The sequence below is a fragment of the Bacteroidota bacterium genome (assembly GCA_016714535.1).
Taxonomy (GTDB): domain Bacteria; phylum Bacteroidota; class Bacteroidia; order AKYH767-A; family OLB10; genus JADKFV01.
Genome location: JADKDR010000013.1, coordinates 57,672 through 115,342, shown reverse-complemented (window position 1 = coordinate 115,342; position 57,671 = coordinate 57,672). Strand labels below are relative to the sequence as shown.

Genomic DNA, 57,671 nt, shown 5'->3' with positions numbered 1-57,671 from the left:
ATCCGTATTGGAAGCCATTGCCATCATGCCTTTTATTTGCACATAACTTAATGGTGAAACAATAATGCTTAGCAATATTTCATCCAACTCTTCTGCACTCACGCCAAATTTTGTTTCTTCGGTTGCAATAAAAACCTGTAATAAAACCGAGATAGGTTGATTAATTTTTTGAGCCTCGTTGTCAATAGCTCGCAGCAGTTTTATACTATCTACTCCATGTATAAGTTTTACAAAAGGTGCTAAGTACTTTATTTTGTTTCGTTGCAAGTGGCCTATAAAGTGCCAATGGATATCGTTATTTAATTGTAACCTTTTATCTAAAAGTTCCTGCACGTAATTTTCTCCAAATATGCGCTGCCCACCCTGGTAGGCTGCGGTTATGCTATCGTTTGATTGTAGTTTTGACACTGCAACTAAAGTGGCCTTGTATGGCTCCAACTCAAGGTTCACTACGTTTATAGCCTCTACTATCGAATTGTTCGGTTTCATATTAATTTTATTCTCCTTTTATCTATTGAGAAAATTTAAAGTCTTTTTAGCTGCATTTATAATTTATATCAATGAACTTCTCCGCAAACAAATGCCATCGTATCTACCCCATCAGCATAATCATCAATGGCAGGCAATTGAGCCTGGCCGGGCATTACACACCCAGCTATAAGATTATTACTAACAACACACTGTATTTGATCACGCAGGTTGTTAAGGTGAGTGCTGAGCTCATTTAAGTTTGAGTAATATTCAAAATGTAGAACAGAAACTGGCGATGCAGTGTGAACTGACTCTCTTATTATTAAAAAATTATTGGTTAGAAACAGTTCGCTGTTAAGAAGAAATACAGCGTGATGATAATCATAGTTATTCATGTATTTGTTACTGGTTAGTACTTCATCGTAAGTTGCCATTACTTCGAAAAATGGGCTGAAATCATAGCCAGCAGGCACAAATAATTTTGAAACATTTCGACAACCAAGACCATAATACATAAAAATATCTTTACCTAACTGATGCAATAGCTCTGGCCCCTCCTTACCATCTAATATGGCAACTGCATTTCTATTCTTGCGAATTATATGAGGTTTATTACCAAAATAGTGTTCAAAGTAACGAGCTGTATTATTGGAGCCCGTAGCTATAACCATATCATATTCGGTTAGTCGGTCAACTATGGTGATTCTGTCTGCAAATCCATTTTGCCCCAAATGATTGATTAATGCGGCCATTAATTCGGTGTCATCCTTAGAGAGCTTTACAATCGCATAGTGACCTGCAAGTAACACACATAGCAAATCATGAAAGCCTACAAAGGGTATATTGCCTGCCATAATTATTGCCACACGTTGCGCTATAGGTTGTGAATACCGTTGCAGCCAAGGCTCAACTGAGTGGTCACTTAGCATGTGCTTATATCCCACAGTTGCATGTTGTATCTGGTCTTTTGTAAACCAGGCATTAACATTGCCAGCCTTTACAACGCCTGTTAGAAGTTGACTATCTGCGTTTTCAATATTTCTAGCCTTTAAGGCATCAATGGTTTCATTAATCTTTTCGAAGAACAAAATGCACGCAGCAATCAATTTCTTATTAAACACATTATCTAAACTTTTCTTACTCATAATCGTTAATCAAATACCAAAGTACAAATGTTGTATATTTTAGAATAATAATTACGTTTGCGTCCAGCAATATTTAAAAAATAGATTATGGCTATTAAAATAACAGATGAGTGTATAAATTGTGGTGCCTGCGAGCCGGAGTGCCCCAATAATGCTATTTATGAAGGTGGTGCAGAATGGAGATTTAGTGATGGCACCAATGTAAGGGGTATGTTTGCCGCCTTAGATGGCAGCGAAATTGATGGCACAGCAGCGCAACCTCCCAAGTTTATGGATCATTATTACATTGTTACTGATAAATGTACGGAATGTGTTGGGTTTCATGATGAGCCACAATGTGCCTCGGTTTGTCCGGTAGATTGTTGTGTAGATGACGAAGACTATCGCGAAAGTCAGGAAACCTTGCTAGGCAAAAAACAACGTATGCACGGGTAATGCAGTAAACAAATCGTAACACGCTTACTTAGCTAAAAAATGAAGTCTAGATTTTTTTCAGACTTTTTATAAAATACCGTTATAACCGTTCTTAAAAAACATTAAGGAAAGTGAAAATATCCAAAACCGTTTTAATAGTAGTTGTGCTATTCGTGCAAGCTGTAAGTGTAAAAGCTCAAAGTCCAAACTCTCAGCACTATAGATATAGTAATGCATTCAAAAACTCAGTATTTTATATTAAGTGCCTTTCGGATAGCATAGTAAAAAGCAAAAATGACAGTATTAAACTATGGAGCAATAGCATACTTCGCGATACGCTGCCAGGTTTGTTACGAATTGAAAACACTTTTGAAGATCCCTTCGATTCACTTTTAAACATATCTATTATCCTAAGCCCGGATAAAAAGCTGCGCATATACTCATGGTTTGTTGCAACCGAAGGAAATACCAAATACCAATACGAGTGTGCCATGCAATACAAGGACGATGGTGATAAAATTTTTAAAGTTAGTTCATTACGAGATTCAACTTACGAAGACGAATTGATGCTTAAAAAAACCTGTAAGAAGCACAATTGGTATGGAGCACTTTATTACCGCATTATTAAAACACGAAAAAACGGAAACAATCTTTATACCCTGATTGGTTGGAAAGGATATGATGCAAAAACAACAAAAAAGGTACTTGAAATAGTGAAATTTACCAAAGGTGAACCAACCTTTGGTACACCAGTGTTTCAAAATATAAAGAAGATTCAAAACCGTATGATCTTTACCTATTCATCATCGGTGAGTATGAAATTAAATTATAACGAAAAAAAGAAATTGATAATTTTCGATCATCTTTCGGCACCTGATGGCAGGTTGGATGCCCCAGGCGAAATGATAGGACCTGACATGACCTACGATGCACTGCATTGGGAAGACGAAAAGTGGATGTATGAAAAAGATGTTGACGCAAGAAATCTTCCCGCACCTACGGATAATACTTCGTCAGGTGGAGAAAAAAGAACCAAGAAGTTGTATGTTCCTGTTGATGATACCGAGCAAACTCCAGCTAGCGAAGAAAAAAAATAAAAACTTAGATATTGTTTAATTGAACAGATAAGGATGCTGCTACCAAGAAGTAGAACTAACCCACATCAGTATGGTATATAATTTTAATGCAGGCCCAAGTATACTGCCACCATCCGTGCTGCAACAAGCCGCGCAGGCAGTGCTTAATCTTGATAACAGCGGATTATCTATTTTAGAAATCTCACATCGCAGCGAATCCTTCATTGCTATTATTGAAGAAGCAAAACAATTAGTGCGTCAATTAATGCAGGTACCTGACAACTACCATATACTCTTTTTACATGGTGGAGCAAGCTTGCAATTTACCATGGTACCACAAAACCTGTTGCGCCACAAGGCGCTTTTTGCTGAAACTGGTGTTTGGGCAAAGAAGGCAATAGCAGAGGCTGCCATGATTGGCGAAGCAAAAATAATTGCTTCTTCTGCCGATAAGAATTTTAATTATATACCACCAATTAATATTACTGAAAATGCCGATTACCTGCACATAACCAGCAATAACACCATCTATGGTACTGAATTTAATAAATTTCCGGAAGTATCAATTCCATTGGTGTGTGATATGAGCAGCGATATACTCTCTCGCAGCGTTGATGTAAGCAAGTTTGCTTTAATCTATGCAGGAGCACAAAAAAATATAGGCACTGCCGGAGTAACACTTGTAATTATCAGAGATGATATGCTTGATTACTATAAGCCCAATACACCTACCATGCTGCGCTACAAAACGCACACTGACAATGCATCCCTTTTTAATACTCCTTCGGTTTTTGCAATTTACGTTTGTTTACTTACCCTGCGTTGGCTGCAACAAAATGGTGGTGTAGCTGAAATAGAAAAAAGCAACATCCTAAAAGCTTCTCTTCTCTATAATTATTTAGATAGTTGTAAGATATTTACCCCTATTGCCAACATTGCTGACCGCTCATTGATGAATGTAACCTTTACTATAAACGATGCTGTATTGGAAAATAAATTTATTTCCTTTTCCATAGAAAAAAACATTACCGGTATAAAAGGTCATAAAGCGGCAGGTGGCTTCAGGGCTTCTTTGTATAATGCGCTTCCAGTAGGTCATGTTGAGTATTTGATAGAGATGATGCACGAATTTGAAAAAGCACATTGCTAATACAAACATACTGTAATTGCCTGATCAGGACTTTCTTCTAACTGCTTACTGTTTAGTTGATCACAAATTTTGCTAAGTTAAAGTGCAAAAAATGCTATCCCTTTTTGAAGTAAAAAAAGAAAAGCCCCGGCTATAACCCCGGGGCGTACAAAAATTTTTTAAATGAAAAGAATTTATAAAATTGGTGAAAAGTGATTTCGCTTTGAAGAATAGACCTTGCATCCGTAATGATAATTACTGGAAAATGTATCTAATAAAAAGAATAACCCGTATAGGAATATACGGGCTTGTTTTTGAAAATATTACTCAGATAATATGAGTAGTAAGAAAATGAAAATTCTGAATTGAGAGTGCCGGTAGAAAAGAAAAGGGACGCGCCATCAAGGTTACCTTTACAAATAGAAATGCCTGAAAATTTTGACTCCCCAATCAAAACCTGCAAATACCGCTTAACTATTTTGGTATAGTACGGTAAGTGAGCCAGGCACCTGGTAACACGATCAATAGGTACAAATAGTCCATCCTTCGTTGCATTACAACCTGGCGTGTTGCTTATGCACAAGTGATGGCGGTCCTTATAGACTTTATATTTTTTGCTTATTCTTGCATAAGTCTTAAAAAACATCCGATAATTAGTATCAAAGAACTTCTTGTATTCACCCAACTGTTCATTAAAAATCAAAGTACAATTAGCCATATGTATTTACTAAGTGAATTAAAAACTTAAATTTGATGCCTGATTGCTTTTCCAGCCTATAATACGACAAGTCTGGTAGAGCATTCTTTCTAGAACTTTCGAATTGAGAGAGAATATAGAGGTAGATTCAATTCGACTTGTTAAAAACAACGATGCAAATATATGTTCATTGATTTTGATTTGCCAACTATATATTTACGTTCGCCCAATTTATTGAATCATTTATTGGTGATATGAACAAGTTATTAACATTTATCAGGGTGGCAAAATGGGTTGAAACTAAGGTAAACAGGAGCATTAAGACCGTAAATAATATATCGATTTAATAGGACAAAGCTAAATCGTTTATCCAATAAAATAATCGTTTTACCCAACTTAAAAGCTCATTTAAATTCAAAATATCCCATGGCAGAACCTAATCCTACTCAATATACTGCTGATACGATTAAATTTTTCGAGGCTGTATATCAAGTGGTTAAATTAATTCCGAAAGGAAGGGTAACATCCTATGGGGCAATAGCTAAAGCGCTGGGAACCAAGGGTTCATCGCGAATTGTTGGCTGGGCAATGAATGCCTGTCATTCGCACAAAGACAAATTACCTGCGCACCGGGTTGTTAACCGCGTTGGCCTACTTACAGGCAAACATCACTTTGGAGATCCTGCTGCAATGCAACGAAGGCTTGAAAAAGAAGGTATAAAAGTAAAAAATGATCAGGTTATCGACTTCAAAAAAATATTTTGGGATCCAATGATTGAACTTACCTTGTAACTAATCGTCACCAAATGGCGATTTCATAAGCTTCCACACCGGACTACCAATAAGCGTATCAAAGGACATAACAAAATTGTTAAGTGGGTCAGGTATTTCAAATCTGCATAAAATACTTTTTACCGCACCACGCCTATGCGCAGCAATGGTGGTAAATGGTAAATCCATAATCAAGGTGTCGTTGTACTCATCTTTTAAATCAAAAAATCGAATCTCTTCAATTTTCTTACTTAGTTGCTCAATCTCTTGCGGGCTAAATCTGCGGTTAAAGTTTCCCACTTGTGGAACATTTTTAGATGCCCGCATGGTGGCATATCCATTATTATAAATAATCATCTTATACGTTGGACAAGCGCCAAAGCAAGGGCTTTTATCTATAATCAAAAATATGGAATCGCTATAATCAACTGAAGTTGCAGCTGCAACTTCCTTCTTTGGCTTGCAGCAGACAAACACTATTAGCAGAAGGCAACTAATAAAAGTAATATACCGTTTCATTTGTTATTTTTTCTTTGGTGGTTGATACCCTCTTTCGCGAGCCATTTTCTCCAACCTTTCCTGAAAACCTGATTTCTTTTGAGATTGCGGTTTCTTTTTATTCGCTTCGATTTTAGCAATAATGGCATCATGATTCACCATACCCTTAAACAAAAACTGGGTGGCAATGGAAATAATATTTCCAAGGAAATAATAATAGTTAAGCCCTGCAGGAAAGTCATTCAAAAAACCGAGGAAAATTAATGGCATCAGGTACATCATGTATTTCATGGCCGGGTTGGCACTGGTATTAAGCTGTTGCGAATTGTAATAGGTAAATAATAAAGTGGATAGTGTCATAAGTATTGTCCACAAACTTACATGATCGCCATAACCCGGTATATTAAATCCTAAATCAAAAATGCTATCATAGGTAGATAAATCTCGTGCCCACAAGAAAGCTTCCTGTCTTAACTCGAACGAAGCAGGAAAAAACCGTAGCATGGCGAAGAGAATGGGCATTTGCAAGAGCATGGGCCAGCAACCACCTAATGGACTTACACCGGCTTTGCGATACAACCCCATCATTTCCTGTTGCATTTTCAATGGCTCTTCTTTAAACTTACTTTGCAACTCGGTTACTTCCGGCTGTAATACTCGCATCTTGGCACTCGACAAGTATGCTCTGTAGTTAAGAGGAAGCAATATTAATTTGATAATGATGGTTAATACCAAAATGACGATGCCAAAACTTAAGCCAAAATTTTTCAGCCAATTAAAAACAGGGATTACAATAAATCGGTTTATCCAACCTAAAATTCCCCAACCGAGTTGTATTGACTTTTCATAATCGCGGTCAAATGATTTTAAGGTGCTGTAATGATTGGGCCCAAAGTAATAGGCCATCGCAAACGACTCGTCTGGCTTGCGGTTATAAGGAATACGCATGTTGGCTTTCATCGTGCGCACTTTGTCTTCGCTTTCAAAGTCAGTATAGGTTGCAACTTGCGCATTTTCAAAAGATTTCTCAGCATATAAAATGCTTGAAAAAAAATGCTGCTTAAACGAAATCCACTTTATTTTTTCATTCAAGCTTTCTTTTTCGTCTTCTGTTTCAGAAAGGTAATCGTTTTCGCCATTTGAGTAAACATAGTTGATGGTCGAATACTGCCTCTCTCCTTTGGCTTTGCGCTCAAGGCGCGGCAGCGTTGCATTCCAATCCATTTCGAGATAGGAGGTGTTGGCAGCTATCAGGCTTTGCATGTTATTCATCCTGATACTGTACTTCAATTCATAACTATTTCCTGCAAGAGAATATTCATAATCGATTGATCGATTATTACCAGCATCTATTCGCAAAACCAGGGTCTTGCTTGCATTTCCTTCAACAGCAAACCCGGGACCTTGGGGTGCAAAAAACAAATCGGTGGTATTAATACTTCTGTTCTCGCTAAAAAAATTAATTCCTGTAGCTGTAGAATCCTTTTCATACAGGTAGAGTGGCTTACCATCATAGGTCTTGGTATTCTTTAGCTCTACTTGCTTTACATATCCACCTTTGGTAGTTAAGGTAACAATTATTTTTTCATTTTCGATTACGATGTCTTTGGCTTGACCTGTTGACGAGGTTGCAAACGCGCCAAATTGAGAAAGGTTTTGATCAGCCACAACGCTATCAGATGATGATATAACGTTGGAATCAACCTTATTGACTACCACTTGATTGGCCAAACTATCATTTGCCTTTCTCTTTGCAAAACTTGCTATTGAGTCCTGCTGCCCGCGATAGGCTTCCTGTTCTTCTTCTGTAGGTTGATTATAATAGGTGTATCCAATAAGTACAACAATTATCAAAACAAAACCAATGATGGTATTCCTGTCCATTCTTATTTAGTAAAATTTGGGGCTGCAAATATATCAGAAGATGTACAGTAATTTTAAAAAAGAATAGGTTATGACAGGATATACTTAAAATGCCAAAGCGCCACCTGGCAGTGGCGCATTTGGACTAAATTCAATCTTAACCCCTTAAAATCTGACACAAATATACATTGACCGATTCCATCAATTGTCATATAATTGTCAATTGAAAAAAGCGAACATAATTTTAACTTATTCATGCTCTTTGACGAAACTTACAATACTATAGAAAGCAGCACAGAAGGCTTGTTTCGAGACCGTGGAAGTAAGTTTATGAGTTATTTGTTCCCTATTAAAACAGAACTTGATTTTAAACAATCACTTAGCGAAATTAAAGAAATACACGCCAAAGCAAATCATCATTGCTATGCATGGAGGTTGACACCTTCAAGAGCCCTGTATAAAATAAATGACGATGGCGAACCAACAGGAACTGCCGGAAAGCCCATACTAAACCAATTACTTAGTAAAGACCTTACAGATTGTGCAATCATTGTGGTTCGATATTTTGGAGGCACTTTGCTGGGCGTGCAGGGCCTCATTCATGCTTACAAAGAAGCTGCAACCGATGCGATTACAAGTGCTACCATTATTAATAAAGAGATTACAGCAAACTACACCATTCAATTTAGCTATGAGCTAATGAATGAAGTAATGCGTAGACTGAAAAATTATAATGCAACTATTACTTCAAATAAAATGGAAGAAGATTGCTGCCTTACTTTTACCGTTGGCCGTAAAAATGAAAACGCCCTGATTGATGACTTTCAGCAGAACTATTTATTTAACGGCAAGCTAAACTTCTTATACACCTAGCAAGTATGCACTTAGTAATAGATGCCGGCAACACGCATGTAAAATTGGCCTTGTTCAATAAAAGTGGAAAGCGATACGGAAGTATTAAGCTGATTGATTTTGATTATAAGTTACTAACAAACTATATTCAAAGCATATCAAAAATTGAATCAACTATTTATTGCAGCGTCAGATCAGACGATGGCAGGTTTATCAAGTTTCTTCAATCCAACTACCCTACCCATGTATTGGATATTAAGAGTAGACTCCCTTTTGTAAATAAATATAAAACCCCAAACACGCTAGGTAAAGACCGCATAGCAAACATTGCTGCCGCTTCGCAACTTGCAGGCAATGTATTGGTAGTAGATGCTGGCACATGCATCAAATTTGATTTGCTCGAAAAAAACAAGAGCTATTGTGGTGGCTCCATTCATCCCGGAATACGCATGCGGTACAAAGCTTTAAATCATTTTACAGGAAAGTTACCTTTAATTGAATTTATTCCGAAAAAAATAAACACGAACAAATTAATTGGAACCAGCACCGAAGCATGCTTAAATACAGGAGTTGAACTTGCCATTATATTGGAAGTAGAAGCAATAATTGCCAGGTATAAACAGAAATTCCCAAATCTGATAACTATAATAACAGGAGGCGATCTGCGTTTTTTTTCACAGCAAATCAATTTTACATTTGCTGCCCGCGATTTTACATTGCAGGGCTTATATCAAATCTTAAAATTAAACAGTTGATGCAAAAAATAATAGTTGGTGCTTTATTACTTTTAATTGTAACAAAAGCAGAGGGGCAGGTAGGCACCGTATCTCCATATTCACGATTTGGTATAGGCGAATTGCAATTTAACGGCTATGCTGCACAATTGGGCTATGGGGGCGCAGGCAGTGCTATGTGTGATTCGTTGCAAATGAATTTTCTAAACCCTGCCAGTCTTTCGGCCATGAAAATTACATTGGTTGACGCTGCACTAAATACAAGCCTTACAGGCTTAAGCACTTACAATAAAAAAACCTTAAAGAGCGATGCCGCATTCAATTACTTTGCTATTGGATTTCCGGTAAGCCGCAAACATAACATTGGAGCAAGCTTTGGACTTATACCCTACAGCGCCAGAGGTTACAACCTGAAATATTATAGCATTGACCCCCAAGGCAATAAAGCCATACAAACCTATGAAGGCACGGGAAGTTTAAGTCGCTTCTTTATTGGATCCGGATTTCGACCGCTACGTAATTTGCATATTGGTGCCAATGCATCTTATTTATTTGGCTCCTTACAAAAACTTCATAGCACTAGTTATGAAACACGATCACTTGTTTTTAGCAGAGATATAAGCAACTCTTCTATTGGCGATTTTTTATTTGATGCGGGAATAATTTACAACAACGATACCCTACTAAGTTACACTAAGCGAAAACGAGAAAAACCTTCGGGGCCAAAAGATACGATACCTCGATACCAGGTTATAAAAAAGCACTTTTCCTTTTCATTATCAGCAGCGTCAAGCCTTGGGGCAAAGGTAAAAAGTACCAATGACCGTGTAGTGCAAACCTATACGGAATTAGATGGCAGCATTACTATTTTTGACACTGTAAGCTATTCGCCTCCGGTTACTGGCAATACCACCTTGCCTCCTTCTTATCGTTTCGGATTTAGTTTGCGCGACCCTTTGCTTTGGAATTTTATGGTCGACTATAGCATTCAAGATTGGAGCAAACTAGATGCATTTGGCATTAGTGATAAGTTATCTAATTCGACCCGGGTTTCGGCAGGTTTCGAATTTGTGCCCAAGTACAATTCAACGCGTTACCATCAAAGGATTGCATATCGCATTGGCGGTCGTTACACACAAAGCATGTTCAGGTTCAATAATCAACCAATTGATGATTATACCTTAACCATTGGCATTGGGCTTCCTATAAAGAAAGATGCAGTAACTGCAGCATATGCTACTAGTTTTTCGCGCATCAACCTGGCTTTTGAGTTTGGACAAAGGGGAACCACCCAAAACAATCTGGTACAGGAAAAATATTTTCGTTTCCATATAGGAGTTAACTTATGTGAGCGTTGGTTTAATCCGCGTAAGTACGACTAATAACTTGCTATGAGCCTGCAAAAATTAAATATCTACTTGTTTTGGTTGAGCCTCACTTTACTTCATAGCTGCAAGGACGATGTAGCTAAAGTAGAAATAAGCACCCCAATTGATAGCCTGCCAACTGAGACCGCGGTTGATATTATCATTGACTACAACGACTCTTCGCTGCTTAAAGCACGTATAGCATCACCGTTAATGAATAACTACCTGAATCGCGAAATTCCATACCTTGAAATGCCTAATGGTGTAAAAATGGAATTTTTTGACGACAGCCTCAATGTGATGAGTACACTTACGGCCAATTATGCAATACGCTATGAACGTGAGAAGAAAATGGAAGCCCGAAACAAAGTGGTGGTAATAAATAAGAAAGGTGATATGTTGGAAACCGAAAGGTTGGTTTGGGATGAGAATACATCGAGCTTTTACAGCGATAAGCATGTAAAAATAACCACCGGAGAGGAAATTATTGAAGGAGATGGTTTGGAAGCAAATGAAGATTTTACACGTTATAAAATTAAAAAGGTTACCGGTATATTTGCCGTTCAAAAATAAATGAAACCATTTAGGGAATATTCCTGGCTTGGATTGGCACTTTTTGCCGGACTGCTTTGTGTTTATAAAACACTCTTAAGTTCATGGCAGGAAGGCGCCTGGTTTATACCTTTTGTTTTTATCGGAATAATTTTATTTTTCAGACGCAGGCAACAACGGCAGGATGTAGAAATGCGCAAGTATTATAAAACTGATAAGCAACAGGATTAAACGTGCAGTTATTCCCTCCAACCAATTTACTTATTGATGAGCTACAGCAGATAAAATTGCAATGTGCTACCCATGCTTTAATGCAACGCACTATGCAAAGCATAGCAGATGTGCAGCCCATCAGCGACTTCGATCTTATTTGTCACCATCTTTTGCTAGTTAATGAATTTAAAAAGCTCCTTGTTAATGGCGATCAGTTTCCATCTGACAACTACTTAGATATTCACCGCGAACTCAAGTTGCTTGAACTTGAGAACTCCACATTAGCAGCTTCCCGGTTTTAAATATTGCAGCTATAACCGCTACCTGCCGCGATATATTTCACTTTTTTTCTTCAAGGACCACCGCCTACCATACGTTAGCTACCATCATTCAGAATTCAGCCTATGAAAAAGAAATTATTGAAATTATTTTCAGAGTTTTTGATACCAATGGAATTATTAAAAGTAATGCATCGCCAGAACTTGCATCAATAAGAAGAAGTTTGTCTAAAAAGCGGAGCGAAGGAGAACATCAATTCATTACGTTATTAGGCAAATACCGGAAAGCCGGATACACCAGCGAAACTGAGGAAAGTATGCGCAATGGCCGCAGAGTAATCGCCATCTATGTCGAATATAAACGAATAATTCCCGGCATTATTCACGATACATCCACCACTGGTAAAACAGTTTATTTAGAGGCTGAGCAACTTATTCCCATTAACAATGCCATTACCGGACTTGAAGAAGAAGAGCGCCACGAAATTCAACGTATACTGAAATCGTTAACAAAAGAACTACAGGGATACCGTTACCGGATTAATGAATATTACAACATTTTGCTTCAGTTTGATTTTATACAAGCCAAAGCACGCTATGCAACGGATATTAATGCCTCATTACCAGTTATAGTTAATGACCCGCAGATAGATGTAAAACAAGCGGTGCATCCCCTGCTCTACTGGCAAAATAAAAAAATAAAAAAACAAACCATTCCATTTTCATTATATCTGAAAAACAAAAACCGGATACTGGTGATAAGCGGTCCAAATGCAGGTGGCAAAACGGTTTGCATGAAAACTGTTGCCTTGTTGCAATTGATGCTGCAAAGTGGTTTCTTAGTAAGTTGTGAACCCGAAAGCACCTTTGGCATTTTTTCGAAGTTAATGATAGACATTGGCGATTCGCAAAGTATTGAGTACGAATTGAGCACCTACTCATCCCGACTACAAAAGATGCGCGACTTTTTGCAGTATGCCGATGCTGGAAGTTTATTCATTATTGATGAATTGGGGACTGGCACCGACCCGCAACTTGGTGGTGCACTTGCCGAAGCCATTTTGGAAAAACTAAATGAATACAAATGCATTGGTATAGTTACCACCCATTTTTTAAACCTTAAAATACTGGCAGATAAAACCGAAGGATTAATTAATGGTAACATGTTGTTTGACCCAGAAAAACTTGAGCCACGATACAAACTTACAGTAGGAAAACCCGGCAGCAGTTATACCTTTTTGGTAGCTGAACGAAGCGGGCTCGACAAAATTATTATCGAAAATGCTCGAAAAAAAATTCCAAAGCAAAATGTCTTGCTCGAAAATATGCTTCGAGAAGTAGAAGAGCAAAAAAACTATGTTGACCGTAAGGCCAAAGAAATATCTGATGCAGAAAAGGCATTGGACGAGTTGTTGGAGAAATACAACAAACTGCTTGAGCAGGGCGAAACCGGACGCAAACAATTTGAACAACGAATTAAGGAAGCTGAATTAACGTTGGTAAAAAAATTTGATGCCCTAATCGTAAAGTTTGTTAACGAATGGAAAAGCACTAAAGATAAAAAGGCTGTATTACAAAAGTATCAGCGACTATTTGGGCAGCAAAAAACTGAAATCAAAAAAACCGAAACCAAAGCCGAAGCAGTTTTAAATAAAAAATATTTGGACATGCTGAAGCCCGGGCTAAGGGTTTTGCTTAAAGGAGGAAGAGTGGCAGGGACAATTGAATCGATGGAAGGTAATAAAGTAGTGGTAATATTTAATGGATTTAAAACTTCGTGTCTGGCCCAAAACCTTGTTCCCGAAACAGAGGTTAACGTAAGTGGCAAGGGTAAGAACTAAAAAGGCCATCATTTCTGATGGCCTTTTCATAAACTTTGCAGTTGATTAGTCAATTGAACATTCAACCAATCCGCTTTGATCACCTTTGTCACAAGTTTCTTCAGCATTCTTCTTTGTATCCTTAATAGTAGTTGAAGCAGAACTTGTTATTCCTAACAATGTAGTTTTGCAAGTACAAGTGTACTCCTTCTTACATGAAGCAAGAAATGCGATTGCTGCGAAAGCGATAATTAATTTTTTCATCTTTTTTGATTTTAATTTAAATTAAATTTAATTTTTAACGGGTGCAAATGTATATTTTATTTTGACTGTGCAATACAAATCATCTATTTTTTTTAACCAACCTTAATATGTTGATAACCATCGCATTCCAGCTAAATCTATGCTTCAATTGTTCAATATTTTCCACAAAAAAACCTTCTTCCCTGTTTTCATAAAACCGGGCAATGGCTTTTGCAATTTCGGCAACCTCCACTTGGGTTACGTAACCAGCTTTATTATTCGGTACAATTTCGGCCAAACCACCTACATTGGTAACTAACATGGGCTTATTAAAATGATAGCAAATTTGCGTAACTCCGCTTTGCGTTGCATGTTTATAGGGTTGCACCACCAAATCTGCTGCGCAGAAAAAATATTTGACCTGCTCATCGCTGATAAAATCAGTACGTAAAATTATTCTATCAGTAAGGTTAAGTCTTTCTATTAGTTCCAGATATGGCTTACTGTCCGAATAAAATTCTCCGGCAACTATAAGTTTGCAATTTGTTTGAATAACCCTCTTATCTGCCATGGCATTAAGTAACAGGTCGAGCCCTTTATAATCTCTGATGAAACCAAAAAACAGAAGATAGCTTTGATTAGCATCTAATCCTAAAAATTGTTTTGCCTCATTCTTACTAACTGCATCACCAAAATTATCAAACAATGGATGTGGATTGAGAATACAGATTTTTCACTTTCAAATTTCCCTAAATCTTTTTGAACTGACTCGCTCATGGCCACAAAGGCATCGCTGCACTTCAAAAAATATTTAGTAAACATAACATCACCCGGTCGTGGTTCATGAGGAATTACATTATCCAGTATGGTTACAATGGTTGTTTTTTTGTTGCATTTCACAATGCGACCAATGGTACCAAAACAAGGACCCATAAAAGGAAGCCAGAATTTGAATATCAATAAATCAGGGTTCAGTTTTTTTAGCTCCAGGCCAACTCGTATCCAATTAAAAGGATTAATGCTGTTTACCTTTTGCTTAATTGATAAATGAGAAGGTGGAGGCGAATCGCTAAACTGTGTTTTTCCCGGAAACAAAAAACCCGGGTATTGCAAACTGAAGGTGTAAATCTGAACCGTATGCCCTAAATTTTGAAATTCAGTGGCTAGTCTTTCATTATACGAAGCAAGTCCACCGCGAAATGGATGAGCGCTACCCAATATAACTACATGCATGGAGGTGCTTATTTAATTCGTTTTTCAATTTGATAATTGTTGCGGTTGGCACCAACACGTGAAATTAATTCGCCCAGAAAGCCGGCAAGAAAAAGCATAGAACCCAAAACCATACAGGTAAGTGAGAGATAAAACGAAGGCCTTTCGGTTAGCATACGTGCATTCTCATTGGTAAAATAAACCGTATATAATTTGTTTAAACCCAACATAAGTGTAAACATAAATCCAATGGCAAACATCAGTGTACCTAAGGTGCCAAACATATGCATAGGGCGCTTGCCAAACTTGCCAACAAAAAATATGGTTAGCAAATCAAGAAAACCATTAATAAACCTTTCTAACCCGAATTTAGTAACACCATACTTACGTGCCTGATGTTGCACTTCCTTTTCTGCAATTTTGCTAAAGCCTTGCCACTTGGCTATTACAGGTATATATCGATGCATTTCTCCATATACCTCAATATTTTTTACCACTTCTTGCCTGTACGCTTTAAGGCCGCAATTAAAATCATGCAGGTTATATATGCCGCTCATTAGTTGAGTGGTCTTATTAAAAAGTTTACTTGGAATAGTTTTCATTAGCGGGTCGTAGCGCTTGCGTTTCCAACCCGATACTAGGTCATACTTATCTTGTGCAATCATGCGATACAATTCTGGAATCTCATCCGGACTATCCTGCAAATCGGCATCCATGGTTATGACCACCTCACCTTGGGCCGCTTCAAAGCCCTTTTGTAAAGCTGCACTTTTGCCGTAATTGCGCCTGAATTTAATACCTCGTATTTGATTGTTGGCTGTTGCTAATTCTTCTATTACTTGCCACGACTTATCGGTGCTTCCGTCATCTATGTAAATAATTTCATAACTGAAATCATGTTTCTCCATCACTCGGTTTATCCAATCGGTTAATTCGGTTAAAGATTCATCTTCGTTGAATAAGGGTATAACAATTGAAATGTTCATTATATAAGATCATTTGAAGGGTTAATAGGTTCTTGTTTTTTAAACACTGCCGAAGATATAAGCACAATGATTAAACCGCCCAATAATTTGTTTAAACATTCGCCCTGCACAACTGCACCAGGTGTAAGCTTTTCAGCTTCAGATATAGACTTCTCAGCCAGTTGGCTCATAATACCCATATCGCTTAGTTTTTGAAATTGATCGAGGGTAAACTGCTTGTAATTGTTAAAAATATCAGGCCGCAAAAATCCAACATATAAATACAAGAGTAAACAAAACATAAGAGAAGAAAATACCACCGTATATAAACCAACTTGAACTGCCTGCCCATAGGTTATCGAACCTTTGAGTTGTTGATCACGATAATTTTTTTGCGAATAACAAATAAAAGCAATAAACACCGGAGTACCAAGTAGTGAAATATTACCCATTGGGTTATCTGTTATAAAACTGAGGATAACAAACAGCCCAAAACCGGCCAAAGCATATAATGTTGCATACTTAATACAGTGCTTTAATAATTCTGAATTGTTCAAGAGCTTGTTAAATTAAATTGAGCAAACCTAAAAAAATACTTTGGCAATTATAGATGCGATCTAAAATTTATGCTTAAACAATGCTTAAATAGTAAAAACACCATTGCCGGAGGGTAATGCTTGCTGCTTATTTCCTTAGATCATAAAATAATAAAATGACCCGGTTGGACTACTTTCGAAAAATAAGTAAGTCAAATAATTTTGATTCGATAAATTGATTCTTACTTTTGCCCCGGGTAAGTCTTATACGACCAGCTCCTGCTAACCTCCCCAGGCCGGGAACGGAGCAAGGACATGCGGTTGTAGCGGTGCGATGTAAGTAGCTTACCCATTTTTTATTGGTTGTCGTTGTTCCTGATACTTATAATGTTGGCTTCATTCCTATCAATCGCTGTTAATTAAGCTCAGTGTATTTCTGATTCACCCCTTTAAACCTACCTCATATATAATGAAGTAGCTAGTATAAAAATCAATACTTTAAACCAAGAATAATTGTAATATGTTATTTTTTATTGACACAGCAAACCTTGCACAAATAAAAGAAGCCAATGACCTTGGCGTACTTGATGGTGTAACCACCAACCCATCGCTCATGGCTAAAGAAGGAATTAAGGGCGAAGAAAAAATCAGGCAACACTATATAGATATATGCAACATTGTTGATGGCGATGTAAGTGCAGAAGTTATCAGCACCGATTTTGCCGGTATTATAAAAGAAGGCGAAGCATTGGCTGCCTTACACAAAAATATTGTTGTAAAAGTACCGATGATTAAAGAGGGAGTAAAAGCATTAAAATATTTCTCAAAAAAGGGAATTCGAACCAACTGCACCCTTGTTTTTTCTGCAGGGCAGGCATTGCTGGCAGCAAAGGCTGGTGCAACGTACGTTTCACCATTTCTAGGAAGGTTAGATGATGTAAGTACCGATGGCATGGTATTAATAGAGGATATACGCACCATTTATGACAACTATGGATTTAATACAAAAATATTGGCAGCATCTATTCGCCATCCTATGCACATTATTCAGTGCGCTAAAATCGGTGCCGATGTGGCCACCTGCCCATTAAATGCTATAACTGATTTATTAAAACATCCATTAACGGATATAGGGCTGGCCAAATTCCTGGCAGACGCAGCCAAGTAAATTAAATACCTTCTTCCTTTATATAAAAGGATTCGAATCGTATGCAAAAAACAGTTCAAACACGCCTTGGCAATTTTCTTTATGAAAATTGCTTTCCGGTTTACAATATTATTTACCCTTACTTTAAGTTCAAACAAGATGCTCACGAAATTGAACTTCTGAATGAAAATATCAAAAAGGGCGACATCGTTTGTGATATAGGAGCAAATATTGGGTTCTATACGAAAATAATTTCAAGGCTTGTAGGAATCAAAGGGTATGTGCATGCCTTTGAGCCTGACAAAAAAAACTTTGAGTACCTGCAACGCAATTGCTTTTCCTTAGCAAATGTTTCGCTTAACCCCAATGCTGTTAGCGAGCAAAATGGAACGGTAACTGTATACGTTTCTGACTTCTTGAATGTGGACCATCGAACCTATGAGCCCGAATCGTATAAAACAAAGTACGAAATGCCTTGCGTGAGCATAGATAGTTATTTGCAAAGAAATAAGAAAGTTGATTTTATAAAAATGGATATTCAGGGATTTGAAATGTTTGCCCTGAAAGGGATGAAACAATGCCTTGAGTATAATCATCAAATAAAATTACTTTCAGAATTATGGCCTTATGGTTTACAAAAATCAGGCAGCAGTGTAAAGGAATTCGCTGACTTTTTATTCCAACTAGGCTTTCAAATTTTTTTGTTTACAGATGGCGAGCAAAAACTTATGAGTATGCAAGACTTGCTGGCTTTACCTGTACACGAAGAAAAATATTTCAACATCTACGTTAGGCGAATGGAAAGTGCCTAATTGTTGAAATATGTTATCATTGCCCCCGTTTTCATAAAACGCTATACTTTTCTAACAGTGAATAAGAAAGAATATTTTGATCAGATTGCCGGCAACCGGGTTAAAAATCGCAAAAGTCACCGCTATTATTGGGATGACATTACTAAGTATTGCAATTATTTTTCTCACGAAAATTATTCGGTTCTTGAAATTGGATGTGGCACAGGAGAATTGATTCACGAAATTAACGGAAAAAATAAAACCGGAATAGACTTTAGCGCTAACATGATTGAGATTGCCAAATCGCAATTCAAGGATGTGGACTTTCTTGTAATGAGTGCCGAAGACATTCAACTTGATCAAAAATTTGATTTGATAATTCTATCAAATCTAATAGGCTATGTGGATGATGTGCAGCAGGTATTTGAGCAACTTCACCGAGTGTGTCATCAATACACAAAAATAATAATCACCTATTACAGTTATCTATGGGAACCCGTTATAAAATGGGGAGAGCGATTGGGAATTAAAACCAAAACACCGAATCAAAACTGGCTGTCGCAACAAGACATTCGTAATTTGCTCGAACTGTCCGGCTTTGATGTTTATCGCAGAGTAAATTCAATGTTGTTACCTTTTCGCATACCGCTTCTTGCCCCATTGTGCAATAAGATATTGGTACGTTTACCAATATTCAAATTCTTTGCATTAAATATGTATTCGTTTGCAAAGCCCAAGCATGAAACCGAAAAAAATTTGGATGAAAAATATTCTGTATCGATTGTAATACCTGCACGAAACGAAGCGGGCAATATTGAAAATGCCATTACACGGATGCCCAAATTCAGCAAACACCAGGAAATAATATTTATAGAAGGCAATAGTACCGACAATACCTGGCAAGTGATACAGGAGATAAAGAAAAAATATGAGGGCCAATATGATATCAAGATAGGACAACAACCTGGTAAAGGAAAAAATGATGCAGTAAAAACCGGATTTGCAATGTCGACCAGCGATATACTAATGATACTAGATGCTGACCTTACCGTTCCACCTGAAGACCTGCCAAAGTTTTACAATGCTATTGCCAGTGGACAAGGCGATTTTATTAATGGCTCGAGGCTTATCTATCAAATGGAAAAAGAAGCCATGCGCTTTTTAAACCTGCTTGGAAACAAATTCTTCTCATCTGCTTTTACATGGTTGCTTGAGCAACCATTTAAAGATACACTGTGTGGTACTAAGGTAATCTTTCGCAAAGACTACGACAACCTGGTTATCAACCGGAAATTTTTTGGTGACTTCGATCCCTTTGGCGATTTCGATTTGATATTTGGTGCATACAAATTAAACATGCGCATTGTTGAAATTCCAATTCGCTATCGCGAAAGGACCTATGGCGACACAAATATTTCGCGTTTTACACATGGCCTTATTCTACTACGCATGTGCATGTTTGCAGCCAAAAAAATAAAGTTTATTTAACTTGCAGTGAGTTAGCCTAAGGCAATTCACTATTCATAGTAGAACCACGGAGCTGTTTGCAGGGTTAGTGCCTCTTACCCCTACTGCTTCACCATTTTTCCACTCAACAGCTTATCTTCTAATTTAACGGTGTATATATACGTTCCCGGAATCAGATAATTTCCATCTACAAAATAGATGTAGGTATTTTCTCCTCTTTTTACCGGCTTTATCTTATTTATAAGCTGTCCGTTGGCATTATAAATCTCAAGCAATGGCTTCCGAGGCAAATCAGCAGTGAGTGTAATGGAGGTAAAGTCTGAAAATGGGTTCGGAGCATTTTGCGCTATAGCTGCCAATTCAATTTCGGGTTGCAGCCCATCACGTTTATGCAATAACTCATGACCATAGGTACACGCATCAGGCAGATTGCGCAAGGTATTGGGATGAACCTCCATGTAATTTATATTTTTGGCATAGGCATATTCAAAAAGAAATTTTAACGAATCGTGTAACGCAGCCGATGGGTTGCCAAAGTATTTAAACGAAACCTGTAAGCCACCTTGCGCACCATTAAACATGGCTGTATCAATTAATGAAGGCACAAAGTTTTTCGAAAAAGCATTCCATTGTATCATCATTCGTTTACTGCCACTGTTAACAGCTTTATTAATTAATCGGGCAGCAATGCTCTGATTATTTTTATGAATAATATTTCCTTCATTACTAATAAGTGGAAAACTATAAGGGTCGGGCACCATAGGCACATCCAGCGGCTTGTCTTTAAAAAGCTTGATGTATTTTTTTAATATTAATCCATAAGCATCCATCACTTTGCTTGGGCGATAGCCTGCCGCGAGCCAGATGTCGTGCGCATTGGTAGTGGTGTCGTTGCCATTGGTTTCGTACACCAATCGTGGCAGTGCAAGCTCTGCTGTATAATTATTTATGCCACATACCTTTATTTGAGCTACTGTATTATAGGTAGCTGTATCGGCATTAAGCACACTTTTTAATTCTTCTAAAAATTGAAAATAATATTTCAGAAACACACCATCCCAGGGTGGTGCCATTACTACGTTAATTAATTTTTCTCCTTCGCCCCGATACGTAATTTCTTTAAACGAAAGTTTTTCTGCGCCTTCAGTAAAAAGCCAGGCAGGAGTTCCATTGCCAGCAGTAACAGCTATACATACTTTTTTGCCATGCTGGTGTGCCGTATGTATATTGCTTAGTAAAGCCTGAAAATTGTACACGTTTGGAGCCGTATGCAACGCTGACCATTTATAGCGACATACATAACCATCTGCCTGCTCGTAGGTCAGCAAATCAGATGAAATAGAACCATTCAACGAATCATTCAATATGTATAATCCGGTAGGATGCTGAATTACCTGGGCGGCTATATTGTTAATAAGCCCAAGCCATAGTATTAGCAGAATATGTGTGTGGCGGTACATGAATAGAAAAAGGGCTGCTAAGTTAATAAAATAATTGCCATATTTTACCTAACATTAATTTATCTATCAACTATAGGCCTATATGTAGGGTGGTAACAATTTAGTTGATCATTGCCCAGCATTTCGCTGCATTGTAAGACACCTTCGAAAACAGGAGCTTTAACCCCTTGCTCCAACTTTTTATTAGATATAAAAACTTGTGCCTCATCCCATAAACCATCCTCCATAAAACTTTGTAATAGTGCTGCACCTCCCTCTACCATAAGCGAGTGAATATGGCGGTTATACAAATCGTCTAAAATATTCTTAATTGAAATTCTATCTCTCTCCCAAATAACCATTTCTGCATTTGGTTGGTTAATAGATGCCATGCTTGTATATACGATGGTATTTCCTGATTCTTGAAAAACATTTGCTTGAGAAGGAATGCGCAGATTTTTGTCAATGATAACCTTGACCGGATTATGGCCATGCCAGTTACGTGTGGTCAATTGAGGATTATCATCTATAATTGTTTGTGTTCCTGCCATTATCGCTTGTATGGAAGCCCGCCATTTATGCACAAGCATTTGCGAAATCTGATTGCTAATCCATTCTATTTTACCTTTTTGCCGCACATCAGGTGCAATAAATCCATCAGCAGATTGCGCCCATTTTAAAATTACATACGGACGCTTCAATTTATTTGCCGTAAAGAAAAATCGGTTAATCTCATAGCATTCTCGCTCGAGCACTGATTTTGTAACATGCACTCCCGCATTGCGCAACTGCGCAATTCCTTTTCCATTTACCTTATCCGAATTATCGGTAATACCTACCACAACATGACCTATTTTATTTTTTATTATGAGGTCGGAACAAGGCGGTGTTTTTGCAAAATGTGAGCAAGGCTCTAACGAAACATATAAAGTAGATGCGGGCAATAGCGATTCATCATGCACGCTTTGTATACAATTAACCTCTGCATGTGCCTTTCCGAATTGTTGATGATACCCCTCACCTATAATGCGGTCTTTGTAAACCAATACTGCACCAACCATTGGATTGGGGGCAACATGGCCTTCGCCCAACTTGGCAAGTTGAAGGCATCGCCTCATATATTTTTCGTGATTTGTCACAGGAATGGTTTATTTGCAAAAATACTTTGCGAAGGAAAATAAAAATTAAGAATTGACACTATCAGAACAATACAAAGAATGCATCAGCAGATTAAGCGCTAGCTATGAAAAACATGAGGCCGAGAGTATATCACGCATCTTATTTTGTCATATACTTAAATGCAATTTTTCTGAATTGACCCTTGCACTTAATGCTGCGTATTCGCCTCTTCTTATAGCTGAAGTAGAACAATGCATGCAACGGTTGCTTAATCATGAACCAGTTCAATATGTAACCGGAGTTGTATACTTTGATAATCTCAAGTTATATGTAAATAAACATGTGCTTATACCTCGGCCAGAAACCGAAGAGCTAGTAATAAAGATAAACGGCTTACTCAAAAACATAACTCAGCCTTATGTAATAGACTTTTGTACCGGCAGCGGCTGTATGGCACTTGGTATCAAACATCAACTAAAATATGCCAATGTTGTGGGCATTGATATTTCGCCAGAAGCCATACATGTTGCCTTAGAAAATGCACAATTAAATAAATGCCAGATAGATTTTTTTGTTGATGATATTTTTAATTACGGCAATAAGCTTAAGGTTGCTATGCAAAACGCAAATGTGTTTGTTAGCAATCCCCCTTATGTAACAATTGACGATAAAGAGTTGATGCATAAAAATGTTCTTGATTACGAACCCCACCTTGCCTTATTTGATTATAGCAACGATTCCTTATCCTTTTACAGGCAATTGGCAACACTAATGAAACAGGCCCCCAAGCTGCGTTTGGCGGCATTTGAGATAAACGAAAAAAAAGGAAAAGAAATGCTGGAGTTGTTTTCAAATCAAGGATTTGAAAATTGTAAAATCGAAAAGGATATTGTTGGCAAAGAGCGCTTTATTATTATTCAATGTAATAATGAATTAACAACTAATTTTTAAACATATCCAAAGAAGTACTGAATTAAAAAAAAGCTCGCTATGAAAAAAGAAGAAGCACAAAAACGGATTGAATATCTAAGTAAAATAATTGAAGAGTATAATTATCATTATTATGTTTTGTCAGAGTCATTAATAAGCGATTATGAATTCGATCGCTTGCTCGAGGAGTTACTGCAACTAGAAAAAGATTACCCTGAACTTGCTTTGCCCGAGTCGCCTGCGCAGCGCGTAGGCGGCACTGTAAGCAAATCGTTTGCTACTGTAAAGCATAAATATCCAATGCTCTCGTTGGGTAACACTTATTCGGAAGATGAATTGCGTGAGTTTGACAACCGTATTCGCAAATCAATAGGCGACCAATTTGAATATGTGTGCGAATTGAAATATGATGGTGTAGCCATAGGAATTACTTATGTAAATGGGGTGCTTACCCAGGCTGTTACACGAGGCGATGGCGTGGAGGGCGATGATGTTACCAATAACGTCAGGACTATACGCAGCATACCATTAAAGTTGCACAAAGGCGATTATCCCGAAACTTTTGAAATACGTGGAGAGGTATTAATGCATCGTTCTACCTTTGATAAAATAAATGCAGAGAAAATCGAAATAGGTGAAGCACCGGCAGCTAATCCACGCAATTTTGCCAGTGGCACACTTAAGTTACAAGATAGTGCCGAGGTGGCTCGAAGAAAATTAGATTGCTTCCTGTATGGGCTGTATGGTGATAACTTAACTATACACTCGCATTACGATAGTTTGCGCAAAGCAAAAGAATGGGGTTTTAAAGTTTCTGACTCTTATGCAAAATGCAAATCGCTTGACGAAGTTCTTGCGTATATAAACGAATGGGAACAGGCGCGCGAACAATTGAGTTTTGATATTGATGGTGTAGTGATAAAAATAAATGACTACCGATTGCAAGATGAATTGGGCTATACTGCAAAATCGCCACGTTGGGCCATTGCTTATAAGTACAAAGCACAAAGTGCCATCACACAATTACAAAAAGTAACCTATCAGGTTGGCCGGACCGGTGCTATTACTCCGGTTGCAAACTTGCAACCTGTATTACTTGCAGGCACCATGGTAAAACGTGCATCTTTGCATAATGCCGACATCATTGAAAAACTCGACCTGCATGAACATGACTATGTGCATGTAGAAAAAGGAGGCGAAATAATTCCGAAGGTTACCGCAGTAGCCCTTAGCAAACGCAATCCTCAGGCTGCGCCTGTGCATTATATTACGCATTGTCCGGAGTGTGGCACCGAGCTCGAGCGCATTGAAAACGAAGCCAATCACTATTGCCCTAATGATAATGGATGCAAGCCCCAAATAAAAGGACGCATCGAACACTTTGCCTCGCGCAAGGCAATGAATATTGATGGCCTTGGAAGTGAAACCGTTGAACTATTAGTAGAAAAAAATTTAGTCTCCACCATTGCTGATATTTATGATTTAAAAAAAGAAGATTTGCTTGCCCTTGACAGATTTGCTGAGAAGAGTGCACAAAACCTGATTGAAGCCATTGCACAATCGCGCCAAATACCGTTTGAAAAAGTTTTGTTTGCCATTGGTATCCGCTATGTTGGTGACACTGTTGCAAAAAAAATAGCGCTATATTTTAAGAATATGAAAACACTGAGTAGTGCAACCTTTGAAGAATTGATTGCTGCACCGGAGGTAGGTGAAAAAATTGCGCAAAGTATACTGCAACATTTTTTAAACGAAAAAAACAAAACCATCATTCATCGCCTCGAAGAGGCCGGATTAAACTTTGCCATTGACGAGCAAGTGCATGCTAACCGAAGCGAAACCTTAAAAGGAATGACTATAGTAGCTACAGGTACCTTAACAAACTACAAGCGCGATGAAATTAAAGAGGCTATAGAACGCAATGGTGGCAAAGCATCGGGCAGTGTAAGCAGTAAGACCACTTTTGTTCTTGCAGGCTCCGATCCTGGTCAGAATAAAATTGATAAAGCGAATGAGTTGGGAATAAAAATTATTGATGAATCTGAATTTGAAAAAATGCTTGGCAAATAAATCTCCTTTATAGCTTTACGCAAACATTTTTTTCCTCAGTAAAAAACTTAAGCGCTTCGAAACCGCCTTCTCTGCCAACACCGCTATTTTTCATTCCGCCAAATGGTGTGCGCAAGTCACGCAACAGCCAACAATTAATCCAAACAATACCGGAATGTAACCGCGCTGCCGTGCGATGCGCGCGTGTTAAGTTTTGTGTAAAGATGGTGGCTGCCAATCCGTATTGCGTAACATTCGCATACTCGATAACTTGGTCTTCCGTATCAAAGGGCATAATCGTAACTACGGGACCAAAAATTTCTTCCAGATTTGTTCGGCAATTATATGCTAGGCCTTCAATTACGGTTGGTTCAATATAGTATCCATCTTTTAGCGGCTCTTCAAGTATCAATCTCTTTCCTCCGGTAAGAATGTCCCCTCCTTCTTGCCTGGCAAGTTCAATGTAGCTCAAAATTTTTTCCATGTGTTGTTGAGATACAATGGCACCCATGCGCGAATCGTCATTTGCAGGGTTACCAACTTTCAAGGTTTTTACCCTTGCAACAAAAGCTTTTTTTAAACTCATCGTAAATGCTGCGTTCTATAAATATGCGCGAACCACAAAGGCAAATTTCACCTTGATTACTAAAGGCCGCAGTAACTGAGGTTTTTACGGCAAGATCAAAGTCACTGTCAGCATATATGATGTTGGGATTTTTTCCTCCAAGCTCAAGCGACAGTTTTTTAAATTTTGGTGCAGCTATACGTGCAATCCACTCTCCGGTTTTGGTTCCTCCAGTAAAACTAATTACAGGAATTTTTTCATGTTCAACAATTGCCGCACCCACTTTTGTTCCAAGTCCATGCACAATATTTAATACTCCGGGTGGTAAGCCAGCCTCTATACATAATTCCGAAAGTAAGTAGGCTGTCATGGGAGTAATCTCGCTGGGTTTTGCAATTACGCAATTGCCGGATGCAAGCGCAGGCGCTATTTTCCATGTAAATAAATATAGCGGTAAATTCCAGGGCGAAATACAACCTGCAATACCAATGGGATGGCGCAGTGTGTAATTGATGGCTGTGTCTTCCATTGCATGTGCTTCGGTTGCAAGGTGAATAGCACCGGTGGCATAGAAATGAAAGTTTGCCGATGCACGCGGAATATCAACCGATTTGGCGAGCCAAATGGGTTTGCCGTTGTCAATACTTTCGGCAAGTGCGAGTGCTTCGTTTCGCTCATCTATTAAGGCCGCTATGCGCATCAATATTTTCGAACGATCAGTGACCGGCATATTGCTCCAACTTGCAAATGCTGCTGAAGAAGCATCTACAGCCATTTGAACATCACTAGCATCTGAGTCGGGCAACCTCGAATAAACTTTTCCTGTAGATGGATTGTAATTATCTAAATATGACCCCGCATTGGGAGGCACTAATTTTCCGTTTATATAGTTTGCAATGTTTAGCATCTTAATTCTTCAATTTGATGCAACGAATGTACAGCGATTGAAAAGAACAGACAACTTAAATATACTGGCAACGAAATTAATAAAATTGACTAATCATTCTAATTCGATCATGCTAAAGATTTATATTTTGAATTTACTTAAGAGATTTTTGCTAATATATAATTCAATTGATTAATCCTACTTCTGCGCGAGGCGGTTATAAATATTGCCAAGTTTTGCAGGATGCAAAAAAAAAGGCAATCAGAAAATTTGCCAAAAACAATAAGGCAAAACCTATTCAGCCTGCTAATAAAAATACAGAAAGTTTCTAAAGCACACTAACAAAGCAGCATTCCATTTCATCTACTTTCCCATTTGAAGTATTTCGCGAAAAGTATACCCTCTGTTCATTCCAATTACTATTTTAGAAATACGAACTCCTTTGGTAGCATCTGTCTTAGCGCTGTCTACCCATTTGCTATAATAATTTTGATGCGATTGAGGCATGGCATAAAATGTCTTACTAGCCATTTCATCATCGTTGAGGCATTCAACCAAATCTGCATTCAATTCATAAGCTATCTTATCGGTCATTAGCTTTACATGTACGTGTGCACCCTCACGCTTGCCAATACCTTTTCTCATTTCATTATTTACCGGCAATATAAAATCACCTTCTCCCATAGGTAAAAGCGCCACCCCTGAGATTTTAAATTTATCAATTGAACCCTTAACCCTAAACGATTTGCGTGTACCTTCTGAAATTTCGGAAGCAAGGTCGGCAGGGATTTCAATGTAGGTCCAACCGGTTTTCTCGCCCTTCTTGTCAAACTTATAAAGTACCGCTTCAAATTCAATTTGTTTGTTTTTTGTAGCCATGATATTTAATAGAATGAAGCAAAAATAAACAATGTTATTAGAGGCTGTTTAAGATATATTTATTTGTTTTACTTAAGTGATATCTTCGATTGTCTTCTTTCTTGGTTAAATTTCCAGACATTGGCACACAGTTAAGAACTGTAAAATATGGAGAGCTAATCAAAATACTCGCTCCTGTTAAACTCAAAAATAAAATTTTATACAGGCTCTTAATTAAACTTATATTTGTTTCGATAACAGAAAGTACAATTTATGAAACTCAAAACATATATACTTGTAGTAACATGTATAATGATTTATGCATCCTGTCAGCAATCAGGTGTGCAGTTAAGCAATGATACTGATATGTTGAAGTATGGCCAATCGCTATATGGCAGACACTGTATTTCGTGTCATGGTGATTCGGGAGATGCAATGCTTAATAATGCTACCAACCTTACCACCATTAAAAAAGATGTAAATGACATTGGAGATGTTATATTTCATGGTAAAAACAGCATGCCACCCTATAAAGAACTGCTTGGAGAGCCCGAAATAAGGGCAGTATCGCTCTACTGCAAAAGCTTGCAAAAATAATCCCGTTAAGCGGCATCCTTTGTGCATCGGCTGCAATCACTATATTTGCATCCCAATGCAAAAAACCGTAGCATACCATACCCTCGGATGTAAATTAAACTTTACTGACACCGCAGCCATTGCACAACAAATGCAAACTGCCGGTTATCATAAAGTAGCATTTGAACAGTCAGCCGATGTGTATATTATTAACACATGCAGTGTTACTCAAAATGCAGATTCAGAGTGCCGCAGTATTGTAAATAAAATACAACGACAAGCCCCCGAAGCTTTTGTAATAATTACCGGATGCTATGCACAATTAAAGCCACACCTGATAGCCACTATACCCGGAGTAGATATGGTAATTGGGGCGCAAGATAAATTCAGCATTGTTGAACATATTAACCGGCTTTCGAAAGACGAAACAATCGTACAGGCTTGCGAAATAACTGATGTAACTGCATTTACCGCAGCTACTTCGGGCGAAGAACGCACCCGTGTTTTTATGAAGGTGCAGGATGGATGCGATTATAGTTGCTCGTTTTGCACCATACCACTAGCGCGCGGAGCAAGCAGAAGCGATACCATTGACAACGTTATAAGCCGCATACATTCGGCAATTGAAGCCGGGGCGCAAGAGATTATTTTTACTGGCGTAAATCTTGGTGACTTTGGTATTGACCCCATCTCACGAAAAAGGACTGCTGATTTTACGAAATTGGTTTTAGCAATTGAAAAAGAAAAATTCAACTGCCGTTTTCGCATTTCATCAATCGAACCAAATTTACTTACCGATGAAATTATTGATTGCGTTTCGCAATCAACTATATGGATGCCTCATTTTCATATCCCATTACAAAGTGGCAGCAACAAGATTTTGAAACAAATGCGCAGGCGCTATTTGCGCGAATCATATGCAGCGCGTGTGGCATACATAAAACAACAAATGCCGCACTGTTGTATAGGTGTTGACGTGATAACCGGATTTCCAGGCGAAACTGATGATGACTTTATCGAAACCTATCAATTTTTAGAGCAGTTACCTGTTTCCTATCTTCATGTTTTTACTTACAGCGAACGAGATCATACCCTTGCTACTACCATAGCTGATGCGGTACCTCCCAACATCCGCAAAGCACGAACCAATAAACTCCGTTCGTTATCTCATTTAAAATATGCAGGTTTTATAGAGGCAAACCGTCATGAGACACATCGTGTGCTATTTGAAGCCGATAACAAAAACGGGCATATGCATGGATTTACATCTAATTACATAAAGGTAAAAACCAATTACAATGCTGATTTCATAAACAAGCTGATAGATTGCAACATTTCCTATATTGAGTCGAACAATGAAGCAAACATTGTATTATTGCAACCTCAATTATCATAAAATAAATACTGAATAGTGTATCCTACCGTAAGCGATCTGATTAAAGATATTTTTGGAATTAATATCCCCTTGCCCATTCAAATGTTTGGGTTTATGATGGGCCTTTCGTTTGTTGCTGCTGCTTATATACTTTACCTTGAGCTAAAGCGAAAATACAGTCAAGGACTTTTGCCATCATATACGGTTACGTATACAAAAGGAGCTGCACCTGCTATTACCGATTATTTAAGTGCCGGTTTATTTGGTTTTATTGTTGGATTTAAATTCTTGCATGGCATTTTCAATTATGCACAATGCGTTGACAATCCACAAGATTTTATATTAAGTACCGATGGCAATTGGCTGCTTGGAGTTCTATGTGCAATAGGATTTGCAGCCTATCGCTATTATGAATATACGAAGCAAAAAAATACCGAGACCGGTGAAGTTACAGAGCGGCTTCAACCACAAGTAGCAGTTAGTAATATTACAGTTACGGCTATGATTAGCGGCATTATAGGTGCCAAAATATTTCACATGCTTGAAAATCTGGACGAATTCTATCATGACCCGATTGAATCAATCATGTCATTTGCCGGATTAACATTTTATGGTGGAGCTATACTTGGAGCTGTAGGAGTAATTTGGTATACACGCAAAATTGGTCTTAAGCCAAGCATACACATTAGTGATGCCATTGTTCCCGGATTAATGCTGGCCTATTCTATTGGCCGCGCAGGTTGTCAGTTGTCGGGCGATGGTGACTGGGGAATAGATAATCTTTCGCCTAAACCATCGTGGCTCAGCTTTATGCCTGACTGGTTTTGGTCATACACCTATCCTCATAATGTAAATTCAGTTGGCGTTCCTATTGAAGATTGTGTAGGCAAGCATTGCTTTCAATTAGAAAACCCCGTTTTTCCTACTCCGCTTTACGAAGTGCTTGCTTGTTTTTTTCTTTTCCTGATTATGTGGAATGTAAGACATCGCTTGAAATATGCAGGAGTTATGACTTGCCTATATTTAATATTCAATGGCTTTGAACGTTTTTTTATAGAAAAAATTCGCATTAACACCACCTCAACTTTTGCAGGCATAACCTTTACTCAGGCAGAACTAATTTCAAGCATCATGGTACTAAGTGGCATTGCTGGTTTAATTTATATATACACCCACAAAGAGCAACAGGAGCGCGCCTTGTACAAAAATGAATCAACCACCTAACTTATGAAATTGAATTACCAACATCTGTGCGAGCAGGTGTGTAAAATTGCAAAAGATGCAGGCTCCTTTATTCGCACCGAAGCAAAGAATTTCGACCGTTCCAAAATAGAATACAAAGGGTTACACAACCTTGTTTCGTATGTAGATAAGGCCACCGAAAATATGATTATTGAAGAGCTTGACAAATTATTACCCAACGCAGCCTTTGTTGCCGAAGAGAGTTTTACTGTGCTTGACCAGTCTCTTTATAAATGGATAATAGATCCACTTGATGGCACTACCAATTTCACTCATGGACTTCCATGCTACTGTGTTAGTATTGCATTATTAGAAGGCGACAAACTGGTAGTAGGTGTTGTATATGAAGTAAACCTGGATGAATGTTTTTATACCTGGTTAGATGCCCCTTCTTATATGAACGGTGCAAGGATTTCTGTATCGTCCATCAATAAAATAAATCAATCACTTATTGCAACGGGGTTCCCATACACCGACTACAGCCGCGCATCCCCTTACATGGAAGTATTTGACTATTGCATGGTTAATTCGCATGGCCTGCGCAGACTTGGTAGCGCATGTGCCGACATTGTTTATGTGGCTATGGGTAGGCTCGAAGCGTTTTATGAATATGGTCTAAAACCCTGGGATGTGGCAGCAGGCGCATTGATTGTTGAAAATGCCGGAGGCACAGTAACTGATTTTAAAGGTGGCAACGATTTTATTTTTGGCGAAGAAATTATCACCAGCAACACGCACATACATGCTGAATTCTTAACGGTGGTTAAAGAAAAATTTGAACAGAAAAAATAAGGAAGATTCACAGAATGTTTAAAAACTTGAATTGCTTAAGCAATTCAATGTAATATTTTCCAAACCAATTCCTTTAGCAAGTCACCGTCTTCCGTTGAGATGTTGCCAACTCCTTTTGATTTGAGGTCGGTATCTCTAATCCATGAAGCAATCATACGCAATCTAGCATTATCAAAATTACGAGCAGCAGTTTGGTACTCGCTCAAAAAATAAGGAGAAATACCGGCATACTTTGCCATTTCTGCATTACCAGTTGCCGGTGCATTGGCTACCAAAAATACTTTTGTAAAATAACTATGCAAAGCACCCAGCGTAAGAACAATTGGATTTGACTTGGGATTAGCAGCAAAATAATTTGCAATTAAATTAGCCTTATAAATATCGCGCATTGCGAGTGCCTTTTGTAATTCGAAAACATTAAACTCTTTACTGATACCAACATTATTTTCAATTTCTTTGGTAGTAATAGGTTCGCCTCCTTTTATATTTATCATGAGTTTATCTAACTCATTGCTTAGCTTGTTTAAGTCAGAACCCAAATACTCTGCAAGCATGTGGTTGGCATCGGGCGATATGGTATGGTTATGTGCTTTTAGATACTGGGTTATCCATTGTGGAATCTGCTCTTCCTTCAGCTTAGCACCTTCGTATATTTCTGCTTTTTCCTTAAAGGTTTTATATAGCTTGGTGCGTTTGTCAAGCGGCTTGCTTTTAAAAACAAATACAAGCGTGGTAGTGGGTGATGGTTTTTTTAAATAATTAATTAGCGCTTCACACTCTTCCTCTTTCTTCCACGATTTTACCTCCTGCGCTTCTTTAATAATAACTGCCATGCGCGGACTTATCATAGGCATTCTGCGCGCATTGGCAATAATGCCGGGCAAGTCAATATCTTTGCCATACATTACTATCTGATCAAAATCGCGCATGCCTTCGTCAACCAAATTTTGCTCAAGGGCATCGCTCACCACATCTATAAAATAGGGCTCATCCCCTTGTAAAAGATAAACCGGAGCAATGGAGCCTGCTTTTACTTTTTTTATTAATTCCTGTCCTGTATCGGTTGCCATATTAGTTGCCTAAAAACGCAAATGTTTTACGGTGTTTCCATTATTAATTAATTCTTTGAGCGAATCGATGCCGATGGCCAAATGATTATCTACATACTTGCCAGTAACTTTTGTATCGCTCTTGGCAGTTTTTACACCAGTCGATATCATTGGTTGATCGCTCACTAACAGCAAAGCACCGGTTGGTATCTGATTGGCAAACCCGGTTATAAAAACGGTAGCTGTTTCCATATCAATAGCCATTGCTCTAAGTTTTTGCAAATAGGCTTTAAAGGTGTTGTCATGCTCCCATACTCTGCGGTTGGTAGTATAAACGGTGCCCGTCCAATAGTCCTTTTTATGATTTCGAATGGTGGTAGATACCGCCTTTTGTAAACTAAAGGCAGGTAAGGCCGGCACTTCCGGTGGAAAATAATCGTTACTAGTTCCCTCGCCTCGTATGGCAGCTATGGGCAAAATTAAATCACCTAACTTATTTTTTCTTTTCAAACCTCCGCACTTACCTAAAAATAAGCAGGCCTTAGGGCTAACCGCACTCAGCAAATCCATAATGGTTGCTGCATTTGCGCTACCCATACCAAAGTTAATGATTGAAATTCCGTTGTATGTTGCATTAGGCATTGGCCTATCCATTCCTTTCAGCGGCACATTATTCATCTCAGCAAATTTCTGTACGTAAAGCTGGAAATTGGTAAGTAGTATATACTCGCCAAAATCCTTTAACTCGGCACCTGTATAACGAGGCAGCCAGTCACTTACAATTGCGGTTTTATTATCCATATCCTTCAATTTCTTGCAAAGGAATTAATTTTCGCTGATAAATAAGGTATTCTTTAACGCTAGTATTCTTCTGTTTAATCGCGAATAAAAAATATTTTTGCACCCCAACTATTAATTTAATTATGAAAAACATATTCAAAATTCTTGCTCTGGTTTTTATTTTACTAATCGGATTTATAATCGCTATCCCATTTATTTTTAAAGGTAAAATAGCAGATACAATAAAAACAGAGGCCAACCAAAACCTGAATGCAGTATTAAATTTTTCAGATATTGACCTTACCCTACTTACAACCTTTCCAAACCTTTCGTTGTCGGTTAAGTCCTTATCCATAACGGGCAAAAACGAATTTGAAGGAGATACATTAATATATGCAGATGATCTTACCGTAAAACTCGGCCTATGGAGTGTTTTAAAAGGAAGCAATATTTCGATCAATTCCATTTCGCTTGCCAAGCCCTTTATCAATATACTTGTATTGCCAGATGGCAAAGCTAATTATAACATTACCAAAGAAGATAGCAGTGCAGCCCCGGCAACTGAATCGGGTGCTTATAAACTCAATCTTGAAAAATATGAAATTACCGATGGCCGGATTGTTTATGATGACCAAACGCTTCCTTTCAAAATGGTGCTCGATCGGGTATTTCATCAAGGCAAGGGCGACTTTACCCAAGACCTTTTTGTGTTAAGCACAAAAAGTGAGATTGCAAAAACAAGTGCATGGTATGGTGGCATAAAATACTTATCGGGAGCAAAAGCGCTGTTAGATGCAGATCTCGATATGGATATGAAAAATTTCAAATTCACTTTTAAAGAAAACACACTTACAGTAAATGACCTGCCCTTGCATGTTGATGGTTGGTTGGCCATGCCAGGCAATGATATAGATATGGATTTAAAATGGGGTGTAAATAAGAATGAATTTAGAAGTTTCATGTCACTTATTCCGGGTGTCTATTCTGCTTCGTTCAAAGATGTTACTGCATCGGGAAAATTGGCCATGAATGGTTTTGTAAAAGGAATATATAACGACAAGCAAATGCCGGGGTATGGGCTAAACCTGAATATTGATAAGGGTAATTTTAAATACCCGGGTCTGCCTCAATCAATAAACAACATGCTGGTTGATTTGAAAATAACTAATCCGGATGGAGTAACAGACCACACCATTATTGACTTGAAAAAAATGCATCTCGAAATGGGAGGTAATCCATTGGATGCTCGTTTGTACGTAACCAACCCGGTGAGCAATGCCAATATTGATGCATTCTTAAAAGGGAAACTTAATCTGGGTAGCATAAAAAACATGATTCCTCTTGAGTCAGGCACTACTCTTAATGGATTAATTGATGCAGATCTTACAGCAAAGGGAAATTATGCATCCATTGAGCAAAAAAAATATGAGGCCTTTTATGCCGCTGGCACTATACAAATTAATGACTTTAATTATGATGATAAGGCAAGCAATACATCGGCATTTATTAAAACGATGACCATGCTTTTCAATCCAAAAATATTACACTTAATAATGTAATAGCAGGAAGCAAAAAAACAACCATACAAGCTAATGGAAGCATTGATAATGTGCTTGGCTACTATTTAAAAGATGAGTTACTAAAAGGTACTTTCAACATAGCTTCGGACTATATTAACCTAAATGAGTGGATGAGCAATTCAGAATCGTCAGCACCTGCAAACGATACCACTACGCTTAGTGTAATTGAAATTCCGCTTAACCTCGATATAACTTTAGTATCAGACATTAAGAAACTATTGTACGACAAACACAACATTACCAATGTAAAAGGCACCATCATACTGCGCAACGGAATGGCCATGATGGAAAATGTAACCATGAACATGATGGATGGCACACTCAGAATTAATGGAAATTATAATCCTCAAAATCCTAAGAAACCTGCCATTGCTATGAAGATGGAAATAATAGACTGGGACCTGTTACAAACAAGTCAGGCATTTATAACGGTAAGAAAAATTGCACCGATATTGGAAAAGTGCCTTGGCAAATTCAGTACTACACTTGATGCAAGCGGAAATCTTGACCAATACATGATGCCTGATCTTACCACCTTGTCAGCTTATGGATTATTAAAATCAAAAAATGTTAAGGTGAATAATGTTGATGCGCTGTCGAGCCTTGCAAGCCAGTTAAAAATGGATCAATACAAATCACTTTCTTTAGCCAACTTAAATTTATCTTTTGATGTTGCCAACGGGCGTATAAGTGTGAAACCATTTGAGACAAGCCTTGCCGGTACTACTGCCAAAATTCAAGGATCGTCAGGTATAGACCAGAGTTTGGATTATACCATGAATTTGGCTGTACCCTTATCAACCATGGGATCAACTGCACAGGCTGCGGCCCAAGGTGCACTTTCAAAATTAACAGGGGCAACCGGGATTAGTGTAAAACTACCCGATCCTGTACCGGTTGATGTTTTAATAAAAGGCTCTATGAGCAAACCTATTGTTACCACCAACTTTAAGAACACCGGAAAAACTGTAGTAGAAACAGTAAAGACAGAAATAAAAGATAAGGTTAAAGACCAGGTAGATGATGGCAAAGCAAAAGCGCGTGCCGAAGCTGACAAGATATTGGCTGATGCAGCTGCTAAAGTAAAGACGTTACGCGAAGCAGGATATGCGGCTGCCGAAGCAGCGCGCAAGCAAGGATATGCAGCTGCTGACAAGCTTGTTGCCGAAGCAAAAAATCCGTTAGCACAAATTGCTGCAAAAAAGCTGCTGCTGAACTTAAAAAGAAACGGATAAAAAGTTCTAAAATGAAAGAAGAAACAGATGCCAAGTGCGCTGATATCTTGAGCAAAGCCAAAGCGCAGTCAGATGCATTGCTTAAATAAAAGGAGTTGGCAGGGCAATCTTCGCGGGTAATAGGCTCAGAACAAAATTAATTTACATTTGCGCGCTTTATTATGCGCATCATCATTCAAACGTTTTTTAAGTCGCGTGTATTCCGCTACTTTGTGGCTGCAGGAGTTGCAACTGTGGTAGATATTTCGGTGTACTACATCATGTTACATTATGTACTGCAAATGCGCGTTTTTGATATTACAGACTACATTTCTGTATCATCCCCTTCCATTGCATTGTTTGTTTCTTACTCGTGTGGATTAGTAACTAATTTTGGTATTAGCAAATACTACGTATTTAAGGAATCGAGCTTACAAACAAACAAGCAATTATTCCGCTTTGTGAGTGTGGGGCTTTTAGTATTTTTTTTAAATTATAGCTTAATGAGTTTTCTTATTCACAGGCTGGAGTGGTATCCTACAGTGGCGCGTATTTTCTCGGCATTATCACTTGGTGTGGTTAGCTATATGTTTCATAAACTCTTTACATTTATGGTAAGCAAAAAACAACTTAAGCACAGACAACACCGCCAGAAAAAAAAATCAGCATAAGGTAGCACCAAACACCGATTCAAAATTTTTTCTGATAGCATGTTTTACTTCATCCATTGATACCTGCCTGCTTAACTCCTGCTGCATGGAGGTAACCTTTTTATCGGTTATACCACAAGGAACAATATTACTAAAGTAATCGAGCTTTGTATTTACATTAAGAGCAAAACCATGCATGGTTACCCAGCGCGAAAGGCGCACACCCATGGCGCAAATTTTTCGCGCGTTAGGTTTTTCGGCATCAAGCCAAACTCCGGTTAATCCGGTATAGCGCTCACTAGCAATATTAAAATCGCTTAGCGATTTAATAATTACATCTTCAAGGTAACGCATATACTGATGCACATCATGAAAAAAATCATCGAGATTTAGTATCGGGTAACCAACTAGTTGCCCCGGGCCATGATAGGTAATATCTCCTCCGCGATTAATTTTATAAAATGTTGCTCCTTGCTTGTCGAGCAACTCACTATTGGCGAGCAAGTTTTTTTCATCACCACTTTTTCCTAAAGTATATACATGTGGATGCTCGCATAAAATAAAATAGTGAGGGGTAGCATTCAGGTTGGATGATGGATCGCTTTTTTTACGCTCAATAATTGATTGCAATAATTGCTCTTGACGCTCCCAGGCAGATTTAAAATCAATCAAACCCCAATCAAGATATTGTACTTCTGGCTGCGACATTAATAAGTTATTTCGAAAAAATTAGGTGATTTATTTTTTGAATGGATTTGGAAAATGGTTCGATAACAACGCTGCGCACAAGCGGGAAAAATTAATATTAATCAACTCTTACAAGTTTTCCTTTGTTTATAATGGCCACTGCTTTACCTTTCAGTTCCTTATTAATAAAAGGCGAATTATTGCTTTTGCTCTTATTTGTTGCAGCATCAAATGTCCATTTATCCGTTGCCTGAAAGATTGTAAACACAGCTTCTTGTCCCATCTCTAATTTATTTTCGGTTAAGCTTAATATGTTCGAAGGGCCATGAGTTATTTTTTGAATAAATTTTTCAAGGGAAATAGTATCTGACAAATAGGTATTGTATAATGCAAATAAAATCTGAGTTCCAATCATTCCCGGTGATGCAAATTCAAATTCAACTTTTTTACTTTCGATATCTTGTGGGCTATGGTCGCTTACTATGGCATCTATCGTATCATCATTCACACCTTGTATAAGTGCAACAATATCACCTGTGCTGCGAAGTGGTGGATTTACTTTGTAGTTTGAATCAAATTCGGCAAGCTTACTATCATCCAAAATCAAATTATGAATACATACATCACATGTTATGCTTAATCCCCGAGCTTTAGCTTGGGCAATCATTTCCACACTCTCCTTGCATGAAACTCCGCACACATGCAGCCTACCACCGGTATAGCTAAGCAATTCTATATCGCGCTGTAGCATTAATGCTTCTGCCAGTGCTGGCGAGCCTTTGAAACCCAGTTGCATCGTATTTGCGCTCTCGTTTATACAGTTACTATGATTACTGAGCGACTTGTTCAACGGGTGATGCATTATTAAGGTTTCAATGTTTTTAGAATAGGTTAATGCAAGTTTCATCACCAAAGCATCTGTAACAGAATTTTTATAATCAGTAAAAGCTACTGCACCTCCGTGTTTCATATCAAGCATTTCGGCTAGTTCTTTTCCATCTTGCTTCATGGTTATGCTGCCGGCAGGCAGTAACGTTACGTGCTTATTGAAGCCAGCATTTATCATGAATTGGATGGTAGCCTTATTATCTGCTACAGGCAAGGTAGTTGGCATAGCAAGTATTTTACAAAAGCCTCCATGCAAAGCGGCTTCGCAAGCACTTGCAATATCTTCTTTATGTTCCATACCGGGTTCGCAACAATTTACACGCATATCAATCCACCCCGGAGAAAGATAAAGGCCATTGCCTTCGAGTTTATCGTATGTTCCTTTGGGAATTTGGTTGATGGCAGTAACTCTGTTGCCTTCAATTAAAATATCTGCAAGTTGCCCGTTATAGGGAGAATTTGAATCAATTACTTGTACTTTTTTAATCAGTAGTTTCAGGCCTTCCACAATCTTAAAATTAATATTTCGACAGCAAAAAACAGAAGCGCTGCAATGATACAATATTTCCAGAGTTTAATTCCTTCGCTTTGTTCATTTATCAGTTTGCTGATACCTGCATCTACATTTTCGAGCAACGAAATACTTTGGATGTTGTTTTTTTCTAATTGTTCAGTGAGTTCATCCGCACTATAATACTGCAGTAGCGACTCGCTCTTGTTATAATTAAAGGCAACACTTGCCACTGCCTTATCGCGTAAGATGATATCGTAATTACCTGCATGCTTGAGTTGGTCGCTAAAGAAAATGGTTAAAGCAGTAGAGCCACTTTGATGTTGTGGAATGATATCGAAGCTATTTTTCTGATTTACGATATGAAATACTTCTTCGCCACTCACTGCATTTTTATCAATCGAAACAAACTGATCGCGGCCAATAATATAGCTAGGCTCGCGGTATCTGTTAATTAACAAAGCAATTCGATACATTATAGGTGCAAAAAGTGCATGATTTACAAGGTTGCTGTTTGCACTGCTAAGTGTAGTAGTAAACACATAGGTTTGCCCGCTTCCATTTGAATACTTGGCAAGTAAGGGTATTCCATTTTGCAATTGCAAAATGGGTTCGCGCTTCGAAGTAGAGTTTTGTATCGTGGCAAAAAATCCGCTTACTATAGGCAGGTCCATATTATCAGGCACACGGTCGAAAACGGATTTAAATAACGGATTTTGCAAATCGATTTTTGAAACTTTATCGCTAATGCTTGTCCAGGATGTTAACTGATCGGCACCAAGGTTACCCAATAGCTGGTTGGTCGCATTTATATCCGAGGCTGAGTCAGGAAAAACAACGATTGTTGCACCACCATCCGAAAACTTTTTTAACTCGGCAGATAACCCCGTGGTGGGATTGACAATCCCGTTTAATATGACCACATCGCTTTTAGAGATAATATCATAATTAATTTGCGAAGCAAGCTGATTAATTATTTGGAAAGAAGAGTCGGCTTTGAAAACACTTTGAAGATAAGGAGAAGGTGCTTGATTATTAATAATAGCTACGTTAGTTTTTTCAATAATTTCAAAGCTAAAATAATAGTGATCGTCAAAGGTGATAGGAAAATCAGTAATGCCAAGGTCGCAACGTTGCAGCCCGCCAGTAGTAGAACTAAAATTTAAAATTGAAGTAACCGCCATGCCAGCAGGTATGTTTACACTTGCCAGCGAACGTTGGGTATTATTTACAAATAACTTTAGTGGAATATTTTCTAAATCCTTCTCTCCGGAGTTACGCACAACTACATGCAAATTAACCGGCTGATTAATGCGTATGAGCGGATTCTCCATCCATGCGGTATCGATATACACATTGCTAATACTTTGCGAAGGCAGATGTATAAGTGAGGTGCGTACAGCGGTATCAGCGGTAAAGTTTGTAAAGTCAAATGCTGACTTTTGAAAATCGCTGATGATATAACTGATCATACTTGCATTGCCTGCAGCATGCAAAGCTTCTTGCTGACGCAAATAAATCTCACGCAAGCTTCTCGAAGTAGTTGTAGTTTTTACCTGATCCAGTTGTTCTATAAATTCTTCGCGGCTAATCAAGCGTTGTTGTATGGCATTAAAATCATTGGTTAGCAATTGAAACTTATCGCTTGGGCGATAAGCCAACGATAAATCTTTGGCCTTGCTTACTGCCTGCTGCAATTGTGTGCCCTCCTTGCCAGCCAGGTCCATGCTGAATGAATTGTCTACAAAAACACTTACCACCCTTTCGGCACTTTGCACCATGGCATTGGTTACAGGTATGTATGGCTGCATAAATGCAAGTACCAAAGCGCTTACTGCAAGTATACGCGCAGCTAAGGTTAGTAAATGTTTGATGCGTCTGTGCGAATTGGTCTCCTCCTTTATCTCTTTCAACATTTTCACATTGGTAAAGGGAACCTTTTTAAATCTTCGAAAATTAAAAAGGTGAATAATAATTGGAATTGCAATCGCCAGCAGTGCCCAGGCAAAGCCTGGAAATAAAAAGTTTAGTGCAAGCAAAATCATATTGGGCGGCTAAAGTAGTATAAGATGTAATAAATGAAAAATAGTGTACTAACCTTGTAGGTTAGTTTTTGGTTAAGGACACCCTATAAGTAAATAGACAATTGCCGCAGAAGACTGTCACTATTGATATATATGGTGTAATCACCAACTCACCACCAATAGTTTTATTACTTCAACCGTTCGTTAATATTAAGTCGATGTTTACGTGCAGTGTCGGCAGCAATATCATATCCGGCATCTAAATGACGGATAACACCCATTGCCGGATCGTTGTGCAATACGCGCTTAAGTCTGCGTGCGGCATCATCAGTGCCATCTGCAACTATAACCATACCTGCATGTATGCTATAACCAATACCTACTCCACCACCATGATGTAACGATACCCAACTTGCTCCTCCGGCCGTATTTATTAATGCATTTAATATGGGCCAATCGGCAATAGCATCGCTGCCATCTTTCATGGCTTCGGTTTCGCGATTGGGCGATGCCACACTACCACAGTCGAGATGATCGCGGCCAATAACAATTGGTGCCTTTACTTTACCAGTGCGTACCAACTCGTTAAAAGCAAGCCCTGCTTTTTCGCGCTCACCTTGCCCTAACCAACAAATGCGTGCCGGTAAACCTTGAAATGCAATGCGTTCCTGAGCCATTTTTATCCATCGATGCAAAGACTCATTTTCAGGAAACAAGCTCAAAATGGTTTCGTCAGTTACACGAATATCATCAGGGTCTCCTGATAATGCGGCCCAACGGAAAGGACCTTTGCCTTCGCAAAATAATGGTCTTATATATGCAGGTACAAATCCGGGAAAATCAAAAGCATTTTTTAAACCCATAGCAAATGCCTGTCCTCGAAGATTATTTCCATAGTCAAAGGTAACAGCACCTTTCTTTTGAAGTTGTAACATCAACTCCACATGGGCCACCATTGTTAACTTTGAAAGCCGTATATACTCTTTTGGATTTTGCTCACGCAAAATTTTGGCTTGTTCTACACTCAAATTTTGCGGGAAATAGCCTACCAGCTCATCATGTGCAGATGTTTGGTCTGTTAATGTATCAGGAATAATGTTGCGGTCTGCCAGTCGTTGCAGTAAGTCAACAACATTGCAAACAACACCAATACTAATGGCTTTGCCCTCCTTTTTGTACTGCAATGCAGCATCAATAGCCTCATCAATGTTAAAGCCAATTTCGTCAATGTATTTTGTTTCAAGTCGTTTGCGGATGCGCCATTCTTCGACATCTGCAGCCAAACAAACTCCTTCGTTCATAGTAATGGCAAGGGGTTGAGCTCCGCCCATGCCTCCTAACCCACCAGTAACATTTAAGGTGTGATGTAACGAGCCCCCAAAGTGCTGTCGCGCTACTTCGGCATACGTTTCATACGTACCTTGAACAATGCCTTGAGAGCCAATATATATCCATGATCCGGCAGTCATCTGTCCATACATGATTAATCCTTTGGCTTCAAGTTCTCTGAAATAATCCCAATTAGCCCAATGTGGGACTAAATGAGAATTGGCAATAATTACACGTGGGGCATCCTTATGTGTTGGTAATATTCCAACCGGCTTGCCAGATTGTACTAACAACGTCTCATCTTCATTAAGATCCTTAAGCGCCTTTACTATTAATTCAAACGCTTCTTTATTACGAGCTGCTTTACCGGTACCTCCATATACTATCAAATCTTCGGGACGCTCGGCCACATCCGGGTCAAGATTGTTATAAAGCATGCGCAAAGCAGCTTCTTGTACCCATCCCTTACAGCTTAATTGGGTTCCTGTAGGAGTTTTTAATTCCTTTATATCTATCTTATTATTGGTGGTTATCATCACTAAAGATTTTTTTGCAAATATAGCGCTCAAAAACGAATTACATTTTTATAGCCTCCTAAACAATTTTATCAAGTATTTGTTTCAAAAGCTGATAGCATGATCTTTATTATGAAAGTATGGCTAACAAATTGAAACTGACATACGTATTAGTAATTATAGACTTCTTTTAATTTGCAAAACTTAATAATTTGCATATAATGAAATCAAATAATACTTTAGCCCCACTAAAAAATTGAAAACTTCTTTAAACCAATGAATAAATTTCTACTTACAGTTGTTGCATGTTTTATTTTCAGTGTTCAACTTTCTTACTCACAATGTATTCCTGACCCTAACATTACCATTCCGGGCATTTATCCTGACAGCGCTACGGGCCTTGCACCAGGTATGGTTGGCGATCCCTATAGCGAAGTAATTCAAATTCGGGTACCCTTAGATACTTCGCTTCTCGGTGTTCAAATAGTGGTTGATTCTATCACACTTTTGTCAGTGTCCAGTTTGCCGCCCGGTTTATCTTCTGCATGTAATCCTTCAACTTGCAAATTTCTTGGAGGAACCAATGGCTGTATCCTAATTGATGGCATACCTACTGCGGCAGGCAGCTATCAAATGAAGGCTGTCACAAGCACTCGTGCACATACCTTAATCGGCAGTTTTCAATTGCCAGCACAAATTGATACGATTGATTATTACATCATCAGCATAGCCGGCCCCAACAGCATAAACAACCTCAATAGCGGAAGATTTGAAATGATGCAAAATGAGCCAAATCCTTTTAACTCAATTACCAATATCACCTTCAATACACCTATTGAAAGCTCTCTTGAATTTAAAGTGTACAACTTGCTCGGCAAAGAAGTATTGCGCAAAACCATACTTACAGAGGCAGGCAAAAACATATTAAAATTGGAAGCCAACGATTTTACTCCCGGTGTATATATGTATTCGCTAAGTAATGGAGTAAGAACCTTTACCAAGCGAATGATTGTTTCTAAAAAATAATGCCTTTTAAAGTTACTATTTTAGGAAGCAACTCGGCCACACCAATCAGCAACAGACATCCAAGCGCTCAGGTTCTACAAATGAATGAGCGTTTTTTTTTGATTGATTGTGGCGAAGGCACCCAGATGCAACTCTTGCGTTACAAGATTAACTGGAACCGCATTGAGCATATTTTTATTTCACATTTACATGGCGATCATTATTTGGGCCTAATGGGCTTGATTTTTACAATGCACCTAAACGGCCGCACACGTGAATTAAATATTTTTGGGCATCCCGATCTTATGGATATAATTGACCTGCAACTGCGGGTTTCAAGCACCGAATTGCGTTTTAGCATTATTTTTCATCCATTACAATATTATAGCACCAAAGTAATATTAGAAGATACAGATGTGAGAGTGCGCACCATTATTCTCAATCATCGTATTCCTACAACCGGCTTCGTTTTTACCGAAAAGAAACACTTTCGAAATCTGGATATTGAAAAGGTAAGGGCACTAAACATTCCGATTGCTTTTTATAATAACATTAAAGCGGGCGAAGATTATATAGACGAAACGGGCGAATTAATAAAAAATGAAACCCTGACGCTTACCCCTACTCCGCCTATTAAATATGCCTATTGCAGCGATACCTGTTATGACGAATCGATTATTGATGATATAAGAGGCGCTAACTTGCTTTACCATGAATCTACTTTTATGAATGATATGGAGCAACGTGCCCGCGAAACATTTCATAGCACCGCACGCCATGCCGCCATGATTGCTTTAAAAGCGGAAGTAAAACACTTGATACTTGGACATTTTTCGTCACGCTATACGAACCTCGAACCATTGTTGCAGCAAGCACAGGAGGTTTTTCCTAATACTGATCTTGCACTTGAAGGTTTTGTTTTTAATGTATAAGAATTAACATAATTGCTTTGTCATAAATTGAATGTTGTCTTATTAAAACAATAAATTTACCTTACTTTTGTAAAAAAAAATCAGGATGAAACCGAACATGATTTATACTGACGAATATATTGATTTAGAAGAAAAATATAGTGCCCATAACTATCATCCATTGCCGGTAGTAATTTCAAAAGGCGAAGGAGTTTATGTTTGGGATGTTGAAGGCAAAAAATATTACGATTTCCTATCAGCATATTCGGCCCTTAATCAGGGACATTGTCATCCACGCATTATCGATGCATTAATATCTCAGGCAAAAGAGTTGCATTTGGTTTCGCGCGCATTTCATAACGACCTGCTCGGTGAGTACTCACAATTTATGTGCAACTTATTTGGCTATGATAAGCTGTTGCCTATGAATAGTGGTGCCGAAGCAGTGGAAACCTCCTTAAAATTAGCTCGCAAATGGGCTTATGAAAAAAAAGGCATAGCACCCAATGAGGCCGTGATTTTAGTTTGCAGTGATAATTTTCATGGCCGCACTATTTCTATTGTATCCATGAGTACCGACCCTGAGTCGCGTGGAAATTTTGGACCACACACACCAGGCTTTCAAGTTATTGAATATAATAATGTAGATGCATTGGCCACAGCCCTTGAGAACAAAAATGTTGCTGCATTTTTGATAGAGCCAATACAAGGCGAAGCAGGAGTGCAAATTCCGCACGAAGGTTATCTGGCCAAAGCCTACCAACTATGCAAGCAAAGTAATGTATTGTTTATAGCTGACGAAATTCAAACCGGCATTGGCCGCACCGGAAAGATGCTTGCCTGTGACCACGAAGGGGTTCATGCTGATATGCTTGTTCTTGGAAAAGCACTATCGGGTGGTGTATTGCCAGTGTCGGCAGTACTTTGCAGTGATGAGGTTATGCTGTGTATAAAGCCCGGGCAACATGGAAGCACCTATGGTGGCAACCCGCTTGCTTGCCGTGTAGCTATGGCTGCAATGAGTGTGGTACTTGATGAAAGACTACCTGAAAATGCAGCAAGATTAGGCAACTTGCTCAAATCTGAATTGATTAGACTTCAATCTCAAACAACTATAATAAGTGCCGTTAGAGGCAAAGGATTATTTTGTGCCATTGATATTATTCCCGAAGGAAATATTAATGCCTGGAATGTTTGTATGAAGTTTAAAGAAAACGGATTACTCGCAAAACCTACGCACGATTATATAATCCGCTTTGCACCTCCATTGATTATAAGCGAAGAGCAACTAATGGATTGTATTGACATTATACGCACGAGCATATTATCAATGAAATAATTGCCGTGGTAAAAAGCACTTACTTAATCGCACTATTCCTATTAGCAAACCTTGCATGCCAAGCACAAAACATTGCTGTGTGGCACGATTTATATAACCGTTTTAGAGTTTTTGACAAAGGCACATTCAAGCAATTGGAAGATTTGAAAGTTGAGAAATATGCCTTGGGATTTGACTGGGTGGCATATATCACCAATGCCGGCAATTTCAGAGTCTACCGCAATGGACAAATTTCGGATATTACCGAGGGCGCTTTTATCACTTCAATAAGTGAAAATGCATCCCTTCTGAGTTTTACTTTAGGCAAACAATTGGATGTAATAAGTGGCAAACGCAATCAAACTCTGAGCACATGGGCTGAGTTTGTGGTAACAAGTGATAGTCTTGTGTTTTATAAAGATGGTATGCAAACACAATACTACGTATACTATAAGGGTGACACCTACACGCTTGACGATGTATCTGCCATTGACCGTGATTTTGAAAAACGCTTTTCACTTGGCAAAAACACCTTGGCATATGTAAACAGCTCAAACAGGCTTAAAGTGCTGTATCATGGCGAGTTTTATGGATTGAGCGATTATAGCCCCATGCTTAAATTTGTGGCAGGCCAAAATATTGTTGCCTATACCGATCGCGATGGAATAAATTTTAAAGCATTTTGGCAGGGAAATGTATATGATATAGATATCAATGCACCGCTAGAGATGATGGCAGGCAACGATATGATTACATACATTAACATGAACGAAGAATTGATGACTTTTTATAATGGAAAAAACTACAAAGTTGATGGCTTCAGGCCAAAAACCTATCAGTGCACTGACAGTTTAATCATATTTACAACCACTAACAATTATACCAAGGTTTGGTACAACGGAAAAACGTATACACTTGACAATATCATTCCGCAAAAAATAACTGCCTCGCAAAGCAAAGTATCGTGGACAGATCGTAACGGCTGGCTTATGCTTTTTGATGCAGGAAAAATTATAGAAGTTACAAAAGAACAAGTAACCAATCCTGAACTTCAGGGAAATGTGCTCATTTATACACTAGGAAGAAACGATACAAAAGTTTTTTGGAATGGCAAAGTGTATTAGAGTTGTGCTGTGAGAGCAGAAACTTCAAAACCGTAACATAGCTCATCTTATGTTGCATAACATTCGGACTATTGCACAAACAACTGCAAAATACTTTGCGCAATCTTAGCAGGCTTTCCGTTACGAGAATCAACATTTACAAGTGTTACCTCTCCGCTATTAATTAACACATTTGCTGCATTGTACGTTTGATGTGTAAACTGCAATCTAGTATCCCCAATCAATTGCACTGCAGATCTTATTACCAAGGCATCATCGTAATAAGCCGGTTTAAAATATTTTATTTTAAATTCCAACACAGGCATAATAAATCCGCTATCTTCAATGCTCTTATACGTAATACCATTTTCTCGTAGCAACTCCACGCGGGCTACTTCAAAATAAATTGCATAATTACCATAATAAACATAACCCATTTTATCAGTTTCGGCATAGCGTACTCGCAAATGATATTCGGCATTCAACATAAAAATAATTTTCAAATAAGATGCAAAGGTATTTTATCAAATAAAAAAATCTATTTTCGCAAGTAATAAAACCGAAATGAGAAATATTTCATATCTACTTTGCTTACTCGCAGTCGTTGCCTGCCGCAGCAGCAAAGTATCGTTAATGCCTCGCATAGAGGCTGGCACTATGGCATTAAAGGCAGACTTAGAAACACCTGCCGACACCGGCTTTACTAATTTGATTGCCCCATATAAAATTGAAATTGATAAACAATTTGGAGAAGTAATAGGCACATGCAGCACTCCATTAACCAAGTCAACCCCTGAGGGTAATCTGGGAAATTTTGCAACAGATGCATGCATGCAATATGTAGCTTCATTAAATAAGTATGGTCGAGTTGATTTTTGCTTCTTAAACAATGGTGGATTGCGCAAATCAATAGCTGTGGGCGATATTAAAATTTACGACATGTTTGAGTTAATGCCTTTTGATAATGAAATTACGATTGTTGAAATTACTGGTAGCACGTTACTTAAACTTGCTGATTTTATTGCTGCCAAAGATGGTATGCCGGTATCAGGAATTCAATTGACCATTAAAGACCAAAAAGCAGTAAGCATAACTATTAATCAATCACCTATCGATACTTCACGAACCTATACATTGATGACTTCAGATTTTCTTGCCAACGGTGGCGATAAACTCACCGTACTTGCTAATCCGGTTAATCGCATAAATACTGGAATATATATACGCGATATACTAATCAATTATATTAAATCGCTAACTAATCAAAATAAAACGGTTGAGGCCAAACTAGAAGGGAGAATTACCAATGTCAAGTAGAAGAACATTTATTAGTCAAATCTCTGTTGCCGCTGCAGCAGCAGGCTTGGCACAATTGCCTTTTGAGGCCAATGCCTCTAGCGAAATTGTAAAACTTACCGTGTTGCATACAAACGATGTACATAGTCATATTGATCCCTTTCCAGAAAACGACCCTAAATATCCGGGTTTGGGAGGAGCAGCAAATCGATATGACCTGGTTACAAAAATTCGAAACGAAAATAAAAATCTTCTTTTGCTTGATGCAGGAGACATATTTCAGGGTACTCCTTATTTTAATTTATACAAAGGCGAACTTGAAATGAAACTAATGAGTCGCACACAGTATGATGCAGGCACAGTAGGCAATCATGATTTTGATTTAGGAATAGATGGACTTGTAAAACAACTACCTCACACAAACTTCCCATTGCTAAATTGCAATTACGAAATTAAGGGAACATCACTTGAAGGAAAATTTTACCATATAAAATTTTTGAAAAAGAAGATATTCGAATAGGCGTTTTTGGAGTTGGCATAGATTTAGCAGGGCTTGTAAGTGAAAAACTTTGGAGTGGACTTGTTTATACCGATCCTTTGCAAAAAGCTGCCGTAATTACCCATACACTAAAACATCAAAAAAAATGCGATCTTATAATTTGTCTGTCGCATTTAGGATTTAAGTATCAGGATGAAAAAGTGAGCGATGTAGTGTTGGCTCAGAAATCGCTTAACATCGATTTGATTATAGGAGGACACACACATACACTGATAGAAAAGCCCTATGAATACCGCAATCGTGATGGTAAAAAGGTGCTAATTGCTCAGGTTGGCTTTGGTGGCGCTTATTTAGGAAAAATAGATTTCTATTTTGAAAAAAAATCTAAGAAATTTTTGAGTTCCGGTAGTAATGTAAAAGTGATTGATTATGCAAGAGGGTAAAGAAAATATTTTCACTTTTTTTTCTTCAGCTTTGTGTTGCGCAATAAAAATCTAAATTTATATTTGCACCACGGTTGACAGGAAAAAACCTATTTCACTTTAGAACTTCTGTTTACTCCTTTAGAATAAATCAAATCTTATAAAGCCTTTTATTTTTTAATGATGGAAAAAAATTTTGCAAGTGTTTGGGATAATTGTATCAAACTCATAAAAGACAATGTAAGCCAGCAAAATTTTAAGACTTGGTTCGAGCCAATTAAACCAATAAAATTAGAAAGCAACATCCTTACCATTGAAGTTCCCAGTCAGTTCGTTTATGAATGGCTCGAAGAACACTACATTGACTTGTTGCGTAAAACTATAAAAAAGGAATTAGGCACGAGCGGACGTCTCGAATACAGTATCGTTATGCAAAACGTAAATCACAACGACAAACCTTACACTGTCAAATTTCCTGGCAAGACAACTGGTGATTTAAAAAACTCCACGGTAAATGTTCCTGGTACTTTGTCTGGAGCTATACCTAATCCATTTGTAATACCCGGATTAAAAAAGTTGGAAATAGACTCACAACTAAATGCAGCCTATACTTTCGATTCATTTATCGAAGGCGATTGCAATCGCCTGGCACGCAGTGCCGGTTATGCAGTAAGCAAAAAACCGGGAGGCACTTCATTTAATCCACTATTAATCTATGGTGGTGTGGGTTTAGGAAAAACACATTTAGCACATGCTATTGGAATTGAAATCAAAAATTTGTTTCCGGAGCTTACTGTTCTTTATGTACCAAGCGACCGTTTTATTCATCAATTTATTGATGCGGTAAAAAACAATGCTCAAAACGATTTTGTACATTTCTATCAAATGATAGATGTATTGATCATAGACGATATTCAGTTTTTCTCAGGAAAAGAAAAAACACAAGATGTGTTTTTCCAAATTTTCAATCACCTTCATCAAAATGGTAAGCAATTAATACTTACCTCTGACAAAGCTCCGGTTGATTTGCAAGGAATGGAACAACGACTTTTATCACGATTTAAGTGGGGTTTAAGTGCCGACCTGCAAGCACCCGATTTAGAAACTCGCATTGCTATCCTGAAAAAGAAAATGTATCTTGATGGTATTGAATTACCTCCTGAAGTTACTGAGTATATTGCCTACAGCATTACCAATAATATTCGCGAATTAGAAGGCGCCCTTATTTCGATAATTGCCCAGGCATCGCTAAACAAAAAAGCTATAACGCTGGAGCTTGCTAAGCAAATGATAGATAAGTTTGTGAAAAATAATTCGCACGAAATATCTATCGACTATATTCAAAAGGTAGTATGTGATTATTTCGACCTTCCTTTGGAACTGATGAAGTCAAAAACACGCAAACGTGAAGTAGTGCAAGCCCGACAATTAGCCATGTATTTTAGCAAGAGTTTTACCAAATCGTCACTTTCTAATATAGGAATGCACTGCGGTGGAAAGGATCATGCCACTGTTTTGCATGCCTGCCGAACAGTAAATAACTTGATTGAAACCGATAAGAAATTTAAAGCTCAGGTTCAGGATTTACACAAACTAATAAGTATTAACACCAAGTAACACGAACTAAAAACAAAATCAGAAAAACTCCGGCAAAATTGCCGGAGTTTTTTTTTGTAGATAAATCAATTCGAATGCCCATGCTAACTGCTAATCATCGATTCAAAAAAGAAAAATGCTTAGCTCTGATTGTTAGTATTAAGAAGAGCAACACATTAGCAATACAATATTCCTATCAGGGATTTGGAAATTATGCATACAGAAAAAAATATAACGTCCATCAAAGTTTCTTGATGCGATTAATTTAAATGTTTCGTCTAAACTAATATTGAGAGTTATACGAGGTAAACTCATATTAACAAGATAAGGCATTCTACAACAAAATAAGAAAGACACCTGCTGAAAAATGTGAGAATAAACGTCCCTTATACCCTACTCATGTAGCTAATTTCAACTACGTTCTTTCTTAAGCGGCAACACATTTTACATTCGTCTTACACACTAAGCACAAGCCAATAATCGTTAGTTCCTAAAATTACGGATATGAAAACATTCATAAAATTATTCTTTATAGACATAATGCTATGCTTATTTAGCGAAGCGCAAATTACAGATTACAAGAAAAAAGACGTTGGCTTTAGAGAAGGCGATATAATTTTTCAATCGAACGATGCCGGACAGGGCTTAGCAATAAAACTAGCCACACATAGCCAATTTACCCATTGCGGAATTGTATTTAAAGACAATGAAAAATGGTATGTGCTCGAAGCCATACAACCTGTATGTGTTACCCCGTTACAAGACTGGATAGCAAGAGGCGATGATGGCTTTTACAAAGTAATGCGCTTACAAGATGAATCGCGTCTTGATGAAGCAACTCATTTGCGGATGAAAACATATGGTAAAAAATTAGTTGGGAAAAATTATGATTTCCTTTTTGGTTGGAGCGATGAGAAACTGTACTGTAGCGAACTGGTTTGGAAAATTTACAAAACTGAAGGCATCGAAGTTGGCAAACTGCAACAGCTTAAAGAATTTGATCTCACGCACCCGATTGTTAAGAACCAACTATACCAACGTTTTAACCATCAGGTACCTTTGGAAGAAAAGGTAATATCTCCACAAGCGATTTACGAAAGCAAATTGCTGAAACCAATTAATTAGATTCAGTTATAATTCATGTTTGCATTAACTAATATTTTCTTTTCTTTTGCATCGCATCTCTAATCGAAGACACTAAGCATTTTTTGTATGATGCGCTAAGAATAAATCCCATTGACTAAGGTTTACAAATTTATACATTTTCATATCAGTTGGTATTACTATCGTGTTTGCCCTATTATTGGCTGCATGCACTGTTGCACACTATATAAGTCCTAAGCAATCTGGCTACTTACTATTCCTATCATACATTTTCCAATATATCTATCTGGTTTGTTTACTAGTGGCCTTATACTGGTTTATCAGACAAAGGGTGATGTTATTAGTTCCGCTTATTCCATTAATGATGGGCTTTAGCATCTTTAGCAGTTGTTTCAATTTTTATAAACGCACCGTTAAAACTGATAGTTCAACCACAATAAAGGTTGCCAGTTACAATGTACGCTTGTTTGATCTGTATAATTGGACCAAAAACAAAGAAACACGGAGCAAAATCATGAGGCAATTGGACACCATGGATGTGGATGTAATCTGTTTTCAGGAATTTTTTACTAATGACAATCCTAAAGCCGGGTTCGAAAACATTGATACATTGAAACAAATTTTAGATATGCGTTATGTGCATTATCTCTATACTTCTACGTTAAATAAAACTGAGCATTTTGGATTAGTTACCTTCTCCAAATTTCCAATCATCACAACCGGAGAGGTTAAAATAAATTCGCGACACACAAATGGCTGTATTTTTACTGACATATACACCAAGGGTGAAATAATAAGAGTATATAATGTGCATTTAGAATCAATGCGTTTTGATAAAAAAGATTATAAATTGGTAAATAAATTGGAAGAAGGCGTGGGCAATAAAAACGATTTTGAAGTTGCCGGTAGCCTTAGCCATAAAATTCGCCATGCTGCTAAACTGCGTGCTTCACAAGCAGAAATTATTCATAAACATGTACTAGGTTGTAAACGAAAATTATTATTGGTAGGCGACTTTAATGACACTCCTGCTTCTTACACCTATCGGGTACTTAGCTATAAACTGGATGATTCTTTTAAAGCCGGTAACATAGGTTTTGGTTTAAGTTATACCCAGTTTTGGCCGGGCTTCCGTATCGACTACATTTTGCATTCCAAGAATATAAAGACGCTAGACTATAAAACGATCAAAAACAATCTTTCGGATCATTATCCTGTTATTGCCACAATTGCATTTTGATAAAAGTATACCATCAATCTCTGACAAGAAGTTTTTTCTTTCATCTAAAATTTTTACTTTCGCAAACATTAATGCATAAGCAATGTCGCTCATTAGTGAAAAATTAAAAGCAGATTATTCGGTAGGCAACAGTTTTGTTGTTGGCGACCTGCAACCCTTTCGTTATAAATTATTTGTAACAGTAGGTCAAGATAGTTTTTCATTTGCCCTGCTTGATCATGACCACAATCAATTTTGCTGCATGAAGTATTATGATTTGACTTTTTCCAAATCGATGAATGAAGCAGTAAATATGTTGAATAAAATAATTTACGAGGAACCACTGCTTGGCTATCAGCATTATAAAAAGGCCGTGATATCGTTAGAGAGTCGAAAAAATGCTTTAATACCCAATGACTTTTACGATAGTAAGAATTTGAAACAATACTTTACATTGCAACATGACCTTGAAGGTTATGAAAACTTGCTGTGTGACAAACTTAAATTTGTAGAAGCACAAAATGCTTATGCCATTGATAGCACGTTGCTATATCTTTTACAAAACAACTTTGCACAACATTCCCAAGTTCATCACACAACGGCATTGCTTAATAGCCAACTATTAAGATTTAAGAACCGGGAAGAAAATTTCTTGTTACTCTATATTCTTAACCGCACTTTTTGTGTGACTATAATGCACGAAGGACGTTTGCTATTTTTTAACTCATTTGCTTACTTTAATCAGGATGACATCTTGTACCATACAATGAATGTATGCGAGCAATTGCACCTTGATCTATCGGATTTAAAAACTGAAATTGCTTATCAACACCCACAACTTTCCCCTTTTCACAATGTACTTTCCCAATACCTCCGCGATGTTAAACTTGCCGACCGTACTCCGAATCATCGATTTGCTATAGCATTTGAAGACATCCCCGGATATTGTTTTCCGGTTATTTTTGATCTTGACCTTTGCGTATAATCAGCGGTAAATGGCGTGGTAAAATAATAACTGCACCTGCAAACCTGCCGGTACGGCCAACTACTGACTTTGCTAAGACGGGACTCTTCAACATACTTAACAATTTACTTTCGCTCGAAGATGCTACTGTGATTGATTTATTTTCGGGAACGGGTAACATTACTTTCGAATGTCTTTCGCGTGGTGCTGCAAAAATTGCATGTGTAGATGCCTCAAAATTATGCACCCGCTTCATTACTGAAACTTTAAAAAAACTAGATGCAACCAATGTTCAGGTGATACATGATGATGTACTTTCATTTCTGAATACATGCTCGTTTCAAGCCGATCTTATATTTGGTGACCCACCTTACGAGTTTGCATACAAACAACAAATAGTGGAAACTATTTTTGCAAAGCAACTGCTTAATTCCGATGGGCTTTTTGTTTTAGAACATGGAAAGGAAGATAATTTTAAAGATCATCCGCATTTTATGCAGGAAAGAAAATACGGTATCGTGCACTTTACCTTTTTTTCTCAGGCTAGTGGCAATTCATCTACTATAAAAATATAAATGCTTTTGTCAGCTACCTTTTGGTTATGCTCATTGTAATTATGCATTTGCAATAATTGTCCCACCGAAGTAATAAACAAGTCTCTGCATTGGCTTTGGGTAGATTGCTCAACCATTTTTATTGCATTGGCAAAACTTGAGGTCATATTTTTAGCTTCAAAAAAAATAATCAGGTTGTTTGTAACCTCAAGGGCACGCTGTACCGCTATTTGCTGATTATAAAAAACAAACTCACCTGTATGGATAGCGCAATTGCACATTTGAATTAAATTAGCAAGCACAACCGCAGGCGAAATATTGGTAACCTGCTCGGCAGGGAATTGAAATTCGCTAATAAAACTATACGATTGTATATCCTGATAGTGAGCTTTGTCCCACTTCATATTGTCGAATAAGGTAACTAGTTGTTCTGCGAATACAATTTTATTTTCTGCATAAAAAAATCGAGCACCTTCAGTAGAAATAACCTTCAGAAACTCAAGCAAAAGGTCAGTATTAGTATCGTATGGAACAGGGGGTTCAATTTCGGAACCAGCCTGAGGAGAATTAGATACCAAAGCAGCACGTATTTTTTTTAAGATTTTTTCCTTTACAATGCGCTCTTCGTACATAGGCTAGGTTAACTTGTTGTGTTTTCTGGAATATCGGTAGATGTAACCGGTTCAGCTATGGTGCTGCTTCCGTTTAAATTAGCAGCTGCGTTTGTTGCAGCCTTTAGCTTTTCTGACTCATCTAAAAGATCTCTCTCAAAAGTACGTTTTCCAAAAATTGTTTCTAAGTCCTCTTTAAAGATAACTTCTTTTTCTAATAAGGTAGCTGCAAGAGAATCAAGTTTGCTTCGGTTTGCTGAAAGAATTTCCTTTGTATGTTGATAAGCGCTGTCAATAAGTTTTTTAACTTCTTCATCAATTATCTGCGCTGTTTTTTCGCTGTAAGGCTTAGTAAAAGTATAATCCTGATTGCCGCTGCTATCGTAAAAGCTGATATTTCCAATCTTGTCATTTAATCCAAATATTGTAACAGAAGCATATGCTTGCTTGGTAATCTTTTCAAGATCGCTTAATGCCCCGGTAGATACGGTTCCAAAAACTATTTCTTCGGAAGCGCGGCCTCCAAGTGCAGCGCACATTTCATCAAAAATTTGTTCTTTGGTAGTAATGCTGCGCTCTTCGGGCAAATACCATGCTGCTCCTAACGAGTTACCGCGCGGCACAATAGTTACTTTTACCAATGGCGATGCGTGCTCAAGCAACCAACTAACTGATGCATGACCTGCCTCATGGTAAGCAATTATTTGCTTCTCCTTTTGCGAAACTATTTTATTCTTTTTTTCTAGTCCACCTATGATGCGATCTACTGCATCAAGAAAATCTTGTTTGTCGATACTTTGCTTATTTCTGCGTGCAGCAATTAAGGCTGCTTCGTTGCAAAGATTGGCAATATCGGCACCCGAAAAACCGGGAGTTTGCCGTGCCAGGAAATCAACATCAACCGACTTGTCGAGTTTGGTTAATGGTCGCAAGTGCACTTTAAATATTTCTATTCTTCCGTTAATATCTGGAAGTTCTACATAAATCTGACGGTCAAATCGGCCGGGGCGTAATAAAGCGCGGTCAAGCACATCGGCTCTATTAGTTGCCGCTATAATGATTACACCGGTGTTGCTGCCAAAACCATCCATTTCGGTCAATAATTGATTGAGGGTGCTTTCACGTTCATCATTTGCACTAAAGGATGCGGCCTTGCCACGGGCACGACCTATTGCATCAATCTCGTCAATGAATATGATACTTGGTGCTTTTTCTTTTGCCTGACGGAATAGATCGCGTACACGGGATGCTCCAACGCCTACAAACATTTCCACAAAATCGCTACCTGATAAAGAAAAGAATGGAACTTGTGCCTCACCTGCTACTGCTTTGGCAAGTAAGGTTTTACCAGTACCCGGAGGGCCTACCAGTAATGCTCCGCGAGGAATTTTTGCGCCAAGCGATGTATATTTTTTCGGATTTTTTAAAAAGTCTACTATTTCCATTACCTCAACTTTGGCCTCTTCCAATCCTGCCACATCATTAAAAGTAACTTTTACATGCAGGTCCTTATCAAAAAGTTGTGCACGCGCTTTGCCAATATTAAACAATTGACCTCCCGGCCCTGAACCTCCCATTCTGCGTATGATAACTGACCATAGAATAACTAACAATGAAATTAAGAATACCCACCAGATAACAGAATCCCAAGTATTTTGCCGTGGTGTATTATCATAAGTGATTTCAATTTTCTCAGTCTCACTGTAGCCAAATTTGGCTTCGGCTTCTTCCAATTGCTTGGTAAACTCTGCAACATCGCCAATTTCAAAA

At 38.1% G+C, this 57,671-nt stretch carries 51 protein-coding genes, 1 other RNA gene and 4 pseudogenes (2 of these 56 cut by a window edge); 35 read left to right on the top strand and 21 right to left on the bottom strand.

Annotated features, from left to right (window positions below; all coding sequences use genetic code 11):
* Together IPO27_16130 and IPO27_16125 are read right to left on the bottom strand one after the other, a co-directional pair.
* Positions 1–489: pseudogene (locus tag IPO27_16130) on the bottom strand (YggS family pyridoxal phosphate-dependent enzyme); it reaches 196 nt to the left of the window's first position.
* 68 nt (positions 490–557) lie between these two features.
* Positions 558–1,616 (bottom strand): acyl-CoA reductase, encoded by a 1,059-nt coding sequence (locus tag IPO27_16125; protein ID MBK8847966.1) that lies wholly within the window; start codon positions 1,614–1,616, stop codon positions 558–560.
* Positions 1,617–1,703: 87 nt separating this feature from the next.
* Here IPO27_16125 and IPO27_16120 point away from each other — a divergent pair, with 87 nt between their 5' ends.
* The 4 genes from IPO27_16120 (at position 1,704) to IPO27_16105 (ending at position 5,724) form a co-directional block, all read left to right on the top strand.
* Positions 1,704–2,051 (top strand): 4Fe-4S dicluster domain-containing protein, encoded by a 348-nt coding sequence (locus IPO27_16120; protein MBK8847965.1) that lies wholly within the window; start codon positions 1,704–1,706, stop codon positions 2,049–2,051.
* 110 nt (positions 2,052–2,161) lie between these two features.
* Complete coding sequence (locus IPO27_16115) at positions 2,162–3,127, top strand: hypothetical protein (GenBank protein ID MBK8847964.1); 966 nt, start codon at positions 2,162–2,164, stop codon at positions 3,125–3,127.
* 70 nt (positions 3,128–3,197) lie between these two features.
* Positions 3,198–4,256: a 3-phosphoserine/phosphohydroxythreonine transaminase gene (serC, locus tag IPO27_16110; GenBank protein ID MBK8847963.1), complete on the top strand. Its 1,059-nt coding sequence runs from the start codon at positions 3,198–3,200 to the stop codon at positions 4,254–4,256.
* 1,102 nt (positions 4,257–5,358) lie between these two features.
* A complete protein-coding gene (locus IPO27_16105) occupies positions 5,359–5,724 on the top strand; it encodes an MGMT family protein (GenBank protein MBK8847962.1) in 366 nt (121 codons plus the stop codon).
* Here IPO27_16105 and IPO27_16100 read toward each other — a convergent pair whose 3' ends face one another.
* Positions 5,725–6,222, bottom strand: coding sequence for a hypothetical protein (locus tag IPO27_16100; GenBank protein MBK8847961.1), 498 nt, complete (start codon positions 6,220–6,222; stop codon positions 5,725–5,727).
* A gap of 3 nt (positions 6,223–6,225) precedes the next feature.
* Positions 6,226–8,085 (bottom strand): membrane protein insertase YidC, encoded by a 1,860-nt coding sequence (yidC, locus tag IPO27_16095; protein ID MBK8847960.1) that lies wholly within the window; start codon positions 8,083–8,085, stop codon positions 6,226–6,228.
* A gap of 234 nt (positions 8,086–8,319) precedes the next feature.
* On the opposite strand from yidC, the gene IPO27_16090 reads away from it, so the two are divergent.
* From IPO27_16090 to IPO27_16060, 7 genes are all read left to right on the top strand, one after another.
* Positions 8,320–8,937, top strand: coding sequence for a YigZ family protein (locus tag IPO27_16090; GenBank protein ID MBK8847959.1), 618 nt, complete (start codon positions 8,320–8,322; stop codon positions 8,935–8,937).
* 5 nt (positions 8,938–8,942) lie between these two features.
* Positions 8,943–9,671, top strand: coding sequence for a type III pantothenate kinase (locus IPO27_16085; GenBank protein MBK8847958.1), 729 nt, complete (start codon positions 8,943–8,945; stop codon positions 9,669–9,671).
* Positions 9,671–11,032 (top strand): hypothetical protein, encoded by a 1,362-nt coding sequence (locus tag IPO27_16080; protein ID MBK8847957.1) that lies wholly within the window; start codon positions 9,671–9,673, stop codon positions 11,030–11,032. Before IPO27_16085 ends, IPO27_16080 begins: the two co-directional genes overlap by 1 nt.
* Before the next feature lie 9 nt (positions 11,033–11,041).
* A complete protein-coding gene (gene lptC / locus IPO27_16075) occupies positions 11,042–11,590 on the top strand; it encodes an LPS export ABC transporter periplasmic protein LptC (protein MBK8847956.1) in 549 nt (182 codons plus the stop codon).
* Positions 11,591–11,800, top strand: a complete 210-nt coding sequence (locus tag IPO27_16070; GenBank protein MBK8847955.1) for a hypothetical protein — start codon at positions 11,591–11,593, stop codon at positions 11,798–11,800.
* Positions 11,801–11,802: 2 nt separating this feature from the next.
* Positions 11,803–12,084: a hypothetical protein gene (locus IPO27_16065; protein MBK8847954.1), complete on the top strand. Its 282-nt coding sequence runs from the start codon at positions 11,803–11,805 to the stop codon at positions 12,082–12,084.
* Between the two features lie 200 nt (positions 12,085–12,284).
* Positions 12,285–13,901, top strand: coding sequence for a DNA mismatch repair protein MutS (locus IPO27_16060; GenBank protein MBK8847953.1), 1,617 nt, complete (start codon positions 12,285–12,287; stop codon positions 13,899–13,901).
* Between the two features lie 45 nt (positions 13,902–13,946).
* Here IPO27_16060 and IPO27_16055 read toward each other — a convergent pair whose 3' ends face one another.
* From IPO27_16055 to IPO27_16040, 4 genes and pseudogenes are all read right to left on the bottom strand, one after another.
* Positions 13,947–14,144, bottom strand: coding sequence for a hypothetical protein (locus tag IPO27_16055; protein MBK8847952.1), 198 nt, complete (start codon positions 14,142–14,144; stop codon positions 13,947–13,949).
* Between the two features lie 79 nt (positions 14,145–14,223).
* Positions 14,224–15,356, bottom strand: a pseudogene (locus IPO27_16050) (glycosyltransferase).
* Positions 15,357–15,364: 8 nt separating this feature from the next.
* Positions 15,365–16,321, bottom strand: coding sequence for a glycosyltransferase family 2 protein (locus tag IPO27_16045; protein MBK8847951.1), 957 nt, complete (start codon positions 16,319–16,321; stop codon positions 15,365–15,367).
* Entirely contained in the window at positions 16,321–16,857 is a 537-nt protein-coding gene (locus IPO27_16040; GenBank protein MBK8847950.1) for a DUF4199 domain-containing protein, read from the bottom strand. The genes IPO27_16045 and IPO27_16040 overlap by 1 nt, the downstream gene beginning before the upstream one ends.
* 234 nt (positions 16,858–17,091) lie before the next feature.
* Between IPO27_16040 and ffs the strand changes: the two genes are divergently transcribed.
* From ffs to IPO27_16020, 4 genes are all read left to right on the top strand, one after another.
* Positions 17,092–17,190, top strand: an RNA gene (gene ffs, locus IPO27_16035) — signal recognition particle sRNA small type.
* 166 nt (positions 17,191–17,356) lie between these two features.
* A complete protein-coding gene (gene fsa / locus IPO27_16030) occupies positions 17,357–18,004 on the top strand; it encodes a fructose-6-phosphate aldolase (GenBank protein MBK8847949.1) in 648 nt (215 codons plus the stop codon).
* 41 nt (positions 18,005–18,045) lie between these two features.
* Positions 18,046–18,795: an FkbM family methyltransferase gene (locus IPO27_16025; GenBank protein MBK8847948.1), complete on the top strand. Its 750-nt coding sequence runs from the start codon at positions 18,046–18,048 to the stop codon at positions 18,793–18,795.
* A 57-nt stretch (positions 18,796–18,852) separates the two neighbouring features.
* Positions 18,853–20,262 carry a glycosyltransferase gene (locus tag IPO27_16020; protein MBK8847947.1) on the top strand — a complete coding sequence of 470 codons (1,410 nt, stop codon included), beginning with the start codon at positions 18,853–18,855 and terminating at the stop codon, positions 20,260–20,262.
* A gap of 80 nt (positions 20,263–20,342) precedes the next feature.
* Here IPO27_16020 and IPO27_16015 read toward each other — a convergent pair whose 3' ends face one another.
* The gene (locus tag IPO27_16015) at positions 20,343–21,701 is read right to left on the bottom strand and encodes a T9SS type A sorting domain-containing protein (GenBank protein ID MBK8847946.1); all 1,359 of its coding nucleotides are present in this window, start codon (positions 21,699–21,701) and stop codon (positions 20,343–20,345) included.
* Between the two features lie 59 nt (positions 21,702–21,760).
* Positions 21,761–22,819, bottom strand: a complete 1,059-nt coding sequence (gene ribD / locus IPO27_16010; GenBank protein ID MBK8847945.1) for a bifunctional diaminohydroxyphosphoribosylaminopyrimidine deaminase/5-amino-6-(5-phosphoribosylamino)uracil reductase RibD — start codon at positions 22,817–22,819, stop codon at positions 21,761–21,763.
* 52 nt (positions 22,820–22,871) lie between these two features.
* Between ribD and prmC the strand changes: the two genes are divergently transcribed.
* Both prmC and ligA read left to right on the top strand, forming a co-directional pair.
* The gene (gene prmC, locus IPO27_16005; protein MBK8847944.1) at positions 22,872–23,750 is read left to right on the top strand and encodes a peptide chain release factor N(5)-glutamine methyltransferase; all 879 of its coding nucleotides are present in this window, start codon (positions 22,872–22,874) and stop codon (positions 23,748–23,750) included.
* A gap of 39 nt (positions 23,751–23,789) precedes the next feature.
* The gene (gene ligA, locus IPO27_16000) at positions 23,790–25,799 is read left to right on the top strand and encodes an NAD-dependent DNA ligase LigA (protein ID MBK8847943.1); all 2,010 of its coding nucleotides are present in this window, start codon (positions 23,790–23,792) and stop codon (positions 25,797–25,799) included.
* Between the two features lie 7 nt (positions 25,800–25,806).
* Here ligA and IPO27_15995 read toward each other — a convergent pair.
* Positions 25,807–27,250, bottom strand: a pseudogene (locus IPO27_15995) (aldehyde dehydrogenase).
* A gap of 342 nt (positions 27,251–27,592) precedes the next feature.
* A complete protein-coding gene (locus IPO27_15990; GenBank protein MBK8847942.1) occupies positions 27,593–28,108 on the bottom strand; it encodes a DUF1905 domain-containing protein in 516 nt (171 codons plus the stop codon).
* A gap of 252 nt (positions 28,109–28,360) precedes the next feature.
* Here IPO27_15990 and IPO27_15985 point away from each other — a divergent pair, with 252 nt between their 5' ends.
* Genes IPO27_15985 through IPO27_15970 form a run of 4 tightly spaced genes read left to right on the top strand, consistent with a single transcriptional unit; the run spans position 28,361 to position 32,072 of the window.
* Positions 28,361–28,684: a cytochrome c gene (locus IPO27_15985; protein ID MBK8847941.1), complete on the top strand. Its 324-nt coding sequence runs from the start codon at positions 28,361–28,363 to the stop codon at positions 28,682–28,684.
* 55 nt (positions 28,685–28,739) lie between these two features.
* Positions 28,740–30,059, top strand: a complete 1,320-nt coding sequence (gene mtaB / locus IPO27_15980; GenBank protein ID MBK8847940.1) for a tRNA (N(6)-L-threonylcarbamoyladenosine(37)-C(2))-methylthiotransferase MtaB — start codon at positions 28,740–28,742, stop codon at positions 30,057–30,059.
* Positions 30,060–30,074: 15 nt separating this feature from the next.
* The gene (locus IPO27_15975) at positions 30,075–31,262 is read left to right on the top strand and encodes a prolipoprotein diacylglyceryl transferase (GenBank protein ID MBK8847939.1); all 1,188 of its coding nucleotides are present in this window, start codon (positions 30,075–30,077) and stop codon (positions 31,260–31,262) included.
* Positions 31,263–31,265: 3 nt separating this feature from the next.
* Entirely contained in the window at positions 31,266–32,072 is an 807-nt protein-coding gene (locus IPO27_15970; protein ID MBK8847938.1) for an inositol monophosphatase, read from the top strand.
* Between the two features lie 44 nt (positions 32,073–32,116).
* On the opposite strand, the gene holA is transcribed toward IPO27_15970, so the two are convergent.
* Both holA and IPO27_15960 read right to left on the bottom strand, forming a co-directional pair.
* A complete protein-coding gene (gene holA, locus IPO27_15965) occupies positions 32,117–33,142 on the bottom strand; it encodes a DNA polymerase III subunit delta (protein MBK8847937.1) in 1,026 nt (341 codons plus the stop codon).
* Between the two features lie 9 nt (positions 33,143–33,151).
* On the bottom strand, positions 33,152–33,922 hold the full coding sequence (locus IPO27_15960) for an AMP nucleosidase (protein ID MBK8847936.1): 771 nt from the start codon (positions 33,920–33,922) through the stop codon (positions 33,152–33,154).
* A 122-nt stretch (positions 33,923–34,044) separates the two neighbouring features.
* Between IPO27_15960 and IPO27_15955 the strand changes: the two genes are divergently transcribed.
* From IPO27_15955 to IPO27_15945, 3 genes are all read left to right on the top strand, one after another.
* A complete protein-coding gene (locus IPO27_15955; protein ID MBK8847935.1) occupies positions 34,045–35,460 on the top strand; it encodes a hypothetical protein in 1,416 nt (471 codons plus the stop codon).
* Positions 35,461–35,510: 50 nt separating this feature from the next.
* Entirely contained in the window at positions 35,511–36,716 is a 1,206-nt protein-coding gene (locus IPO27_15950) for a hypothetical protein (protein ID MBK8847934.1), read from the top strand.
* Positions 36,717–36,877: 161 nt separating this feature from the next.
* The gene (locus IPO27_15945) at positions 36,878–37,366 is read left to right on the top strand and encodes a GtrA family protein (protein MBK8847933.1); all 489 of its coding nucleotides are present in this window, start codon (positions 36,878–36,880) and stop codon (positions 37,364–37,366) included.
* Here the strand turns inward: IPO27_15945 and lipB are convergent.
* From lipB to hutU, 4 genes are all read right to left on the bottom strand, one after another.
* Positions 37,358–38,053, bottom strand: coding sequence for a lipoyl(octanoyl) transferase LipB (gene lipB, locus IPO27_15940; GenBank protein MBK8847932.1), 696 nt, complete (start codon positions 38,051–38,053; stop codon positions 37,358–37,360). The two genes, IPO27_15945 and lipB, sit on opposite strands and share 9 nt — an antisense overlap.
* A 97-nt stretch (positions 38,054–38,150) precedes the next feature.
* Positions 38,151–39,428, bottom strand: a complete 1,278-nt coding sequence (locus IPO27_15935; GenBank protein MBK8847931.1) for a dihydroorotase — start codon at positions 39,426–39,428, stop codon at positions 38,151–38,153.
* Complete coding sequence (locus IPO27_15930) at positions 39,416–41,476, bottom strand: BatA domain-containing protein (GenBank protein MBK8847930.1); 2,061 nt, start codon at positions 41,474–41,476, stop codon at positions 39,416–39,418. Before IPO27_15930 ends, IPO27_15935 begins: the two co-directional genes overlap by 13 nt.
* A 167-nt stretch (positions 41,477–41,643) precedes the next feature.
* A complete protein-coding gene (gene hutU / locus IPO27_15925) occupies positions 41,644–43,320 on the bottom strand; it encodes a urocanate hydratase (GenBank protein ID MBK8847929.1) in 1,677 nt (558 codons plus the stop codon).
* Between the two features lie 255 nt (positions 43,321–43,575).
* Here hutU and IPO27_15920 point away from each other — a divergent pair, with 255 nt between their 5' ends.
* From IPO27_15920 to IPO27_15905, 4 genes are all read left to right on the top strand, one after another.
* On the top strand, positions 43,576–44,325 hold the full coding sequence (locus IPO27_15920) for a T9SS type A sorting domain-containing protein (GenBank protein MBK8847928.1): 750 nt from the start codon (positions 43,576–43,578) through the stop codon (positions 44,323–44,325).
* Positions 44,325–45,236 (top strand): ribonuclease Z, encoded by a 912-nt coding sequence (locus IPO27_15915; GenBank protein MBK8847927.1) that lies wholly within the window; start codon positions 44,325–44,327, stop codon positions 45,234–45,236. The genes IPO27_15920 and IPO27_15915 overlap by 1 nt, the downstream gene beginning before the upstream one ends.
* 97 nt (positions 45,237–45,333) lie before the next feature.
* Entirely contained in the window at positions 45,334–46,554 is a 1,221-nt protein-coding gene (gene rocD / locus IPO27_15910) for an ornithine--oxo-acid transaminase (GenBank protein ID MBK8847926.1), read from the top strand.
* A 77-nt stretch (positions 46,555–46,631) separates the two neighbouring features.
* A complete protein-coding gene (locus IPO27_15905) occupies positions 46,632–47,657 on the top strand; it encodes a hypothetical protein (protein MBK8847925.1) in 1,026 nt (341 codons plus the stop codon).
* Positions 47,658–47,725: 68 nt separating this feature from the next.
* Here the strand turns inward: IPO27_15905 and IPO27_15900 are convergent, their stop codons facing one another.
* Complete coding sequence (locus tag IPO27_15900; GenBank protein ID MBK8847924.1) at positions 47,726–48,124, bottom strand: acyl-CoA thioesterase; 399 nt, start codon at positions 48,122–48,124, stop codon at positions 47,726–47,728.
* 76 nt (positions 48,125–48,200) lie between these two features.
* Here IPO27_15900 and IPO27_15895 point away from each other — a divergent pair, with 76 nt between their 5' ends.
* The 7 genes and pseudogenes from IPO27_15895 to rsmD all read left to right on the top strand — a co-directional run bounded on the left by IPO27_15895 (position 48,201) and on the right by rsmD (position 55,311).
* Positions 48,201–48,953 carry a 5'-nucleotidase C-terminal domain-containing protein gene (locus IPO27_15895; protein MBK8847923.1) on the top strand — a complete coding sequence of 251 codons (753 nt, stop codon included), beginning with the start codon at positions 48,201–48,203 and terminating at the stop codon, positions 48,951–48,953.
* Positions 48,943–49,874 (top strand): annotated as a pseudogene (locus IPO27_15890) (metallophosphatase). The gene IPO27_15895 and the pseudogene IPO27_15890 overlap by 11 nt, the downstream one beginning before the upstream one ends.
* 162 nt (positions 49,875–50,036) lie before the next feature.
* Positions 50,037–51,470 carry a chromosomal replication initiator protein DnaA gene (dnaA, locus tag IPO27_15885; protein ID MBK8847922.1) on the top strand — a complete coding sequence of 478 codons (1,434 nt, stop codon included), beginning with the start codon at positions 50,037–50,039 and terminating at the stop codon, positions 51,468–51,470.
* A 483-nt stretch (positions 51,471–51,953) separates the two neighbouring features.
* Complete coding sequence (locus IPO27_15880; protein ID MBK8847921.1) at positions 51,954–52,574, top strand: YiiX family permuted papain-like enzyme; 621 nt, start codon at positions 51,954–51,956, stop codon at positions 52,572–52,574.
* 313 nt (positions 52,575–52,887) lie between these two features.
* Positions 52,888–53,793 (top strand): endonuclease/exonuclease/phosphatase family protein, encoded by a 906-nt coding sequence (locus IPO27_15875; GenBank protein MBK8847920.1) that lies wholly within the window; start codon positions 52,888–52,890, stop codon positions 53,791–53,793.
* An 82-nt stretch (positions 53,794–53,875) separates the two neighbouring features.
* Entirely contained in the window at positions 53,876–54,757 is an 882-nt protein-coding gene (locus tag IPO27_15870) for a DUF3822 family protein (protein MBK8847919.1), read from the top strand.
* Positions 54,748–55,311, top strand: a complete 564-nt coding sequence (gene rsmD, locus IPO27_15865; GenBank protein ID MBK8847918.1) for a 16S rRNA (guanine(966)-N(2))-methyltransferase RsmD — start codon at positions 54,748–54,750, stop codon at positions 55,309–55,311. The genes IPO27_15870 and rsmD overlap by 10 nt, the downstream gene beginning before the upstream one ends.
* Here the strand turns inward: rsmD and IPO27_15860 are convergent.
* Both IPO27_15860 and ftsH read right to left on the bottom strand, forming a co-directional pair.
* Positions 55,275–55,922 (bottom strand): hypothetical protein, encoded by a 648-nt coding sequence (locus tag IPO27_15860; protein ID MBK8847917.1) that lies wholly within the window; start codon positions 55,920–55,922, stop codon positions 55,275–55,277. The genes rsmD and IPO27_15860 overlap by 37 nt on opposite strands.
* 8 nt (positions 55,923–55,930) lie before the next feature.
* Positions 55,931–57,671 carry the 3' portion of an ATP-dependent zinc metalloprotease FtsH gene (gene ftsH, locus IPO27_15855; protein ID MBK8847916.1) on the bottom strand. Its footprint extends 332 nt past the window's final position, so the window shows 1,741 of its 2,073 coding nt (coding positions 333–2,073); its start codon lies beyond the right edge, outside the window; its stop codon occupies positions 55,931–55,933.

Coding starts and splice junctions, on each gene's coding strand:
- lipB (MBK8847932.1), bottom strand. CDS start 38,053: ATGTCGCAGCCAGAAGTACAATATCTTGATTGGGGTTTGATTGATTTT.
- IPO27_15960 (MBK8847936.1), bottom strand. CDS start 33,922: ATGGATAATAAAACCGCAATTGTAAGTGACTGGCTGCCTCGTTATACA.
- IPO27_15860 (MBK8847917.1), bottom strand. CDS start 55,922: ATGTACGAAGAGCGCATTGTAAAGGAAAAAATCTTAAAAAAAATACGT.
- IPO27_15930 (MBK8847930.1), bottom strand. CDS start 41,476: ATGATTTTGCTTGCACTAAACTTTTTATTTCCAGGCTTTGCCTGGGCA.
- fsa (MBK8847949.1), top strand. CDS start 17,357: ATGTTATTTTTTATTGACACAGCAAACCTTGCACAAATAAAAGAAGCC.
- IPO27_16080 (MBK8847957.1), top strand. CDS start 9,671: ATGCAAAAAATAATAGTTGGTGCTTTATTACTTTTAATTGTAACAAAA.
- IPO27_16105 (MBK8847962.1), top strand. CDS start 5,359: ATGGCAGAACCTAATCCTACTCAATATACTGCTGATACGATTAAATTT.
- IPO27_15870 (MBK8847919.1), top strand. CDS start 53,876: ATGTCGCTCATTAGTGAAAAATTAAAAGCAGATTATTCGGTAGGCAAC.
- IPO27_15895 (MBK8847923.1), top strand. CDS start 48,201: ATGAGAAATATTTCATATCTACTTTGCTTACTCGCAGTCGTTGCCTGC.
- holA (MBK8847937.1), bottom strand. CDS start 33,142: ATGGCAACCGATACAGGACAGGAATTAATAAAAAAAGTAAAAGCAGGC.
- IPO27_15955 (MBK8847935.1), top strand. CDS start 34,045: ATGAAAAACATATTCAAAATTCTTGCTCTGGTTTTTATTTTACTAATC.
- IPO27_15875 (MBK8847920.1), top strand. CDS start 52,888: ATGTTATTAGTTCCGCTTATTCCATTAATGATGGGCTTTAGCATCTTT.
- IPO27_15900 (MBK8847924.1), bottom strand. CDS start 48,124: ATGTTGAATGCCGAATATCATTTGCGAGTACGCTATGCCGAAACTGAT.
- IPO27_16025 (MBK8847948.1), top strand. CDS start 18,046: ATGCAAAAAACAGTTCAAACACGCCTTGGCAATTTTCTTTATGAAAAT.
- IPO27_15985 (MBK8847941.1), top strand. CDS start 28,361: ATGAAACTCAAAACATATATACTTGTAGTAACATGTATAATGATTTAT.
- IPO27_15990 (MBK8847942.1), bottom strand. CDS start 28,108: ATGGCTACAAAAAACAAACAAATTGAATTTGAAGCGGTACTTTATAAG.
- IPO27_15945 (MBK8847933.1), top strand. CDS start 36,878: ATGCGCATCATCATTCAAACGTTTTTTAAGTCGCGTGTATTCCGCTAC.
- IPO27_16055 (MBK8847952.1), bottom strand. CDS start 14,144: ATGAAAAAATTAATTATCGCTTTCGCAGCAATCGCATTTCTTGCTTCA.
- dnaA (MBK8847922.1), top strand. CDS start 50,037: ATGGAAAAAAATTTTGCAAGTGTTTGGGATAATTGTATCAAACTCATA.
- IPO27_16085 (MBK8847958.1), top strand. CDS start 8,943: ATGCACTTAGTAATAGATGCCGGCAACACGCATGTAAAATTGGCCTTG.
- IPO27_16125 (MBK8847966.1), bottom strand. CDS start 1,616: ATGAGTAAGAAAAGTTTAGATAATGTGTTTAATAAGAAATTGATTGCT.
- rocD (MBK8847926.1), top strand. CDS start 45,334: ATGATTTATACTGACGAATATATTGATTTAGAAGAAAAATATAGTGCC.
- IPO27_16015 (MBK8847946.1), bottom strand. CDS start 21,701: ATGTACCGCCACACACATATTCTGCTAATACTATGGCTTGGGCTTATT.
- IPO27_15970 (MBK8847938.1), top strand. CDS start 31,266: ATGAAATTGAATTACCAACATCTGTGCGAGCAGGTGTGTAAAATTGCA.
- serC (MBK8847963.1), top strand. CDS start 3,198: ATGGTATATAATTTTAATGCAGGCCCAAGTATACTGCCACCATCCGTG.
- lptC (MBK8847956.1), top strand. CDS start 11,042: ATGAGCCTGCAAAAATTAAATATCTACTTGTTTTGGTTGAGCCTCACT.
- ligA (MBK8847943.1), top strand. CDS start 23,790: ATGAAAAAAGAAGAAGCACAAAAACGGATTGAATATCTAAGTAAAATA.
- IPO27_16045 (MBK8847951.1), bottom strand. CDS start 16,321: ATGAACATTTCAATTGTTATACCCTTATTCAACGAAGATGAATCTTTA.
- mtaB (MBK8847940.1), top strand. CDS start 28,740: ATGCAAAAAACCGTAGCATACCATACCCTCGGATGTAAATTAAACTTT.
- hutU (MBK8847929.1), bottom strand. CDS start 43,320: ATGATAACCACCAATAATAAGATAGATATAAAGGAATTAAAAACTCCT.
- IPO27_15915 (MBK8847927.1), top strand. CDS start 44,325: ATGCCTTTTAAAGTTACTATTTTAGGAAGCAACTCGGCCACACCAATC.
- IPO27_16070 (MBK8847955.1), top strand. CDS start 11,591: ATGAAACCATTTAGGGAATATTCCTGGCTTGGATTGGCACTTTTTGCC.
- IPO27_15920 (MBK8847928.1), top strand. CDS start 43,576: ATGAATAAATTTCTACTTACAGTTGTTGCATGTTTTATTTTCAGTGTT.
- IPO27_16100 (MBK8847961.1), bottom strand. CDS start 6,222: ATGAAACGGTATATTACTTTTATTAGTTGCCTTCTGCTAATAGTGTTT.
- IPO27_15880 (MBK8847921.1), top strand. CDS start 51,954: ATGAAAACATTCATAAAATTATTCTTTATAGACATAATGCTATGCTTA.
- IPO27_16090 (MBK8847959.1), top strand. CDS start 8,320: ATGCTCTTTGACGAAACTTACAATACTATAGAAAGCAGCACAGAAGGC.
- IPO27_16120 (MBK8847965.1), top strand. CDS start 1,704: ATGGCTATTAAAATAACAGATGAGTGTATAAATTGTGGTGCCTGCGAG.
- yidC (MBK8847960.1), bottom strand. CDS start 8,085: ATGGACAGGAATACCATCATTGGTTTTGTTTTGATAATTGTTGTACTT.